Genomic DNA, 56,525 nt, shown 5'->3' with positions numbered 1-56,525 from the left:
CACCAGCTCGCCGAACACCGCGCGCTGGCCATGGTCAACCGCGACGTCGAAGGGGTTCCCAGCCTGGTCGTGGACACGGCCGGCGGGATGCGCAAAGCCGTGCGCCACCTCGCGGCCCTCGGGCACGGCCGCATCGCCTACCTGTCCGGACCGCGCAACTCCTGGATCAACAGCGTGCGCTGGCAAGCCGTGCGCGAGGAGTCCGCCGCCCTCGGCGTCGGGGCGGAGCTGCTCGGTCCGCACACACCGACCCGCCAAGGCGGCCAGGAAGCCGCGGATGCCCTGATCCTGCAGCGCTGCACGGCGGCGATCGCCTACAACGACCTCATCGCGATCGGCGCGCTGCGGTGCCTGCAGACGGCCGGAGTCACCGTGCCCGCCGACTTCAGCCTCATCGGGTGCGACGACATCTTCGGCGCTGATCTGACCGCGCCGGCGCTGAGCACGATCGCCGGACCCACCGAACGCGTGGGCAAGAGCGCCGTGGACACCCTGCACGCGCAGCTCGGCCAGCACGCCCCACCGCCCCCGTCGGCGCTGTTCGACGCGCACCTCGTCACACGCGCCTCCACGGCCCCTCCGCGGGCATGACAACTCATGGCAACTGATTGCACCCGCCGGTCCGCGGCCGCGATCCTGCCGCGTATGGACCACGGCACGGCAACCACTCCTGCGGCGCGCTCGAACGGCGGGCGCAAGCACCACAGCTCCCACGCCACGCATCTGCCGCGCTCCGGCCGCACTTCCCTCGCACCGCACCCCGACCGCCTCCTGCCGGCCGAGCCGACGCAGCGGGGCATCGCGCGCCGCCTCTACGACGACGTCCACGCCCTGCCCCTGGTCAGCCCGCACGGGCACGTCGATCCAGGCCTGCTGGCCGCGGACGAACCGTTCTCCGACCCGGCTTCACTGCTGGTCACCCCGGATCACTACGTGACGCGCCTGCTGCACGCGCACGGCGTGACGCTGCCCGAACTGGGGCTGCGCGACGAGGACGGCGCCGAGCCGGCCCCACCCCGCGAGGTGTGGCGGACCTTCTGCGCTCACTGGCACCTTTTCCTGGGCACGGCCTCGCGGCAGTGGCTGGAGTCGGAGTTGCACAACGTGCTGGGAGTCGCGGTCCAACCCTCGGCGGAGACGGCCGACGAGCTCTTCGACGAGCTCGCGACCCGGCTGCAGCAGCCCGAGTTCCGGCCGCGCGCGCTGTACGAGTCCTTCAACATCGCGGTGCTGGCGACCACCGACGATCCGGCCGACGACCTGCGGCACCACCGCGCCCTGGCCGCGGACCCGACGTGGTCCGGTCGCGTCGTTCCGACGTTCCGCCCCGACGCCTACCTCGACGCCACGCGACCCGGCTGGCCGGAGGCCCTGGACCGGCTCGCCGCAGCCAGCGGCATCGAAACCGGCGACTACGCCGGCCTCATCCGGGCGCTGGAAGCGCGCCGGGAGTTCTTCCGGGAAAACGGTGCCACGGCCACCGATCACAGCGCTCCGGACGCACGCATGGCGTTCCTGGGAACGGCCGAAGCCGAGCGCCTGTTCCGGCGAGTGCGCGCGGCCGAAGCCGATGCGGACGAGGCGCGGTTGCTCTCCCAGCAGCTCCTGGGTGAAATGGCGCGCATGTCCAGCGAGGACGGGATGGTGATGGCCCTGCACCCGGGAAGCAGGCGCAACCACCACCCGGAGACGCTGCGCCGCTTCGGTCCGGACACGGGTCACGACATCCCGCTGCAGGCCGAGTTCACGCAGGCCCTGCAACCGATGTTGGAGCGCTTCGGCACTCACCCGCGCTTCCAGACCGTCGTGTGCACGCTCGACGAAACCGTGTTCTCCCGCGAGCTGGCCCCCCTGGCGGGGTTCTACCCGTCGGTCTACCTCGGCGCCCCGTGGTGGTTCCTCGACGCCCCGCGGGCCATGCACCGGTTCCGCGACGCCGTCACCGAAACCACCGGCTTCTACCGCAACGCGGGATTCATCGACGACACCCGCGGGTTCTGCTCGATCCCCGCCCGGCACGACACCGCCCGCCGCGTCGACGCCGCGCACCTGGCCGGGCTCGTGGCCGAGCACGTGCTCAGCGAAGAGGACGCCGCCCAGGTGATCCGCGATCTCAACGACCGCCAGCCCCGCCTCGCCTTCGGATTGTGATGACACGTCTCAACCGCACCTCGGCCAACATCCGTCCACCCGCACCGGTACGGGCCGTGCACCTCGGCCTGGGGGCCTTCCACCGGGCGCACCAGGCCGTGTACACCGCGGCCGATCCCGACTGGGGCATCGCCGCCTACACCTTCCGCAGCACCGAACTGCCGCACCTGCTCACCGAGCAGGAAGGCGTGTACTCGTTGCAGATCCGCGGCGGGAGCGAGGACCGGGGCGAGATCGTCGATTCCATCTCCCGCGCCCATCCGGGCTGTGACACCGAGCAGTGGCTCGCCGATCTCGCCTCCCCGGAAGTAGCACTGCTGACCCTGACGATCACCGAAGCCGCCTACTACGTGCGCAGTGGGGCCGAAGACACCGCCCTCGGGCGGATCCTCGCCGGCCTGCAACGGCGCTACCATGCCGGCGGCGCACCTCTCGCGATCGTGCCCTGCGACAACGTAGCAGGCAACGGAGCCGTGCTCCGCTCCTCGCTGCAGACCGCCGCGGCGGGTTGCGCAGCGGATTTCCGCGCGTGGTTGAGCGCGGAGGTGTCCTTCGTGGACACCGTCGTCGACAGGATCACTCCAGCCATCACCGACCGGGACCTCACCGCGGCCGCGGAGCTGACCGGATTGGACGATCGGGCTCCCGTCGTCACCGAGTCGTTCAGCGAATGGCTGCTGGCCGGCGAGTTCCCGCTCGGCCGGCCGGAGTGGGAGAAGGCCGGCGCACGGTTCGTCGACGACCTCGCCGCCTACCAGCAGCGCAAGCTCTGGTTCCTCAACGGTGCGCACACGTTGTTGTCCTACACGGGTCCGGCGGTCGGATGCGCGACCATCGACCAGGCCGTGCGGCACCCGATGCTGGCGGAGCTGATGGAATCCTGGTGGGACACCGCCTCCCGGCACGCATCTCTGCCCACCGAGGACCTGCTCGAGTACCGGCAGCGCCTGCGCCAGCGCTTCGCCGCGCGCGGCATCCAGCACGACCTGCGGCAGATCGCCGCCGACGGCTCGCAGAAGATCCCCGCGCGCATCCTGCCGGTGCTGCGTTCCGAACGTCGCCACGGCCGGCTCGCGGACAGCGCGGTAGCGGCGCTGGCGGGCTGGCTGCTGCACCTGCGCAGCTCGGACGTGCGGGATCCGCGCGCCACCGAACTGGGCGGGTTCGCGGGTTCACCCGACAGCGCACGGCGAACCCTCGCCGCGCTGGATCCCGAACTGGCCGAGGACCACGAGCTGGTCCTCGCGGTCGAGGACCGCGTCGCACGGCTGGAGTCCGCCGGCTGACCAGCTCCTCGTGACACGTGACCGCCCGGCCGGCACGAGCGGGTGCGGGCCGAGCGTGCCGGCCGGGTTGCGGAGCATCGCCGGCATCGAGGACGGTCCGGACATCGCCAGGCCCGTGTTCAGCACGTGGCAACGCCGTCGCGAGCGGCCGCCGCGGAGGTGCGAACACGGCCGTCCACGACCTCGACGAGCGCGTCGGTGCCCTTCAGGTGGGTCCTGTCGTGCGTGACCAGCACCGTGGCTGCGGCCGTGCGATGGGTCAGGGCGACCAGCAGGTCGATGACGGCCGCGCCGCGCTCGTGGTCGAGTGCGCTGGTGGGTTCGTCGACCAGCAGCACGGCCGGATCGTTGACCAGGGCACGCGCGATGTTCACGCGTTGGCGTTGCCCACCGGAGAGCTGGTGCGGGCGCCGGTGCGCGTGGTCGGCCAATCCCACCTCGTCGAGCACCGCGCGACAGCGTTGCCGCGCGGTGCGCGGGTTGCTGCCGGCCAGGTGCGCCATGACCTGGAGCTGTTCGAGGGCGGTCAGCGAGTCCAGCAGGTTGGGCTGCTGGAACACCACGCCGATCCGCGTGCGACGCAGGGTCGCGCGGTCGGCCTGGCTCAAACCGCTGGCGGTGGTGCCGTCGATGACCACTTCCCCGCTGTCCGGGGTGATCAGCGTGGCGGCGACGGCCAGCAGGCTGGACTTGCCGGACCCCGAGGGGCCGAGCACACCGGTGACGCTGCCGGCCGGGGCGTCGAGACCGACCTCCTCGAGCGCGGTGATCCGACCGTCACCGTCGGGGTAGGTCAGCGTGATGTCGGAAAGTTGCAGGCTCATGGTCACGATCTCCTTGCGGGCGTGGTGGGTCTCGGAGGGCGAGGGCTCAGCGGGAGGCGCCGAGCGCGGCGAGCGGGTCGACGGCGGTGATGCGGCGGATGGACAACGCCGCGCCGAGGACGCCGAGGACGATCATCACTCCTGCGGGCACGAGCAGGGTGCTCGCGTCGAGCACGAACGGCACGGTGCCGGTGGCCAGCGCGCCGATCCCGGCGGCGAGCGCGGTGCCCAGCGCGGTACCACCCACGAGCAGCACGAGGGCCTGCCCCAGCGCGTCCCGCAGGAGGTAGCCGGTCGTCGCACCGAGCGCCTTGAGCACGGCGACGTCACGGCTGCGCTGGATCGTCCACACGGTGAAGAACGCCCCCACCACCAGGGCTGCGATGGCGAACAGGAACCCGCGCATCATCTGCAGCGAGGAGTTCTCCGAGCTGTAGGACTCGATCGCCGACAGGGCGTCCGACTGCGACTGCGTCCGGGTGCCCAGCCGCGCGTCCGCATCGTTGAACGGCACGTCACCGCTGGTGGTCAGCGCGACCACGGAGGCGTGCTCGCCGGCTTCTCCGGGGGCCAGTTGCCGCCAGTCGTCGAGACCGGTCCAGATCACCGGCGAGTGGCTGTAGGAGTCGTCCCCGGCGATGGCGGCCACCCGCAGCTCCTGCCCGTTGAGCGTGACGGTCTCCCCCGTGCGCGCGTCGAGGTCTTCCGCCGCACCGGTGGACAGCACTGCCGACCCCGGGGCGATCTGGTTCGCCTGCGGTGCCAGCGACGCGTCCGGGGCGGTCCCGAACGCCGAGACCCCGGCGGTGCGCTCGCCGACCGTGGCCTTCCCCCTGGTGATGCCCAGCGGGTCGGCGTGCTCGACTCCGGGCACGTCCGCCCACTCCCGCCACACCGGTTCCTCGACGCTCGATTCGGTGAACGACGGCGTCTGGCCCGCCGCTGGCTCGGCGAAAGCGAGGTGATCGGCCGGCAGGCCGGTGATGGCCGAGGTGCTGTCGCGTCCCAGGCCGGCGGTCAACCCCGAGAGCAACCCGACCAGCAGCGTCATCAGCACCACGACGGTGCCCATGAGGGCGAACCGCCCTTTGGCGAAACGCAGATCTCTCCATGCCACGAACACTGTTTTTCTACCTCCTGCGCGGTGGTGTCGACGAGGACCACCTTCGCAGCGCGGAGGGGCTGCGCCATCGCACTCGGGATGCGTTCGCGCACGTCACGAGATGCCCGCAGAACTCAACCTTTCGGTTGATGCGACCGGCCGCTGCCGCGGTACGGTAGGGGTGTTGTGCACCCGGAAACGTTGACGCGGCCGCTGCGGATCGTGCGCGCGTGCCTGCACCTGCTCATGGCGGCGCTGCTCGCGCTCGTCGCACTGCGCAGCGTGCTCAGCGGCGCAGCGCACACCTCGGCCGTCATCTCCGCGGCGGTCGGCACGGGGGTGCTCTACGCGGCCGGACCGGCGCTGCCGCGCATCAGCCGATCACGCCGGGCCGCCGCGGTCTGGCTGGCCGTGCTGGGTGCAGCGTGGGTCGTGCTGCTGGTGCTCACCCCGGACGGCGTGTGGATCGCGTTCCCCCTGTTCTTCCTGCAACTGCACCTGCTGCCGCTGGGTGCCGGTGTGGCCGCCGTCGCCGCGAGCACCCTCGCGGCGATCGCCGGATTCACCTGGCACGCCGAGGGTTTCACTCCTGCTGCGGCGATCGGGCCGATCATCGGCGCTGCCGTGGCCGTGGCCACGGTGCTCGCCTACCAGGCGTTGTACCGCGAGAGCGAACACCGGCGGCGGCTGCTCGACGAGCTGGACACCGCCCGCAGCGATCTCGCCGAAGCCGAACGCACCGCGGGGGTTCTCGCCGAACGCGAACGGCTCGCACGGGAAATCCACGACACCCTCGCCCAGGGGCTGTCCAGCATCCAACTGCTGCTGCGCGCTGCTGAACGCGCCCTGCCCGACGAGGCCGGCACCGCTACCGGCCACGTGCAGCGGGCCCGGCAGACCGCGCAGGAAAACCTCGCCGAAGCCCGGCAGTTCGTCCGCGACCTGTCCCCGCCGGACCTCGACAACGGCTCGCTGCCGGCAGCGTTGCGCCGCCTGTGCACCACGACCGGCGAACGATCCGGACTGGCCGTGCACTTCCACCTCAGCGGCGCTGCCGCGGCGGTGGCCCGCCCCGTCGAGGTGGCGCTGCTGCGGATCGCGCAGTCCGCCCTGGCCAACACCGTCGCGCATGCGCGGGCCAGCCGCGCCGAGGTCACTCTGACCTACATGGACGACAGCATCACGCTCGACGTCCTCGACGACGGAACCGGTTTCGACCCCGGGCCGGCAGGAGCGGACGGCGGCGACGAGGCCGGTTTCGGACTCGCCGCCATGCGGGCCCGTGCCGCCTCGCTCGGCGGCGCGCTCACCGTCGAATCCGAACCGGGAGGTGGAACCGTCCTCGCCGCGACCTTCCCCCTCCAGCAGCGAACCGCGGAGCCCTCGTCATGAACACCCCGATCCGGCTGCTGCTCGCGGACGACCACCCCGTCGTTCGGGCCGGGCTGCGCGCCGTGCTGGAAGCCGAATCGGACTTCCGCATCACCGCCGAGGCCGACACGGCCGAACGCGCGGTGGAACTCGCCGGCCAGGGCGTCGCCGACGTCGTGCTCATGGACCTGCAGTTCGGCTCCGGGATGCACGGCGGGGACGCCACCGCGGCGATCGTCGCCCGGTCCGAATCGCCCCAGGTGCTCGTGCTCACCACCTACGACACCGACGCGGACATCCTCGCCGCGATCGAGGCGGGCGCCACCGGCTACCTGCTCAAGGACGCGCCGCCCGACGAGCTCGCCGCGGCCGTGCGCGCAGCCGCTTCGGGTCGCTCGGCGCTCGCGCCCACCGTCGCCGACCGCCTCGTGCACCGCATGCGCCAACCGGACACCGCCCTGTCCCGCCGGGAGCTCGACGTGCTCAACCTCCTCGCGCAGGGACTGTCCAACGCCGACATCAGCCGCCGCCTGTACGTCAGCCAGGCGACGGTGAAAACCCACCTCGTGCACATCTATGACAAGCTCGGCGTCGAGTCCCGCACCGCCGCGCTCGCCACCGCCCGCACGCGCGGCCTCATCCGCGACTGATGCGCCGAGTCGTTCCTCGTCGCACCCTTTCCCGGCGCAAAGACCGCCTCAGCCGAACTCGGAACCCCCGGCGGCGTACGGCACAGCGCGCACGAGGGTTGCGCGCACCGTTGCGCCGCTGGGCACGCCGTAGCTGCGCACGTCGCCCTGCCGAGCGCCGATCAGAGCCGCCCCGAGCGGCGAGTCGGGCGAGTACACCTCGATGTCGTCGTCGACTTCGCCCGCGCGCGTACCGAGCAGGAACGTCTCGGTGTCGTCCTCGTCGTCGAACCGCACGGTGAGGACCATGCCGGGTTCGGCGACTCCGTCGTCCGGTGGGCTCTCGCCGACCACTGCGCGGTTGAGCATGTCCAGGATCTGCTGGATCCGGGTGTGCCGACGGTTCGCGTCGGTGATGTATTCAGGAGTCGGCCCGGTCTCCCCGCTCGCCTCCGAGTCGGGAATGGTGCTGTGCTCGCCGCGGAGCGTCGCCAGCTCGAGGCGAAGCCGCTCGTAGGCGGGGCGCGTGAGCCATACCTGTTGATCGCGTGAAGTGTCCATGGTTGCGTCCTCGTGGTTGCCGCCGCGTGCCGCGGCAGTGCCGATGTCGTTGGCTGCGCCGATGTCGTTGGCTACGCTGGTGTCGTCGGCTGCGCCGCGGAGAAAACCTGCGTCCTGGGCGAATTCGGTGGCGATGCGCAGCAGCGCATCCCGTTCGGTGCGCAGGAGCGTGTTCTCGGTCCGCAGCCAGTCCAGTTCTGCGCGCTCGTCCGCAGCGAGTGCAGCGCGCCGTTCGGAGCGGTCTGCTCCGCACATGGCAGATTCCCTTCCGGCGAGCCGAGTTTCAGCGCACAGGGGTGAACGCGCGAAGCGCCTCGCTGCGCTTGCCCGTGGTGATGGCTTCGGCGAGCGCGCGTCCCGTGATCGGCCCGTGGGTGAGCCCCCACATGCCGTGCCCACCGGCGACGTAGATGTCCGAGTCGGAGCTGAGCGAACCGATCAGCGGGTAGCCGTCCGGGGTGACCGGGCGGGGCCCCACCCATTCATCGGTGCGGCGTTCCCAGTCGACGCCGGTGAGGTACGGGCGTGCGGAAGCGATGATCGCCTCGATCCGAGCGGGGTCGAGCGCGTCGTCGGCATCGCGGAACTCCATCGTGCCCGCGACCCGGAGCCCGCCGCGGTAGGGAGTGCAGGCCACCCGGACCCCCGGCAAGTACATCGGTCCGGGCACGGGTTCTTCGGTCGGGACCGTGAACGAGTAGCCGCGCCCGGCCCGGACCGGCGCGCGCAGCTGTCGGGTGGGCACGAGCTGGCCCAGCCACGAGCCGGTGGCCAGCACGGCCACGTCCGCGGCGAGGCTCTCCCCCGCGCGGGATGTGGCGGTCACGCCGCGGTCGCGGCGGTGCACGTCGGTCACGTCGAACTCCGCGCGGATCGTGCCGCCCCGCGCGCGCACCGATTCCGCCAGCGAGGCGACGAACGCACCGGGATCGACGAAACGCTGCCCGTCCAGCCGGATTCCGGCGCCGATGCGCTCGGACACCTGCGGCAGCCGCTCGCGCACTTCCTCCCCGGTCAGCGCAGTGTGCTCGACCTCCTGGCCGGCCTGCGACATGCGTCGGAACTCGCGCAGCAGCCCGGTGGCCTGCCGGCGCGTCTCGAACACGGCGGTGATCGGCGCTGCGACCGTCGGGGCCTGCACCCCGTTGGTCGTGAGCACGTCGAAGGCTTCCAGGCATTCGGTGTTCAACGGCAGGTTGGCTCGCATCGCGCGGTTCCAACCACCCCAGGTGCAGCGGGCCGCGAACTGCAGCAGGAACCGCCACAACCCGGGGTTCCACCTGAACGGGACGTGCAGCGGGGCACCCGGGTCCAGCAGCGAGCGCAGTCCGTACCGCAGGACGGCGGGCTCGTTCAGCGGCACCGCCAACCCGGGGGAGAGCAGTCCCGCGTTTCCCCAGGAAGCCCCGGCGGCGACACCGCTGCGGTCGAGAACGGTCACCTCGACACCGCGTTCCTGGAGGAACCACGCCGTCGACAGTCCGACAACACCGGCACCGACCACCACGGCGCTCCGCGGATCCCCGCTCGTGCGCGCACCATCCCGGCTCATGCACATCCTCCACGCTCTGGCACGGCTGCGTCTCCGCCGAGGATGACCGACCCGTGGTCGGCACGGGTTGTCCCGGGGGAACAATTGCTCCCGGCGAGCTTGTTCGTTTCCGCCAAACGGCGGTGATCGGCGCTGCGCGTACGTACAGTCCCCGGCAGCGGATGCCGGTGCTGCCGGGTGCCGCGCAGCGTGCGGGAGGCGTGTTACACGTGGTCAAACTGGATCGGCTGCTCACCGTCCTCGGCGGTTACGGCGTCCGCCTGGTCGGCCCCGGCGGGGCGCGCGATGCCGAGCTGCGCAGCATCGCCATGCACGACCCGACCGACGCCTCGCCTGCGGCCGGGGACGTCTTCCTGGCCGTCGGCGTGGAGTCACCGCGCCGCGCTGTGGAGCTCGCCGCTGCGGCGCACGCGGTCGTGGTGTTGCTGCGCGGCGGCTCCGACGCGGTCGACGAGATCCACCGGCTCGACGGCGAACACGGGGTCACCACCCTGGTCGTTGACCCCGCGGTGTCGTGGAACCAGCTCGCCGAGGTCGTCTACGGCTTGGTGTTCGAAGGCCGGGAGACGGAAGCCGGACGTGGTCCGAGCGACCTGTTCGCCCTCGCGGACACCGTCGCCGCCGCGGTCGACGGCTCGGTCACGATCGAAGACCGGCTCTCGCGGGTGCTGGCCTACTCCAGCCTGCAGCAGGGGGTGGACACCGCGCGCCACGAGACGATCCTCGGACGAGGGGTGCCGGAAACCATCCGCCGGTTGTTCACCGAGCGGGGCGTGTTCGCCCACCTGTCCGAATCGGACGAGCCGCTGTTCGTGCCGGCCTCGCCGCAGCACGGGCTGGGTGGGCGCACTGTCATCGCCGTGCGGGCGGGACGTGAACTGCTGGGCTCGCTCTGGGTCACCTGCGAGGCGCCGCTGTCCGAGCGGCGCGCCCGGATCCTGCGCGACAGCGCCCGCACCGTCGGCCTGCACCTGCTGCGCTCGCGCGTCAGCGCCGACCTGGAGCGGCAGGTGGAATCCGAGCTCGTCATCCAGCTGTTGGAGAGCAATCCGGACACGACTACCACGCTCGGAAGGCTCGGCTTGGGCCCCGGCCCGTTCCGGGTCATCGCCCTGCAGGCGCACGCCCACGACGAGCGGCACGCGGCCGTGCTGCTCGCCTTCGAACGCGCGACCACCGGCTTCGGCTGGTCGCGCCCGGGTCGCAGCGCGCTGTTCGGCAACACCGTCTACACGGTGCTGCCCTGCGGTGACGACCCCGCGGCGGCGCGCGACTGGTTGCGCACCATCATCACGAGCCTGCCCGAGCACGTCACGATCGCCGCGGGGGTCGGTGCGCCTGCCACCCCCAGTCAGCTGCCGACCAGCAGGAACGAGGCGGAGGAGAGCCTGGCGCTGCACGCGGCGCGGGCGGATGCGGCCCCGGTCAGCTACGACGAGTCGTGGGACCAGATCCTGCTCCAGCGGTTGCGCACCGCGGCCACGTCCGGACGTGTCCCCGAGCGCGGTCCCATCGCCGACCTCACTCGGCACGACGCCGCGCACGGCACGAACTACCTGCCCACGTTGCGCGTGTGGCTGCAGGCGCAGGCCGACCTCGCCGTCGCCGCCAGGCGGCTCGACGTGCACCCCAACACCGTGCGGTACCGCATCCGCAAGATGCACGAGATCACCAACCTCCACCTCGACGACCCGGACGAGCGGTTGGCGATGCTGATCGCCCTGGCCGTCGATGCCGGAGGTTCTTGAGCTGCCCGGGGCGGAACCGCTCAAACACCGGTGATCAGAACAACGCCGCACCCCACCGAGGCGACCAGCGCGGTGGTGCGGACGTCGCCGTTCATCCGCGCTGAAGCGACCTGATCGTCGGCAGGACTGACGATCGCTCGCAGCCGTTACGCAGCGCCGGTCTCCCGCGCGATCTCGTCGGCCGCCGCGCGCAGCAGGTTCCCGAGCTCCGCGAAGCGGCTTTGCCGCACGCGGTCCTTCGGTCCCCAGATCCCGATCACGGCGAACGGCCGCCCACCGCTGTCGAAGGCCGGTGCGGACACGCCGTACAGTCCCGCTTCCAGCTCGCCGAGGCTGACGGCGTAGCCGTCGCGGCGGATCGCCGCGAACTCCTCCTCCAGCAGAGCGCGGTCGGTGATCGTGGTGGCGGTGTGCGCGGTGAGCGGATCCGCCACCATCGGTTCCACTTCCTGCTCGGACTGCCACGCCAGCAGCGCCTTGCCGGCCGAGGTGGCGTGCGGTGGTGCCTCGCGACCGAGCCAGCGGGCGCTGAGCACCACCGGCGGGATCACTTCGTCCACATAGGTCAGGCTGAGGTTGCGCACCACCGCGAGGTTCGCGGTCTCACCGGTCTGCTCGGACAGGCGGCGCACGACGTGGTGCGTGCGGCGAACCAGTCCGTCCACCCCTGCCCGCGCCGCCATCCGGGAGACCGCGAATCCGATCGCGTAGTCGCCGGTCCGCGGATCGCGGTCCACCAATCCGTGGTGCTCGAGCGTGGACAGCAGGCGCCAGGCCGTGGCGCGGTTGAGGCCGCGCTCGGCGGCCAGGTTGGCCACCGAGTCGCCCTCGGGCGAGGCGGCTGCCACGGCGTTGAGCAACCCGATCGCACGTTCGAGCGCCTGCACGCGCCCGGTCGGCGCCTTGTCGCCGTTTCCGCCGGCCTCCACGTGCTCGCTGTCCATGCACTGCCTTCCCCGCCGCGGTGACCGCCCACTGTGGCCGGTGCGCACCGACCTTGACCCGCTCGGAACACCATTCTAGTATTTCACAATACGAGCAGCCAAAGCACGATGTGAACAACCGCTGCCGGGGAAAGGGCCATGGGCAACACCGAGGAACACGACCGCATCGTCACGCCGTACGAGGGCACCGGGCACCGCTGCTGGTCCCGGGAGGGGGAAGTGCCTGCGCCGCTGCACCTGCACGAGACCCCCGTCAGCCCGCGCTGGGTCGACTACAACGGCCACATGAGCGAGTCCTGCTTTCTGCTGGTCTTCGGCGACAACGCCGACGCCTTCTTCCGCTACGTCGGCATCGGCGAGCAGTACCGGCACGACGGCGGATCGCTGTACACGGTGCAGACGCACCTGCACAACCTGCGCGAGGCGGCAGAAGGGCAACCGCTGGCGCTGAGCTTGCAGGTGCTCGACTGCGACGCCAAGCGCCTGCACGTCTTCCACGAGATGCGCGACGGCACCACCGGTGCGTTGTTGGCCACCGCGGAACAACTCCTGCTGCACGTGGACACGAGCACCGGTCGAACGACTCCGATGCCCGCGGACCTGCGAGAGCGGGTGGAAACGGTCCGCGCAGCGCACGCCGGGCTCGCCGTGCCCGAACAGGTGGGCCGCCCGCTGGGCATCCGCCACGGCTGATCCGTCCACGACCGACCCGGGAGGAGTGTGCGATGCACTTCGGACTGTCCGAGGAACAGCAGTTGATGGTGAGCACGGTCCGCAATTTCGTGGAAACCGAGCTCTACCCGCACGAGGACGAAGTGGAACAGCAGGACGCCGTATCACCGGACGTCGCCGAACGGATCCGCGCGAAGGCCCTCAACGACGGCCTGTACGCCGCCAACATGCCGGCCGAACTCGGTGGTGGTGGCCTCGACGGTGTCGGCATGACGCTGGTGGAACGCGAGCTCGGCCGCGCCTCCTACGCGTTGCAGATGCTCGTCGCCCGCCCCAGCAACATCCTCGAGGCGTGCGAAGGCGAGCAACGCGCGACCTACCTGCTGCCCGCGGTGCGCGGTGAACGGCACGACTGCCTGGCCATGACCGAACCCGGGGCGGGCTCCGACGTGCGCTCCATGCGCACCCGAGCCGTGCGCGAGGGCGGCGACTACGTCATCAACGGCGACAAGCACTTCATCAGCCACGCCGACGCCGCCGACTTCGTCATCCTGTTCGCCGCCACCGGAACCGAGCAGGGCCCGAAAGGCCCGCGCAACTCGATCAGCGCGTTCCTCGTCGACCTCGACGCTCCCGGACTGCAAGTGCGCCGCGGTTCGCAGTGCGTCTCGCACCGCGGCTACCACCAGTGCGAGCTCACCTTCGCGGACTGCCGAGTGCCCGCCGAGAACCGTCTCGGCGAGGAGGGCCGCGGATTCGAGCTCATGAACGAATGGCTCGGCGCCAGCCGTCTCAGCGTCGCCGCGACCAGCGTCGGCCGTGCCCGGCGCGTGCTGGAGATGAGCACCGAATGGGCCGCCGAACGCAGCCAATTCGGCCGGAGCATCGGGCAGTTCCAGGGCGTCGGCTTCCCGCTGGCCGACATGGCCACCGAACTGGAAGCCGCCGAGCTGCTCACCCTGCGCGCGGCCAGCAAGCACGACGCCGGTTCGATGACCGACCAGGACGCCGCCATGGCCAAGCTCTACGCCACCGAGGCCCTCGCCCGCATCACCGACCAAGCCGTGCAGATCTTCGGCGGCATGGGACTGATGTCCGAACTGCCCGTCGAACGATTCTGGCGCGACGCACGCGTGGAGCGGATCTGGGACGGAACGAGCGAGATCCAGCGGCACATCATCTCGCGGTCGATGCTGCGCCCGCTCGGCGCCTGAGGGAGGTGCGCACCATGAGGACCTCCACAACAGCACCGGGCGCAGAGGGCGACGGCATGCACCGGTTGCTGGCTCCCCGCAACATCGCGGTGTTCGGCGGGGGCACCGCCCTGCGGGCGCTGCAGCAGTGCCGCGAAATCGGCTTCACCGGGCAGATCTGGCCGGTCAACCCGCGGCGGGACAGCCTCGGCGGGATCCCGTGCTACCCGGACGTCGCATCGCTGCCGCAGGCACCCGATGCGAGCTTCCTCGCGATCCCCGCCCGGGCGACCGTCGACGCGGTCGGTGCGCTCGCACAGCGGGGAGCCGGTGGTGCCGTGTGCCACGCTTCCGGCTTCGCCGAGAGCGGCGGAACCGGCGCCGCACTGCAACGAGAGCTCGTCGCGGCCGCCGACGGCATGCCGGTGGTCGGTCCGAACTGCTACGGACTGCTCAACTACCTCGACGGTGCGGCGCTGTGGCCCGACCAGCACGGCGGGCGGTCGGTGGACCGCGGCGTCGCCATCGTCACGCAGAGCGGCAACATCGGCCAGAACCTCACCATGCACCGCGGAGCGCTGCCCCTGGCCCACCTCGCCTCGCTCGGCAACGCCGCCGTCACCGGAGCCGCGGAACTCGTCGAGTCCTTGCTGGACGATCCGCGCATCACCGCGATCGGCCTGCACCTGGAAGGCGTCGACGACGTCGTCGGGCTCTCGCGGGCAGCAGCAGCGGCGGCGCACCGCGGCGTGCCGATCGTCGTGCTCAAATCCGGACGTTCCGAACTCGGCGCGCAAGCCGCTCTGAGCCACACCAGTTCGTTGGCCAGCCCCGACGTGCTGTGCGACGCGCTGTTCCGGCGGCTGGGTCTGGCACGGGTGCACGACCTGTCCACGTTCCTGCAGACGCTGACGTTGCTGCACGTCCACGGCCCGCTCGCCGGCAGGCGCATCGCCTCGGCGAGCTGCTCCGGCGGCGAAGCCGCGCTCGTCGCCGACCTCGCCGCCGAACGCGGGCTCGACATGCCGGAACTGCCCGATCAGGTGCGCGCCGGGCTGCGCGAAGAGCTCGGTGAGCGGGCCACCATCACCAACCCCCTCGACTACGACATCGACATCTGGGGTGACAGCCGTGCGCTGACCCGCTGCTTCACCCACTACTTGGGCTGCGCCGCCGACGTCCACCTGCTCGTGCTCGACCTTCCGCGCGACGACCGCTGCCGCGGCGACGACTGGCGCACCGCGCTGGAAGCGTTCGTCGCCGCACATCGCGGCAGCGACGCCACCGCGTGCGTGGTCAGCTCGCTGCCCGACGGTTTGCCCGAAGACGTCGCGGAGCGGCTGCGCGACGAGGGAATCGCCCCGATGCGCGGGCTGGTGGAGTGCCTGGAGGCGGTGCGCGCCGCGACGGGCCTGGACACCGCGGACGGCACGGTGCGGGCACCGCTGGCACCGCAGTCCACGGCCCGCCCCGCTGACCCCGCGGCGTCGAACGCCGGCACCGCGCGGGACACGGCCGCCGCGCACCCGAGCGCGGAGCCGGACCTCGCGGTGCACCAGCTCGACGAGTGCGCGAGCAAGCGCGCGCTGGCCCGTTTCGGCGTGCCCGTCCCCGACGGGGCTCTCGTCGCGCCGGGCGAGGCGGTCGCAGCGGCGGCGGAACTCGGCTACCCGGTGGCGCTCAAAGCCGTGTCCGCGTCCGTGGCGCACAAAACGGAGATCGGCGGTGTGCGCCTCGGCCTGACCAACGCGGACGAGGTGGCCGAAGCCGCCGGCGCGCTGGCGGGACTCGCCGACCGGGTGCTCGTCGAAACCATGGCCACCGGAGCGGTCGCCGAACTCCTCGTCGGCGTGCACCACGACCCGGTGTTCGGCCCGGCGCTGAGCATCGGCAGCGGCGGTGTGCTCGTCGAGCTCGTGGGCGACGCGACCACCGTGCTGCTACCGGCAGGAACCGACGAGATCCAGCGGGCGCTGGAGTCGCTGCGCGCGTGGCCGCTGCTGCGCGGATTCCGCTCCCGACCCGCCGGGGACGTAGCCGCGGTGGTGGACGCGGTCGCCGCGGTCGCCGCCTGCGCCGAACACCTCGGAAGCGATCTGCGGGAACTCGACGTCAACCCGCTGCTGGTGCTGCCCGAAGGCAGTGGCGCGCTCGCGGTGGACGCGCTGATCCGCACCGCCGACCCGACCGACGCCGCCGAACTCGACACCACCGACGCAGGAGGAACACTGTGACCGAACCTGTGCGCACCGAAACCGCCGACGGCATCCTGACCATCACGCTGGACCGGCCGAAGGCCAACGCGATCGACGTGGCGACCAGCCGAGCCCTGCACGCCGCGTTCGAGCGGCTGCACCACGACGACGAACTGCGCGTCGCCGTGCTCACCGCAGCGGGAGGGCGCTTCTTCTCAGCCGGGTGGGACCTCAAAGCCGCCAGCAACGGCGAGGCCATCGACGCGGACCACGGCCCCGGTGGATTCGCGGGCCTCACCGAATACTTCTCCCTGGACAAGCCGGTCATCGCCGCCGTCAACGGGCTGGCCTTCGGCGGCGGCTTCGAACTCGCCCTCGCCGCGGACCTCGTCGTGGCCGCGTCCTCGGCCGAGTTCTCCCTCCCCGAAGTGACGATCGGCATGGTCGCCGACTCGGGCGGGGTGCTTCGGCTGCCGCGCCGGCTGCCGCGCGCCGTCGCCGACGAGTTGCTCCTCACCGGCCGGCGCATGCCGGCGGCGGAAGCGGCCGGCTGGGGGTTGGTCAACCGCGTCGTGCCCGACGAGGAACTCCTGGACTCGGCGATGGAGCTCGCCCGCGAGGTCCGCGCCGGCGCCCCGCTCGCCCTCGCCGCCGTGAAGGAGATCCACCGCACCACCGAGGCGCAGGACGTCGCAAGCGCCTACGAAACCCTGCGTTCCGGCCGCCTGCCCCGCTACCAGGCCATGCTGACCTCCGAGGACGCCGCGGAGGGCCCCCGCGCGTTCGCGGAGAAGCGCGCACCCCGCTGGAGCGGCCGCTGACGACTCCGCCGGAGCTGGTGGCCCGCGTGCGGTCCGGAACGGCACTGGGCGGGGAAATCTCGGCCTGGCGTGCGGGGTCGGAGTTGACCGAGGTTCACGGCTTGTTCCAAACCCCTGGGCACGTTCCGAGTGGAACCCCTACTAACCTCGGAACGAACAGTGCTGGGGCAGCAGTGCTGGAGCAGCGACGCGAGAAGGACATCCGGCTGAATGCGCAACCGGTACGAGCCGAGCGAAACCGACGAGTTCGAAGCGGCGAAGGAGCTGCTGGTACGCCGGTGTCTCGCGTGGGCGGACGAGCAGCAGCTGACCGCCGATCCGTTCCTGCTGCACGCCGCACTGGATTTCCGACACACCAGCACCGACGGCCGCCTGATGCTCTGGACCGCCGAACTCGCCGAGAAGTTCCTGCTGACCTGGATGCCGCGCAAGGTCTCGGCCTCCGCCGAAGAGGTATCCCAGGCACCTGACTCGCTGCGCACGCTGGTGCGCTACCTGCAGCACACCGAGCTGGCCGAAGCAACGGGCGATCGTCCGGCCGACATCGAAGCTGCGATCAGCGCCGCTGCCGCCGAGTTCCCACGGGCCATGTCGGATCCCAGGAACTTCGGCATCGCCAAGTTCTGGACGATGACGGCGATCGACGCGGGCGTCGACCCGCACGACGAGAGCGCGATGAGCAACTTCATCGCGCAGGTCCACGAGGGCACCGTCTCCTACGACGCGGCCGCCCTCGAACACATCATGAACCGGCACTTCACCGGCGATGACGCAGCGCCTGGGCCGGCTCCCGCCATGCCACCCGTGTCACTGCCCTCCGCGGAGGAACTCGCCGAAGCTGCGGAGAACAGCACAACCGTCCAGCAACTGCGCACGCTCGTCTCCTGGCTGGGCCACGAGGGCCGTTCACTGACCGGAACCGGCCAGCTCAAGCTCGCCGACGCGCGGCAACTGGTCGAACAGCTCGGCACCGGCGACACGGTCGACCCCGTCCTCGGCGGTCGGACGTACCGCACCAAGAGCAGCGCCGAACTGGCCGGGCTCGCGTTGCTCGTCGCCTGGGCGAAGAAAACCCGGGTGGCACGAGTGGTCAAGAACCGTCTGGTGCCGATCGCGAAGGCCAAGCCCGTGCTGCGGGACGCGACGGCTCTGTGGAACAGGGCATTCGACGCGATCACTGAACTGGACGAGGCGGTCCTCGGATCTTCCCCGTACGGCCGAGGGCTGCCCCGCCTGTTCTACCGCGAGGTCGTCCCGGATGTTCTGCGGACGCTGTACGGCATGCCGGTGGCATTCCCCGTCGTCTGCCTGCAGGAAAGCGCATGGCTGACATATCACTTGGGCTTCGGCATCGAGGAGGCCGAAGGGATACCCGGCCTGATGCGCCAGCGGAGCGACAACGACGTGTGGCGGATCCTGCGGGTACTGGCCGATCTCGGCGCCGTCGAGCTCACCACCGGAACCGCGGACCCGAGCATCCTCGCTGGTCTCGACGTGGATGCGACCGTTGACGACGGAGGTGGGGGGCTACCGCCGGAGTCGCGGGAGAACCTCCGAGCCGCCCTGGATCCCGAGGCCGGTCCGATCGATCTCGTCCGGCTCACACCACTGGCGACCGCACGCGTGCACACCTGGTTGGTCGACGAAGGCCGGTACGCACCCCTGCTCGGCGAACTGTCCGAGGTCACCCCGGCACAACTGCTCACAACGATCGCCGAGCAGCATCCGCCCCCGGCGGCCCGAGCTGAAATCGACCACTGGTTGTCGACCCACGACAGCCGCGAACCGGAGCAGCTGGTCGACGCGGTCCGGCAGTGCCCGTTCCGCAGCAGGGCCGCAGCCATGCTCGGTGTGCTGTCGACGGCCCGGGACGACGGGACCGTCCTGCTGAGACGGCTGCGTTCCGACGACGTCCTCGGACCGCTCGCGCTGCACTCCTTGCTCGCCAGCGAGTTGCTCGATCAGGACGATCTGATCGAATCCGAGCAACGACAGCTCCTCGCCGAACAGCTGATCCAGGCTCTCGAGACGGCCGGGCCGGAAACGGTCCAAGCCATGCTCGCGGAGTCCGCTCCGGATGATCCGCTCAACATACTCGCGAACGCTCTGCACTCCGGACACCCGGACGTTACCGGCCTGAACGAGCTGCGCACGCTCGTCGCGGAGCCGCTGCAGCAGCAGACTTCCGGCTGATCCCAGGCATCCGCTCGCCGGGATCTCGCGTGGGAACGCTCGCCCGCCCGGCGGGCGAGCACCCGTCCCACAGAGCACCCGGACAATTCAGCGCAACAGGCCGTTGACGTACTCCTCGCCGAGACCGACCGCGGCGTAGTGGTTGCGGCACATCTCGATGTAGTCGTGCACGTCGAAGACGAAGACCTCGTGCGGGTGGTAGTGGCGGTTGACCAGGCCGGCGCTCTTCGCCCGCAGGATGTCCGCCCACGAGTTGTCCTTGACGTTGATCCACAGCGGTCGTGATCCGACCGTTTCGGTGAACGGCGCGTAGTAGCGGTCGTCGTCGGTGGCCACCTGCGACAGGTACACCTCGGGCAACGCGTCCGCCTTGAACGAGTTCGAGATCGGGGTGATGTTCCGCCAGAACTCCTGGCCCTGCTGCTCGGTCATGTCCGCCTCCTCCCTTCCGCGCACGATGCGGGATCTCCAGTACACCGCATCAGCGGGGCGATGTCATGCCACGTCGGCACGCCGCTTCGCCGTGGAACGGCACGGTGATCGCGCTGTTCCAGCCGGCCGAGGAAGTCGCCGACGGCGCCCGAGGCATGGTCGACGATGGGCTGGACGCGCTCATCCCGCGGCCTGACGTCGCACTCGGTCAGCACGTCCGGGCAGCGCGCTCAATCCGATTCCGAAGGGGCGCGTCCGGCGGACGTGGTGCCACCTCGCCGCCGAGTGCGCAGCGTGTCGGCGATGCCGATGACGCCGGTCGTTGCCGCGGTGAGCACGATGGCCAGGAGCACGCTGGCCCAGGTGGAACCGGGCAGGACGGTCCGTCCGAGCGAGGCCAGCCCGAGTCCGTAGGCCGTCCACAGCACGGCACCGACTGCGGCAGCGGTCAGAAAGCGCGGGAGCGGGTAGGCCACGATGCCGGCGGAGAGCCCGACCGCGGTGGTTCCGCCGGGGATGAACCGACCGGCGATGACCAGCCCCTGCCCCCAGGTGGTCTGGTGCTCGTCGAGCCACTGCAGGGCTCGCCGGCCACGAGTCGAGCGGGACGCGTTGTGGCGTGTTCGCCGGCTGAGGCAGCGTCCGAGCGCGTAGACGGTCAGATCGGCCAGCAGTGCGCCGAGCGTGGTCGCCAGCAGCACGGCCGCGATGTTCAGCTCGCCCGCCAGGGCCAGGGTGGTGGCGGTGACGAGCAGGGTTTCGCTCGGCAGCGGCGGGAACACGGCGGACCCGGTGATCACCAGTGCGATGCCGAGCGGTGCCCACCACGCTCCGAGGATCAGCTCCAAGGGCACCATGCCGACTCCTCACTCGACGACCAACCTCCGGGAACCTGCGGCTGCTCCGGCAATGGGGCCCCGCTTCCGGGTGGTGCACGATCCCCCGGTCCGTCAGGCCCGACCAGCGCCGTGGTCCAGGCGGTTCTTGATGTCGGTGAAGTGTTCCAGCATGACGGTGCGCAGCAGCCGGGGGTCTTCCGAGCGCAGCGCGGCGACGATGGCGCGGTGCTGGGCGGCGGTGTGGGTGTTGTCGGCGACCGCCGGGCGGGTGAGGGCCGCTTGCGCCGCGTGGTAGGAGTCCCAGAACACGTCGACCAGCTGCTCGACCAGGGGGTTGTCGAGGGCGGCGTGCAGCGTTCGGTGGAACTCGCGGTCGACGTCGGGGTCGAGGTTCGTGCGCTCCATCTCGTCGCACAGGGCGTCCAGGCGGTCGAGGGTCTCCCCGGGCAGCGCGCCGACGAGCCGGTCGACCACGCCGACCTCGACCAGTTCGCGGAGGTCCACGAGATCGCGAAGGCCGCGCAGGTCTTCGGCGGACCTGTCGGCGAGGGCCCGGAAGGTCAGTGCGGGCGAGAGCGCGCGCAGCGGGGCGTTGCCGACGAACGTGCCGTGCCCGTGGCGGATGTCGACGATCCCGAGGGCCCGCAGTGCCCGGACGGCTTCGCGAACGCTGTTGCGGGAGGCGGACAGTTCGTCGATGAGTTCCAGTTCGGTGGGCATGGAGTCGCCGACGCGCAGTCCGCGTTGGTGGATCAGCGCGAGGATCTGTTCGGCGAGCGGGTCCAGGGCTGCCCGACGGGTGTGCTCGTCGACCACGTCCGTCATTCTCGGATGCTCCGTCCTCGGTCTTCGCTGATGGCTCTTTACAGCTCGCTGACTGCGTTCTAGCGTACCGCACAACATAGGACGTCCCACGTCCAACGTCCTACGTCTTGGGCAGCGCAGCCGAGGACGCGAGGAGGAAGCAGTGCGCCACGAATCGACCGCCTCCGCACGCTGGTACCGCCAGATCACCGGTTCGCAGTGGAAGTCCTTCCTCGCCGCGTGGCTCGGCTACCTGCTCGACGGCTTCGACTTCGTCCTGATCACGCTCGTGCTGACCGAGATCAGCGACACCTTCGGGCTGACGACGGTGCAGGCGGCCAGCCTGATCTCCGCGGCGTTCATCTCCCGGTGGGCGGGCGGCATGGCGATCGGCGCGCTCGGGGACCGCTACGGCCGACGGATGGCGATGATCCTCAGCATCGCCCTGTTCTCGGTGGGCACCTTCCTCTGCGGACTCGCTCCCACCTACGGGGTGCTGTTCTTGGCGCGCCTGATGATCGGTCTGGGCATGGCCGGCGAGTACGGGTCCAGCTCAACCTACGTCATCGAGTCCTGGCCCAAGCACATGCGCAACAAGGCCAGCGGTTTCCTGATATCCGGCTACTCGTTCGGCACCGTCGTCGCCGCGGGCGCTTACCAGCTCGTGGTCCCGGCTTTGGGGTGGCGCGCGCTGTTCTACATCGGACTGGCGCCGATCGCCATCGCGATCTGGTTGCGGCGCAGCCTGCCGGAGTCGCACGACTGGGAGCAGACCTCGGCGCAGCCCAAGCAGCCGACGATGCTGGATGTGCTGTTCCGCGGACGTCGCGCGTTCGCCAATCTCCTGCTGGCGGTCGTGGCCTTCACGACGTTGACCCTGATCTTCACCAGCGCGGTCACCGGTCCGGTACCCGTCGGTGTGCTCGGCGTGGTGTCCGCCGCGGTGTTCGTGGCCTACATGGTGCAGTTCAGCGGATCCCGGTGGCCGGTGGGCCTGATGGTGATGGTCATCGTGTTCGCGGCGTTCCTGTACTCCTGGCCGATCCAGGCGCTGCTGCCGACCTACCTGAAAAGCGATCTCGGCTACGGTGCGGCGGAAGCCAGTGCGGTGCTGTCCTTCTCCGGGCTCGGTGCGGCCGTGGGCTGCTGGGTCGCGGGATTCACCGGTGACCGGTTCGGCACGGCGCGGGCCTACTGGGGCAGTCTGCTGATCTCGCAGGTCCTGATCTTCCCGGTGTTCCTCATCGGTGGCAGCAGCCTGCTCGCGCTCGGCGCGTTGTTATTCGCGCAGCAGATTTTCGGGCAGGGCATCGCCGGCCTGCTCCCGAAGTGGATCGGTGGCTACTTCGACGTGCGGTCCCGGGCGGCCGGACTCGGGTTCACCTACAACGTCAGTGCTCTGGGCGGGGCCGTGGCACCGGTTCTCGGGGCGAGCCTGGCCTCGACGATGAGCCTGGGCACCGCGTTGATGGTGATCTCGTTCGCCCTCACCTTCGTGGTGGTGGTCCTCATCGGGATCGACGCCCCGACCAGGCTGCAGAAACTGCTGCGACCGGACGCCGTGCGCAGCGGTGACGCGATCGACGGCGGCGAACGGGCCGCAACCGGCACAACGGTCGGCGCACGCGACTGAACCGCACGAGACGACGAGAAGAACGAGGCATTCCACAGTGGCCAACGAATCCCTGCACGGTGTCGTCCCGCCGATGTGCACACCGGTGACCCGCGAGTGGGAGGTAGACGTGCTGTCACTGCAGCGGCTCGTGGACTTCCTGATCGACGGGGGCGTCAACGGGCTGTTCGCGCTCGGTTCGACCAGCGAGGTGGCGTTCCTGCCCGACCGGCACCGCCAGCGGGTCCTCGAGACCGCGGTGGAACGGACCGCGGGCCGGGTTCCGGTACTGGCCGGGGCCATCGACATGACCTCCCTGCGCGTGCTCGAGCACGCGCGGGTCGCGGAGAAGGCCGGTTGCGACGGGTTGGTCGTCACCGCGCCGTTCTACACCCGCACCCATCCCGCCGAGATCGAGCGGCACTTCCGCGTGGTCGCCGACGGCACCGATCTGCCGGTCTACGCCTACGACGTGCCCGTGTCGGTGCACAGCAAGCTCGACGTCGACACGCTGATGCACCTGGCGGCCGACGGCGTGCTGGCCGGAGTGAAGGACTCCAGCGGAGACGACGCCGGCCTCAGGCGCCTGATCCTCGCTGCGCGCCAGGACGCTCCGGCCTCCTTCAGCGTGCTCACCGGGTCCGAGCTGACCGTCGACACGTCGCTGCGCATGGGCGCGCACGGTGTCGTGCCCGGCCTGGGCAACGTGGATCCGCACGGCTACGTGCGGTTGTACCGGCACTGCACGGGCAGCGAGTGGGAGGCCGCTGCCGCCGAGCAGGAACGGTTGATCGCGCTCTTCGGCCTCGTCGACGCCGGCGAGGAAAGCCGGATGGGGCGCGGGTCCTCGGCGCTCGGTGCGTTCAAGACCGCTCTGCGACAGCGCGGGATCATCGACAACGGGCTCACGGCACCTCCGCAGATTCCGCTCAACGACGCGGAGGCTCAGCACGTGGCGTCCCACCTGGAAGCCGCGGGGCTGCTGTGACCGACACGGACCGCGTCCCGACGATCGGCGTCGACATCGGCGGCACCAAGATCGCGGCAGGGATCGTGGAACAACGTGGCGCCGTGACGCGGGTGGTGCGCGCCGCGACGCCGACCGAGGGCGGGCAGGCGGTGCTCGACACCGCCGCCGACCTGGTGCGCGAACTGACCGCTGACGATGAGGTCGGCGGGATCGGCGTCGGTGCGCCAGGCGTCATCGATCCGATCGAGGGCCTGGTGCGCTCGGCGACCGACATCGTCCCCGGTTGGGCAGGTGTGGCGGTGCGTGCCGGACTGCAGCGGCGCACCGGACTTCCGGTCGCCGTGGACAACGACGTGCGCGCCATGGCGCTCGGAGAATCCGCAACCGGAGCCGGCAGGGACCGCCCCGAGGTCCTGCACGTCTCGGTCGGAACCGGTATCGGCGGGGCGCTGGTCCACAACGGTCGGCTGGTGCGCGGCGGCCACGGCAGCGCAGGTGAAATCGCACATCTGCTGGTCCCCGTCACGGGACGGGTTCCGTGCGGCTGTGGGCGCCACGACCACCTCGAAGCGGTGGCGGCTGGGCCGGCCGTCGCCGCCGACTACGCGGCCCGTAGCGGAACTGCCGATGTGCTCGACCTGGCGACAGTGGCGAGCGGGATGCGCGCTGGTGACGAACACGCGCGGCTGGCCATCACCGGTGCGGCCACCGTGCTCGGGCGGTGTCTGGCCGGTGTGGTGACCGCGTTCGACGTCGATGCCGTGATCATCGGCGGCGGTGCCGCGCAGATCGGCGGGGACTTCCTGCGCCCCTTGGCGAACGCGTTGCGAGCAGAGGTCCGCCCGCCCGGCCGTGCGGTACCGGTGCTACCCGCGGCGCTCGGCACGCACGCACCGATCATCGGCGCTGGGCTGCTGGCAGACGAAGCGACCACGGAGAGGAGCTGATGGGATTGTCCACACCAGCCCACGCGATGACGCTGCAACAGCTCATGGAGCACATCAACCGGCGGTTGATCGTGTCCTGCCAAGCCGGCGACGGGCACGCGCTGCGCGACACGAGCACCATCGTCCGCATGGCGCGCGCCGCGGTGGACGGCGGCGCGGCCGCGATCCGCTGCGGCGGAGTCGGCGGAACCCGTGACGTCGCCGCGGTCGTGTCGGACGTGTCCGTGCCGGTGATCGGGCTGACCAAGGACGGCACCGACGGCGTCTACATCACCCCCACCGTGGGCGCAGCGTTGTCCGTCGTCGAGAGCGGAGCCGATGTGGTCGCCGCCGACGCCACCGATCGGCCCCGTCCCGACGGTGCGGGCTTCGCGGACACCGTTCGGGCCGTGCACGGTGCCGGAAGACTGGTAATGGCCGACATCTCGACGCTCGACGAAGGGATCGCGGCCGTCGAGCTCGGCGCGGACATCGTCGCCACCACCCTGGCCGGAAACATCGCGCCCCGTCCGCAGCCGGATGCGCCCGACCTCGACCTGGTCGCGCAGTTGCGAAAGGCCCTGCCCGATACCCCTGTCATCGCCGAGGGCCGCTACCACCACCCGCGCGAGGTGAGAGCAGCCGTGTCGGCTGGAGCGAACGCCGTCGTCGTCGGCACCGCCATCACCGATCCCACCTGGATCACGAAGCAGTTCGCGCAGGGGTAGAACCCGGCTCTGGATCCGCGCAGAATCCGGCCCGAACCCGCCGCGGGAGCGCCGCGGCGGGTGATCGCCGGCCAACCCCCGAAGAGCAGGCCGAGAGGCCGCTCAGTTCGGGCGAACTCGGGGACGATCAGGCGCCGAGGTGCTCCAGGACGGCCTCGGTGAACGCCTCGGTTCCGGCGGAACCACCGAGATCGGGCGTGCGCACCGAAGTCCGGGCCAGCACTGCGGCCATCGCCCGCTCGACCTCCGCGGCGGCCTCCGGGTGTTCGAGGTGGTCGAGCATCATCGCCGCTGTCCAGATGGCACCGAGCGGGTTTGCCACGCCCTTCCCGGCGATGTCCGGTGCGGAACCGTGCACGGGTTCGAACAGCGACGGGAACTCGCGTTCCGGGTTGATGTTGGCCGACGGGGCGATGCCGATGCTGCCGGCGACCGCGGCGCCCAGATCGCTGAGGATGTCGCCGAACAGGTTCGAACCGACGATCACGTCGAACCGGGCCGGATCGAGCACGACCTTGGCGCACAGCGCGTCGATGTGCTGGGAATCGAACGTGATGTCCGAATAGGACTGCGCCACCTCGGCGACCACTTCGTCCCAGAACGGCATCGTGTGCACGATTCCGTTCGACTTCGTCGCCGAGGTCACCCTGCCGCGGCGGGAACCGGCCAGGGAGAACGCGTAATCGGCCACGCGGGTCACGCCGGCGCGGGTGAACACCGCTTCCTGCACCGCGGTCTCCTCGGGGAAACCACGTCCCAGACGCCCGCCGATCTCGCTGTACTCGCCTTCGACGTTCTCCCGCACGACGACGAGGTCGACATCGTCGGCTGCGGCGTGCCGCAGCGGACTGTCCACACCGTCGAACACCTTCACCGGGCGCAGGTTGATGTACTGGCGGAAGTTGCGCCGGATCGGGATGAGCAGGCCCCACAGCGAGATGTGGTCGGGCACGGAGGGGTCGCCGACGGCTCCGAGGAAAACCGCGTCGTGCTGCCGAATCCGCGCCAGGCCGTCGTCGGGCATCATCGCGCCGAGCTCGCGGTAGCGCTCGTGGGACCAGTCGAACTCGTCGTAGCCGAACGACAGGCCGTGGCGCGCGCCGACCGCGTCGAGCACCGCGCAGGCGGCGGGTGTGACTTCCCGGCCGATGCCGTCGCCGGGGATGAGAGCGATCCGGTGGTTGAGCATGCTCCACATCCCACCAGGAGGACCCGTCGACGTCCACAGCCTCCCCGCGCAAGGCATCCCTGCGGCGTTCGCCGAACACCGCCCCCGCAACGACTCCGCAACCGTTTGTGGCGATGCTCTGGTCCGCGGCGGCCATCGTCTGTACGGTGTCCGATTGTCAACAAAACAACAGAAAACTACGGGCTAAGAAACGGATCGGCTGGCGAGTCTCCTCGCTGATCGACTCACGTAGGAGGAGTGATCATGGCCTCCGACCAACCAACCAGCGCTGACACAGCGAGCACGGACGAGCCGCCGAAGGGGGTGCTGCGCCGCGCGGTCAGCGCGTCCGCTCTGGGCAACGCCACGGAGTGGTACGACTACGGGATCTACGCCGTCCTCACGCTCTACATCGAGTCCGCGCTTTTTCCCCAGGGCGAGAACACCATCGGGTGGGTGCTGGCGGCATTCGCCGTCTCATTCGTCGCCCGCCCGTTCGGGGGCCTGGTCTGGGGCCCGCTCGGGGACCGCATCGGCCGCCGCGCGGTGCTGTCGCTGACCATCATCCTGATGTCGGTCTCCACGTTCTGCATCGGGCTGATCCCCTCGTTCGAGAGCATCGGGATCACCGCCCCCGTCCTCCTCTTCGGGATGCGGCTGCTGCAGGGCTTTTCCTCCGGCGGCGAGTACGGCGGCGCGGCGACGTTCATCGCGGAGTACTCCCCCGACCGCAAACGCGGCTTCTACGGCAGCTTCCTCGAGTTCGGCACGCTCAGCGGATACGCGCTCGGGTCCCTCATCGGCCTCGGGCTGCTCGTGGGGTTCGGCGAGGAAACCATGCACGAGTGGGGCTGGCGGCTGCCGTTCTTCCTCGCGGGTCCGATGGGCCTCATCGGCTTCTACCTGCGCCTGAAGCTCGAAGACACCCCGGTTTTCCGCGAGGCAACGGCGGAAGGCCTCGCGAAGGAGCAGGTCTCCACCCCGTTCAAGGACCTGCTCAGCCGCTACTGGCCGCAGATGGCGCAGCTCTTCGGTCTGGTCATCGCGCTGAACGTCACCAACTACACCCTGATCGCCTACATGCCGACATACGTGCAGGAGGAGATCGGCATGGGCACCGCCGAGGCCCTCGTCCTCGTCTCGGTCGGTCAGCTGGTGATGACGGCGTTCATCCCGTTCTACGGCTCGCTTTCCGACCGGGTCGGGCGAAAGCCGTTGTGGTACGCGTCGCTGATCGGCATGATCGTGCTCGCGGTCCCCATGTACGCCCTCATGGCGCAGGGTTACGCCTGGGCGATCGTGGCGTTCGCCGTGCTAGGGCTGGTCTACGCCCTGCAGCTGAGCACCATCTCGTCGATGTTCCCCGCGTTGTTCCCGACAACGGTGCGCTTCGCCGGCTTCGCCATCACGTACAACGTGTCGACATCGCTCTTCGGCGGCACGGCACCGAACGTGAGCAACTACTTCATCGGCGTGACGGGGAGCAACGTCTTCCCCGCCTACTACATGATCGGCGCGTGCCTCATCGGGCTGGTGGCGATCTACTTCGTCACGGAGACGGCCGGCAAGTCGATCCGCGGCAGCTACTGCCCCGGAACGCCGGAGTCCGAGGCAGAGCTGGCCGCCGAGTCCGCCGAGAAGTGACCCACGTGTCAGCTCGTGACGGCGGCGACGGAATCCGCCCAGATGCTGGCGGCCTCGTCGACGTGCTCCGGCTGGACGACGAGGGCGGGGATGAAACGGACCACCTCTCCCCGCGGAGCGCAGGTGAGCAGCAGGAGACCGCGCCGGGCGGCCTCCTGCTGCACCGCCGCAGCAGTGGCCCCGTCCGGATTGCCGTCGGCGTCGCGGAACTCGTTGCCGACCATGAGGCCCGGTCCGCGCACATCGGTGATCCGCTCATGACGTGCGGCCACTTCGGACAACGCGCGGGTCAGCTGGTCGCCGCGCTGCGCGGCGTTGTCCACCAGCTTTTCGTCCTCGATGACCTCCAACGTCGCGAGCGCGGCAGCACAGGCGACGGCGTTGGCGCCGTAGGTGCCGCCCTGCGAGCCCGGCCAGGCCTTGGCCATGAGGTCTGCCGACGCCGCGATGCCCGACAGCGGGAAACCGGACGCCAACCCCTTGGCGGTGATCACCACATCGGGGCGGATGCCGAAGTGCTCACCGCCCCAGAACTTCCCGGTCCGGCCCCACCCGGTCTGGATCTCGTCGACCACGAGCTGGATGCCGTACCGGTCCGCGCGCTCCCGCAACCCCTCGAAGAACCGGGTGTTGCCGGGCACGTATCCGCCTTCACCGAGCACCGGTTCCACCACGAACGCGGCGGTTTCCTCCGGCGCGCTGACCGTCTGCAGCACGTGGTCGAGCTGGCGCAGCGCGAAGTCGGTCGAGTCCTCCACCGACCACCCGAAGAGCGCGGGGTTCGGGAACGGTGCCACGTGCACACCGGGCATCAGGGGACTGAAGCCGGAGCGGACCTTCGTGCCCGACGTCGTCATGGACGCGGTGGCCACGGTGCGGCCGTGGAAACCGCCGTGGAACACGACGACGTTCGAGCGCCCGGTCGCCTGGCGGGTCAGCCGCAACGCGGACTCGACCGCCTCCGACCCCGAGTTCGCGAAGAACATCCGGTCCAGCCCGCTGGGCAGCACGCCCTCCAGCCGCTCGACCAGGTCCAGCAGCGGCCGGTGCATGACCGTCGTGTACTGGGCGTGGATGAGCGTGCCCACTTGGCGCTGCGCCGCCTCGACCACCCGCGGGTGGCAGTGCCCCGTGCTCGTCACTCCGATCCCGGCGGTGAAGTCGAGGTACCTGCGGTCCTGCTCGTCGAAGAGGTGGACGCCCTCGCCGCGGGCGGCCACGACGCCGGTTGCCTGCTTGAGCACCTGTGAGAGCTCGGCCATCTGCAACTCCTTTGGTAGGATTGTCGACAATCAAAGTACATGGAGCGCGTGGCGAAGTCCAAAGCGGTTCGCCGGAACGTCGAAGGGAATCCCAATGACCACCTCTGAGACCGCCGAGCGCGACGCGCGGTCCGCGGAGCACGCGATCGTCGACCACGCCCCCAAGCAGCTCGCCATCGGCGGCAACTGGATCGACGCCGGCGACGGGCGGAGTTTCGACGTCGTCGACCCGTCGACCGGCAGGCGGCTGTGCTCGGTGGCCGACGCCTCCCCGACCGACGGCCGAGCCGCGCTCGACGCCGCCGTCGCCGCTCAACCGTCGTTCGCCGCCACGAGCCCCCGCGAGCGCTCGGACGTGCTCACGCGCGCCTTCGAGCTGCTGCACGAGCGGATCGACGACCTGGCGCTGCTGATGACCCTGGAAATGGGCAAGCCGCTGGCCGAATCCCGCGGCGAGATCAACTACGCCGCCGAGTTCCTGCGCCACTTCGCCGGAGAGGCCGTGCGCGTCGACGGCGGCTACCAGCAAGCACCGTCCGGAAGCGGGCGCTTCCTCATCACCAAGCAGCCCGTCGGTCCGTGCCTTTTGATCACACCGTGGAACTTCCCGATGGCGATGGCCACCCGCAAGATCGCTCCGGCCATCGCCGCCGGCTGCACCAGCGTGGTCAAGCCCGCCGCCCAAACACCACTGTCGACACTGGCGTTCGTCGACGTCCTCGCGGAAGCGGGACTTCCCCCCGGAGCCGTCAACGTCGTCACCACCACCGACGCCAACGGCGTCGTGGAACCGCTGATCCGCTCCGGACTCGCCCGCAAGCTCTCGTTCACCGGATCCACCGGTGCGGGCAAGGTCCTGCTGGCGCAGTGCGCCGAGAAGGTGCTGCGCACCTCGATGGAACTGGGCGGAAACGCCCCGTTCGTCGTCTTCGACGACGCCGACGTCGACGAGGCGGTGGACGGGGCCATCGCCGCGAAAATGCGCAACATGGGCGAGGCGTGCACCGCGGCCAACCGGATCTACGTGCAGTCCGGCGTCATCGGCGAGTTCAGCGCACGCCTCGCCGAGAAGATGGCGTCGATGACCGTCGGCCGCGGCGTGGACGACGGCGTGCAGGTGGGCCCGCTCATCGACGAGACCGCTCAGCGCAAGGTCGGTGAGCTGGTCGACGACGCGGTGCGGCAGGGCGCCCGCGTGCTCACCGGTGGCCAGACGCCCTCCGGGCAGGGCTACTTCTACCCGCCGACCGTCCTGACCGATGTGGCCCGGACAGCCCGGATGGCCGACGAGGAGATCTTCGGCCCCGTGGCACCGCTGACTCCGTTCGACGACGAGTCCGAGGTGATCGACGCGGCCAACGACACCGAGTACGGGCTGGTCTCGTTCGTCTACACCAACGACCTGCGGCGGGCGCTGCGCGTCTGCGAGGCGCTCGAGACCGGCATGGTGGGACTCAACCAGGGCGTGGTGTCCAACGCGGCCGCCCCGTTCGGCGGGATCAAGCAGTCCGGCCTGGGACGTGAGGGCGGCACGACGGGAATCGAGGAGTTCCTCGAGACGAAGTACATCGGTCTCGCGCTGCCCTGAACTCCCGCTCTCCCGATGGCGGCCCTCACGCGGGCGGCGCGGACGCCGAGGTACCGGTGAGCCGTTCGACCGCGTCCTCCATGTGCGCGACGAGCCGAGCATCGCACAACGTCGGGTTCGCGTCCCGGAACGCCTCGGCGATCCCGCGGTGCTCGGCCACCCGCTCGCGGGAGTGGCTGTAGGTCTCCTTGAGTGCGTGGATGCACATCTGCGTCTCGGTCAGCAGCGTCGTGTGGATCCGCTCCAACCGGGGGCTCCGCGCCAGGTCGACGAGCCGCTGGTGGAACTCGATGTCGGCTTCGCTGACGCCGCCGTCGTCCTCGTCCTCAGCCGCCAGCGCCATCTGCTCGGTGATCTCGAGCAGCTGGTCACCGGCATCCCGCGGATCGTGACGGAAGATCTGCTCGGCAGCCGCGCGTTCGACCGCCGCCCGCGCGACGTACATATCGTGGACGTTCTCCGGGGTCATGTCGACCACGAACAGGCCCCGGTTGCGGATGGAGACGAGCAGGCCCTCCTGGGTGAGGCGCTGCATGCCCTCGCGCAACGACCCCCGACTGACGCCGAGCTGACGCGCGAGCTGCGCTTCCCCGAGCTGCTCACCAGCGGAGAAGTCACCACGGCCGATCGCGGCGCGCAGCTTGTCCGCGATGATGCTCGGTGTCGACTCCCGCTCCAGCGGCTCGATGGTGCGACGCGACTGGTTCATTCTGCACCGTCCCGGAACAGCGATCCCGTAGCGGACAACTTCGGTACGGGCCCGAGCAGGCGCAACCCCTCCCAGATGGTGACCTGGTTGGCCGTGAGCACCGGTTTGCCGGCCGCTGCTTCGAGCTCGTCCAGCCATGCCAACGAGTGCATGGCCGTGTCCGGCACCAGCACCGCCTCGGCCTCGTCGTCGGAAACGGCGGCGACCAGCTCCAGGACCGCCTCCTTGCCGAGGGTGCCGACCTCCGCGGCGGTGACGATGTCATTGCTGACCACAGTGGTCACGTCGATTCCGCCGTGGCCGAGGAAATCGCGGAACCGGGCCGCGACGTCCTCGGGGTACGACGCCGCCACCGCGACCGAGCGCAACTGCAGGGCGCGTGCGGCGTTGACGAAGGCGATGGAGGTGGAGGAGGCCGGAAGCCCGGCGGCCGCGGCGAGCTCCCGCACCTGGTCGTGCGCGCCGTCCCAGCCGAACACGAAGCTGCCCGAAGTGCAGGCCCACATGATCGAGTCGGGGCGCTCGGAGCCCAGCACCCGGGCGCCGTCGTGCAACCGCACGTCACTTCCCAGATCGAGCAGGGCGTCGACGCGGTGCGCGTCCTCGCCCACCGAGGTGTGCACCAGCGGTAGCCGCACCGCACCCCCGAGTCGCGCCTCGAGAGCGGGAAAGTCGTCCTCGGCGCCGTAGCCGGGGTAGAGAAGTCCCACGCTCGGCGACGACGTCGCTGCGGGCTCTCGCGATTCTGCCATCACTCCTCCGGGCAGACGTGGCATTGCCTGATTGTCGCCAATCATACTCGTCTCACCTGCTGAGCAGTCGCATCGCCGCGAGCGCGTACGCCCGAGCGGCGAGGTGCAGCTCATCGACACCGACCGACTCGTCCGCGGTGTGGGCCTGCTCGGCGACCGACCCCGGACCGAGGACGACCACGGGAACGCCGGTCCCGCGTTGGACGAATCCGCCGTCGCACGCGGCGGTCCAGCCGCCCAGCGGAAGATCGGGACCACCGGCCGCCCGAACCGCGCCGTCGGTCACGCGCACGAACCCGTCCTCGCTCGAGGTCGCGAAACCCGGCATCTCCGTCGTCATGCGCGCCTGCACGGCCAGACCGCGCTCGGTGAGACCGAGCGCGTCCAGCCGCGCGGTCAGCGCCGCGAGCACGTCGTCGCCCGTCTCCTCCGGAAGCAGGCGACGGTCGGCCTGGACGACGCATTCGGCCGGCACGATCGCCGTGCCCGTGCCGCCGTGCACCTGGCCCACGCTCCAGCTCGCGGGTCCGAGCAGCGGATGAGCCGCCCGGCTGAGCTCCTCGTGGCAGGTTTCGAGCTCGGCGATGACGGCGGCCGCGCCGTAGATCGCGTTCACGCCGTCGCCGGGGCGGCCCGCGTGCGCGGCCCGCCCGCGCACCGTCACCTCGGCGTAGGCGTCTCCGCGCGCCGCGATGATCGTCCGCAGGTCCGTGGGCTCGGCGACGATGCAGCCGGCGAACCCGCTGCGGTCACCGGAGGCCAGGTAGTGCTGGACGCCGAGGCTGTTCTCCTCCTCGTCGACGACGGCGGCGAGCTCGACCGGGCCGGACAGCGGAAAACCGGCCTCGTGCAGCGCGGACATCGCGATGACGCACGCGGCCAACCCGCCCTTCATGTCGGTGGCCCCCCGCCCGTGCAGCCGCCCGTCGCGAACCGAACCGGCCAGCGGGTCGACGGTCCACCCGTCGCCGATCGGGACGACGTCGGTGTGCCCGAGCAGCAGCAGTCCCGGTGCGAGTTGTCCGTCGACGCCGTCGAGCCGAGCGGACACGTTCGGCCGGTCCGGCGCGACCTCGGTGAGCTCGCAGGGCAGGTCGCGGCTGCGGCACGCTTCGGCCAGCGCGGCGGCGGTGGCCGACTCGCCGCCCGGCGGGTTCTCACCGCCGGCGGCGACCAGTGATCGCGTCAGCTCGGTGATCTCCGCGGCGGTGATCAGGTCGAGCACCGCCTGCTCCTGCGCTGTTACCGGCCCTTCGGCCGACGTCTCACGCATGGCGCCCTCCGCCTGCGGTCAGGGAGTCGATGGCTCGGCGCAACCGCAGGACACCTTCCGCGCTGCGGTCCGGACTGGTCGAGGCGAAGCACAGCCGCAGCGCGTTGTCGAAGTGCCCGGCCGGGGACAACGCGGGCCCCGGGATGAACGCGACTCCTTCGGCCAGGGCGGTCTCGAACAACTTCTGCGCGTGGAGCCCGCCGGTCGCCTCGGAGTCCAGCGTGACCCAGAGGAAGAACCCGCCTTCGGGGTCGGTCCAACGGGCGATGTCGCCGAGGTGCTCGTCGAGCGCCCGCTGCATGGCGACCTTGCGGCGGCGGTATTCCTCGCGCTGGGTCCGCAGGTGCGGCTGCAGGTGGCCCTGCGCGAGGAAGCCGGCGACGAGGCGCTGGGCCGGCATGTTCGCGCAGGTGTCCATCGTCTGCTTGGCGTGGATCAGCGACTGCTGCAGCTCCGGTGCCGCGTCCACCCAACCCACGCGCAGCCCGGGGGCGATGATCTTCGAGAACGTGCGCACGGAGAAGACGAGCGGGTCGCCACCGCCGAGTTCGCGCAGGGTGGGCACGTTCTGGCCCTCGAACCGCAACAGCCCGTACGGGTCGTCGTCGATCAGGACCGCCCCCCAGCGGCGGGCGAGCTCGAGCAGCTCGTGGCGCCGGGACAGCGACATCGTTGCGCCCGAGGGATTTTGGAAGGTGGGGATCGTGTAGATCACCTTGGGCGTGCGCCCGGCTCGTTCCACCAGATCGGGCAGCTGCTCGACGACCATCCCGTCCTCGTCGACCGGCACCTCGAGCAGCTTCGCGCCGTAGGCCATGGCGGTGGCGCTGCCGTTGGTGTAGGTCGGCGATTCCACGACGACGAGGTCGCCCGGATCGACGAACAGCTTGAAGGCCAGGTCGAGGCCCTGCATGCCACCGGAGGTGACCGTCAGCCGGTCGGCGGTCGTCTCGTCGCTGGTTCCCGCCAAGGCCTCCAGCAGGGCCTCGCGCAGCGGTGGGTCGCCTTCGGTGGCGCTGTAGCCGAAGGCCGCGGCCGCATCGGCACCCGGCGTCGTCGCCTGGATGTCGGCGAGGACGTCCGTGGGGACGCTTTCGGGCGCCGGGCTGCCCATCGCGAAGCTCACGATGTCGTGCGACTGCTCGTTCAGCAGCGAGGTGCTCGAGTCGATGATCGAGCCGACCAGGTCTTTGGCGCGCGCGGCCATCGGTAGGCCGGCTGGGGACTGCACCACGGAGCTCACCTCTTGACGGTCAGGTTCTGGGGAAGATCGGTCAGTCGCTCGGCGCCGGCGCCGGTGACGACGACGGGTTCGGAGAGCTCGTAGCCCCAGCCGTCCATCCACATCCCGATGATGACGTGGAAGGCCATGCCCGGGGCCAGCACCGTCTTTTCGTCCGATCGGAGGCTGACGGTGCGTTCGCCCCAGTCCGGCGGGTAGCCGATGCCGACGGAGTAACCGATTCGCGAGTCCTTGTGCAGGCCGTGCCGACCGATCACCGCGTTGAACGCCTCGTGCACCTGCACCCCGGTCGTGCCCGGCGCCAGGGCCGCCAGGCTCGCGTGCATGCTCTCGCGAACCGCCGCTGCGGTGGCGGCCAACCGCTGCGGCGGTTCGCCGAGCATCACGGTCCGCGCCACCGGCGCGTGGTAGCGCCGGAACACGCCCGCGAGCTCGATCGTCGTCGCCTCACCCTCGGCGAAAGTCCGATCGGACCAGGCCAAATGCGGAGTCCCCGCGCCTTCGCCCGTCGGGAACAGCGGAACGATCGCCGGGTAGTCACCGCCGTGCTCCGCCGTGCCCGATGCTTGGGCGGCCAGGACCTCCGCGGCGACGTCGCACTGCCGGCGCCCGACGGCGACGCCCTCGAGCGCGACCTGCATCGCCCGTTCGGCGATCGTGCCGGCGACGCGCAGCTGGGCGATTTCGTGGTCGGACTTCACCAGGCGGACCCAGTTGACCAACTCGCGGCTGTCGGTGAACCGGCAGCGGGGCAACGCGTCCCGCAGGGCGAAGTAGGCACGTGCGGACAGGCACGGGGAGTCGCCCTCGACGGCGACCACCGACTCGGCGCTGTCGACGAGTGCCCCGGCCTCCAGCGCGCGGGCGGTGACCCAGTCGAACGGGTGCGCGTCGTCGCGGTGCACGAGGTCCTCGGGATAACCGTGGATCTGCTCCTCGGCGAGGTTCGAGATCGCGCTCGCCCCACCGGCGTCCATGGCGCGCGTGAAGAACTGCAGCGCCCCCTCGGCGGGCACGAGCAAGCACTGCGGTGTGTAGAACGACCACGCGTCGTAGCCGGTGAGGTAGTACAAGTTCGCCGGTTCGGTCACCACCAGCGCGGACAGCGAGCGTTCGGCCATCGCTCGTTGCACCGCCCGCAACCTGGCTTCATACTCGCCGGCGTCGGGGCCGGACCGGAGCTCTCCATCGGATGTCTGGGTCACGAGAGGACACCTGCCTGTTCGATCTGCAGATTGTCAACAATCGAGCTTAGCGGGGCGTCGTGCGGCATGACAAGGCTGCTGGCTCATCCGGTGGCGGGGTCGGCGAGAAGTTCCTGCCCCGGCCCCACGGCCGGGCACCCGAGGGTTCGCAGGCTGGCCCACATCGTGGCCTGGTTCGCGGTGACCACGGGCTTGGCCAGCTCCTCCTCGAGCGCAGCGATGATGTCGTAGGTCGGAAGATTGGTGCAGGAGACGAAGATTCCGTCGGCATCGGGGCGGTCGGCACGTCGCACGAGATCCGCGGTCGTCTCGTACGGAACGCGCCAGATTTGGCCCCGCAGACCGAGGTTCGTGCGCCCCACCAGCTCGAGGTCACTGTCCACGAGGTACGAGCCGAGCAACTCGGTGAGTTCGTCGTCGTACGGGGTGGCGGCGGCGACGCGCGTGACGCCGAGGTGCTTCAGCGCCGAGACCACAGCTCCGCTGGCGGTCACCGCGGCCGGTGCTCCGGCGGCGACCATGGCGTCGGTGAGCGCGCGCTCGCCGGACGTCCCGCGGACGAAGCTGCCGGAGGTGCAAGCGTAGGCGTGCACTCGGGCCTCGGTGGTGGTCAGGTCCCGGACGGCTCGGGCGACCGTCTCGCGGTCGCTGATCGCCGTGATCATCTCGGCACCGACGTCGGACTCGTGGCGGGGCGTGCGGGTGAGGTGCAGCGTGACGTCATCGGGAACCCACCGCCACAGCTCGCGATCGAGCGCCATGTCGTGCGGAACCACTACCCCGATGCCGAGCTGGTCAACGAAGCGCATGGCGCAACGCTAAACGCGCGCTCCGCGCGAAACCAAGAATTGTTGACAATCCAACTGATCGTTTCTAGGGTAACTGCAATGACCCGGTCGCACGCCAGACCAGTGATCACGGTGCTGTGCGCACGCGCGGACGAACGGCCACCCGGACTGCGAGCAGTCGAAGAACGCGCCGAAGTCCGCTACACCGACGCCGCAGGGCTCGCCACGGCGATCGAAGGCGCCGAAGCACTGTTCCTCTGGGACTTCTTCTCAACAGCCGTCGAGGACGTGTGGCAGCACGCGGACCGGCTGCGGTGGATCCACGTCGCCGCCGCAGGAGTGGACACCCTCCTGTTCGACGAGCTGGTGCAGTCCGAAACGATCGTCACCAACGCGCACGGCGTGTTCGACCGGCCGATCGCCGAGTACGTCCTCGCCGCGATCCTGGCACGCGCCAAGCGGATGCACGAGAACTACGACCTGCAGCGGTCCCGGACCTGGCAGCACCGCGAGACCGAGACGATCCGCGAAGCGACCGCGCTCGTCGTCGGAACCGGCGGAATCGGACGCGAGATCGCACGCCTGCTCTCCGCGGTGGGGATGCGCGTACGCGGCGCCGGACGCACGGCGCGCTCCCACGACCCCGACTTCGGCGAGGTCGTGGCCAGCGACCACCTGGCGGCACACGTCGAATGGGCCGACCACCTGGTGCTGGCCGTCCCGCTGACCGACCAGACGCGCGGACTGGTCGACGAGGCCGTGCTGGCCGCGATGCGCCCGTCGGCGCACCTGGTCAACATCGCCCGCGGTCCGGTCGTCGACGAGCCGGCACTGATCCGGGCCGCGACCGAGGGCTCACTGGCCGCAGCGACCCTCGACGTGTTCACCACCGAGCCACTGCCCGAGGACAGCCCGCTCTGGTCCGCCCCCGGGGTCGTCGTCACTCCGCACATGTCCGGTGATGTCACCGGCTGGACCGACACCCTGGCGCGCCAGTTCGCCGACAACGCGCTGCGTTGGCTGGACGGTGCGGAACTGGTGAACGTCGTCGACCTCGAACGCGGGTACGTGCCGTCCTCATCGGCGCGCGGTGCGGATTCCGGGAGGATTCGGTCATGAGCAACGAGCTGGCCACGACGGGTGCCACGGAACTGGTGGAGGGGTACCGAAAGGGCGAACTCTCACCGGTCGAGGCCACCCGCGCGGCGCTGGAGGCGGTCGCGACCCACGACCCGCTGGTGAACGCGTTCGCGCGGATCGACGAGGACGGCGCGATGCAGGCGGCGCGCGCCTCGGAACAGCGCTGGCGGGCCGGTGAGCCGCTGGGACCGGCGGACGGGGTGCCCACGTCGATCAAGGACATGCTGCCGCTGCGGGGAACGCCCACGCTGCGCGGAAGCCACCTCATCAGCGCGGCCGGCCCGTGGCGCGACGACGCGCCCGCAGTGGCCCGCCTGCGGGAGTCCGGTGCGGTGTTCCTCGGCAAGACGACGACGCCGGAGTTCGCCTGGAAGGGAGTCACCGACTCGCCGCGGTTCGGCGCGACCGGAAACCCGTGGGGCACCGGCCTGACCGCCGGCGGATCCAGCGGCGGTTCGGCTGCCGCCGTCGGTCTCGGCATGGGAGCGTGGTCGGTGGGCACCGACGGCGGCGGATCGGTGCGGATCCCGGCGTCGTTCACCGGGACCGTGGCGTTGAAACCGACGTACGGACGCGTTCCGCTGTGGCCGGCCAGCCCCTTCGGGACGCTGTCGCACGTCGGACCGATGACCCGGTCGGTGCGCGATGCGGCAGCGCTGCTGGACGTGCTTTCGGCGTTCGATTCGCGGGACTGGTCGGCACTTCCGGCACCGGGTTCGTCCTTCCTGGACGGTCTGGGCGCGCACGATCCGCAGGGCCTGCGGATCGCGTTCTCACCGACGCTCGGGTTCGGCACCAACGATCCGGACGTCGAGGAAGCGGTCCGGGCCGCGGTGGCGGAGCTCGCTGCTGCGGGTGCGCAGGTCGAGGAGGTCGACCCGGGATTCGGCGATCCGGTGGAAGCGTTCCACGTGCTGTGGTTCTCCGGTGCCGCCAAGGTGCTGGAGCAGCACGTCAACGAAGGTGGCTCGCAGGTGCTCGACCAGGTGGACCCGGCCCTGCGCGAGCAGGCCGAGGCCGCTGCCGGTTACAGCGCCTCGGACTACCTGGACGCGACAGCCGTGCGAATGGAGCTCGGGCGGCTGATGGGCGCCTTCCACGAGGAGTACGACCTGCTGGTGACGCCCACCATGCCGGTGGCCGCCTTCCCCGCGAACCAGCCCGCCCCGGACGGGTGGTCCTCGGCGCTGTGGACGAGCTGGACGCCGTACACCTACCCGTTCAACATGACCCAACAGCCTGCCCTGAGCGTGCCGTGCGGTTTCACGAGCGCAGCTCTGCCGGTGGGCCTGCAGATCGTGGGACCGCGCCACGCCGATGGTCTCGTGTTGCGCACCGGGCGGGCCTACGAACAGCGCACGCACCGCGACGCGGCAGCGCCACGGCTGCTGCACGAGCGGGCGGACTAGCCCGGCGGTCTCGAGACGACACTCCGGAAACAGTTCATCGGGAGGCACAGCATGGCTCGCTACATCAGCGTGACACTCGAGAAGCGCGGGGTGGGATGCCTCGCCCGGCTGCACGACGACCTCGCCCCGCGGACGGCCGACGCCGTGTGGAACGCGCTGCCGCTGTCCAGCCAGGTCTTCCACGGCAAGTACGCGCGCAACGAGATATACCACCTGGTTCCGGCCTTCGCCGAAGCGGCCGTCGGCAAGGAGAACACCACCGTCACACCGATTCCCGGCGACCTGTGCTACTTCGCCTTCGACGCCGACGACCTGGGCAATCCCGCCTACGGTTACGAGTCGTCGACGGGACCGGCCGACTCGCAGATCGTCGACCTCGCGCTGTTCTACGGCCGCAACAACCTGCTCATCAACGGCGACCAGGGCTGGGTGCCGGGAAACGTGTTCGGCACGGTGGTGCAGGGGCTGGCGGAGATGGCCGAGGCCTGCCAGGACGTCTGGATGGGCGGGGCCAGGGGCGAAACGCTGGCGTTCGCCCGCGCCGAATCCCCCTCGTCCGAGTAGCGGCGCGGAAACCCGCCCGGCACCACTATCCTGCTGAGCAACAGTCACGCCTCCGAGGCAACTGCGTTCACCAGCAGCGATTTTCCTCGACCGGCCGATCGTTGTCGGCGAACATGGCGCCGTGGACCGCATGCCGCGGATCGCGAGGAGGAACTGCTGGTGAGAGCTGCGGACGAGGACCGCCCACATCATGGCGGGACGGCGAACGGAGCCGTCCCGGAAACGCGACGAGCGATCGAGCCGAACGATCTGTTCCGATTCCGGTTCGTCACGGCGGCTGACCTCTCCCCCGCCGGCGACTCCGTCGCGTTCGCCCTGACCCGCACCGACGTCGAGGCGAACACCGAGCACACCGACCTGGTGCTCGTCGACGTCGAGACGGGCCAGCAGCGGCAGCTCACCCACGTCGACGCGGGCAACACGCAGCCGATGTTCTCCCCGGACGGTCGCGAGATCGCCTTCCTGTCCACCCGCAGCGGCCTCCCGCAGATCTTCGCGCTGCCCGTCGACGGCGGGGAGGCGCGCCAGGTCACCACGATGCCGCACGGGGTCGGTGACGGCCCGGTGTGGTCACCGGACGGGTCACGCATCGCCTTCACCGCCGTGCCGCCGGAACAGCAACGCGACCCCTCGCAGCCCTACCGCGTGGACCGCGCGGTCTGGCGCGCGGATCAGCTCGGCCTCGTCGAGGACGCGCTGCAAGACGTCTACTCGATCGACGCCCGTGGCGGCGAGCCCGCGCGGCTGACCCGGGACGGCTCGCTCAACGCGGCGCCGCGGTGGCTACCGGACGGCACCGGACTCGTCTGCACCGCCAGCTTCGCCCCGGACTCGGTGGGGATGCAGAACCGCCTGCGGCGCGTGGAGCTGGACGGGACCGTCGCCGAACTGGCCAGTGGTGGAGTCGTCGCCGGCCACACCGTCTGCCCGGATGGGCGCGTGGTGTACGTGCTGACCAACGAGGACGGTCAACCTTCGGGCACCAAAGCCGACCTGTGGGTCCACGACCCCGCAACCGGCACGCATCAGCGACGCACGAGCGGACTGGCCGGAGATCCGGGAGGACGCCTCGTACCGGACATGTCCGCGTTCCTGTTCACCTTCGGCACGGTACTGGCCTCGCCGGATTCGCGGTACGCCTACGTTCCCGCGCAACACGGCGGGGAAGTCCACGTGCTCCGCATCGGACTGTCCGGTCCTGAGTCGCACGACCTGGTGGCCGGCGGGCAACGGGCGTGCGCCCCGGTGCAGCTGCGCGGCACCCGGCTGCTCTTCGCCGACTTCGGCGTCCGCAACCCCGGACAGCTGCACCTGCACGACACCACCACCGCGACGGAACACCAGATCACCCAGCTGAACACGGACCTGCTGACCGAACTCGCCTGGCCCGCACTCCATCGGCTGGAGTTCACCAGCAGCGACGGCACCACCGTGGAGGGCTGGTACCTCGCCCCCGCCGGTGGACAGCCGCCGCACCCGACCGTGTTGGGCATCCACGGCGGACCGCACGCGGGCTGGGGCCACACCTTCGTCTTCGACTTCCTGATGCTGGCCGGGGCCGGCTACGGCGTGCTCTACCTCAACCACCGCGGCTCCACCGGCTACGGCAACGCCTTCGCCACCGCGATCAACTCCGACTGGGGCCACCTCGACTACGCCGACCTCATGGCCGGCGTCGACCACGTCGTCGAGGCCGGTCTGGCCGATCCCGACCGGCTGGGCGTGTTCGGCGCTTCCGGAGGTGGCACGCTCACCGGCTGGATCATCGGGCACACCGATCGGTTCAAAGCCGCCTGCCCCGAGGACCCGCTGTTCAACTTCTCCAGCATCTACGGCACCAGCGACATCGGCATCTGGGCCGGTCACACCTTCATGGGCGGTGCTCCCCACGAGCGGGCCGAGGTCTACCGGCGCTGCTCCCCGGTCACCTACGCGCACCGGTGCACCACCCCGACGCTGTTCCTGCAGCACGAGAACGACCACCGCAGTCCGCCCGAGCAGTCCGAGCAGTTCTACGCGATCCTCAAAGCCCGGGGCGTCACCGCCGAGATGCTGCGCTTCCCGGGAACCTCCCACGCCGGCTCGGTCCTCGGGCCCGTCACCCATCGACGGGCCCAGAACGAGGCGCTCCTCGACTGGATGAACCGCCACGTCCGGTAGAACTCGACCCACCCCGTCGAAGAGCGAACCACGACCGGCTGTCGCGGCTTCGCACGTCCGCAACCGCGCGGCGAGCACGTTTCCCACCACATGATCGTCGCCAACACCCGAGCCTTCGAACTCGGCGCTGTTTCGGCGCTACCACTTGTGCATTACGAGCCGTGCGGATTTGATGCAACCGTCAGTCGTGGTTCGGGTGGTTCTACATCCTGCTCACCACGAGCATTCTGGTTTTCGTGGTCTTCCTCGGGATGTCCCGGCACGGCAGGACGAGATTGGGGCCGGAAGATTCGCGCCCGGAGTTCAGCACGTTCGCCTGGGCGGCGATGCTGTTCGCGGCCGGGATCGGTACCGACATGATGTTCTTCGCGGTCTACGAGCCGGTCACGCAGTACCTCGCACCGCCCCGCGGGCCGGGCGGAACGGTGGAGGCCGCGCGGGAAGCCACCGTCTGGACGCTGTTCCACTACGGCATCAGCGGTTGGGGGATGTACGCCCTGATGGGCGTAGCGCTGGGGTTCTTCGCCTATCGGCGCGGACTGCCGCTGGCGATCCGCTCTACGCTGCACCCCATCTTCGGCAAGCGGATCCACGGAGGGCTCGGCCACGGAGTGGACCTGGCGGCCGTGCTCGGCACGATCTTCGGCCTCGCCGCGTCGCTCGGGATCGGTGTCGTGCTGCTCAGCTACGGCTTGAACTTCCTCTTCGGCCTTGCCCAGGGCACGGCTTCGCAACTCGGCTTGGTGGCGCTCGCGGTGCTCATCGCGACGGTCTCCGCATGTGGGTCTCGATCTTCGGCAACGCCGCCTTGGACATCGTGCGCGCCGGCGGAGACGACTTCGGGCGGGTCGCGATGAACCAACCCGAGCAGGGCTTCTACGGGCTGCTCGCGGAGTACCCGGCAACCGCGGCGATCGCCGGGATCGCCACCTTCGTCGGGTTGCTGTTCTACGTCACCTCGGCCGACTCGGGCGCACTGGTGATGGCCAACCTCACGTCGCGACTGAAGTCGCCGGAGGACGACGCCTCCAGCGGGGTGCGCATCTTCTGGGCGATCACGACCGGGCTGCTCACGATGGCGATGCTGCTCGTCGGCGGTATCGACGCGCTGCAGAACGCCACGATCATCATGGCGCTGCCGTTCGCGTTCGTGCTGATCCTGATGGTGATCGGACTGCACCGAGCCCTCCAAGTGGAAGGCGCCCGCGCCGACGCCCAACGCCACAGGCTCAGCCTGCCCGCGGTGCTGGACGGGCGCAGCGCGCCGGGAGCGGACGGGAGCACCAAGCGGTCCTGGCGCCACCGCCTGCTCCGCGCACTGTCCTTCCCGGACAGATCCGCTGCGACCAGCTTTCTCACCGAGACCGCCCAGCCCGCGCTCGACAACGTGGCCGAAGAGATGCGCCACCGGGGGGTGCGCGCCGAATCGAGGCGGGAGAACGACGATGCGGGCAACTCCTGCGCCGAGCTGGTCGCCGACTCCGGCGAGCAACACCCGTTCCGCTACCAGCTGCGACCGCACCGCGTGCCGATGCCGGTCTACGGCAGGCGCGCGCCCCACGCGAGCGACGTCTACTACCGCCTCGAAGTGCACCTGGCCGACGGTGGCCAGGGTTACGACGTCATGGATTACACCCAGGACCAGCTCATCGACGACGTGCTCGACCAGTACGAAGCCCACCTCGAGTTCCTCCGCACCGCGGAAGTCCCCGCGGAATGAGGTGGGCTCGCGACCGCAGGCCTTCGACGAGCACGCCGAACACCACCCGGTGGTCGCACGACAGTTTTCGCACCACCGCGCGTAGCGGGCCGTGCCCGTGCCCCGCACCGGCCGACGACTCCGCTACCGCGGCAACATCGCAGGAGACGGCATCGCCGGCCGGTGCCCGAGCGGTACTGCGCCAGCGGAGGCGGACGGGAATCGAACCCGCCTGACCGAGCTTCTCGGCCACGTCGGTTTTGAAGACCGCGGGGCCCACCAGGACCCGGACGCCTCCACGGGGCAGAGTAGTAGAGATCCGCGCGGCAGCAACGCGCACACGCGCAGCTGAGCCGCAGACGGGCCGCGCGGCTCAGCGCAACGTCGCCTCCAGCACCGAGTACGTGCCGGCGCTGCGCGCCGGCGCGATGCGGTCGAAGCGGAAACCGGCGCTGTTGAACAGCGCTTCGAACTCGGAGCGGGTGCGCTCGCGTCCGGTGATCATGGCCAGCATCGTGAGGTCGGAGTAGTTGCTGTAGTGCTGCTCGTCGCCGTCGGGCATGACGGTTTCGACGACGACCAGGCGGGCACCGGCTTCGGCGGATTCGGCGATGCGGCGCAGGAGCGCGGTGGCTGCTTCGTCGTCCCAGTCGTGCAGGACCGTCGACAGCAGGTACACCGCACCGGCCGGCACGGAGGTGAAGAAGTCCCCGCTGACGACGCGCACGCGCCGCTGCAGATCCGAACCACCGAAGCGCTGCTCCGCTGCCTGCACCACGCCGGGCATGTCGAACACGACGCCGGAACGGCCGGGGTGGTCCTGCAGGAGGCGTGCGAGCACGGAACCGTCGGCCCCGCCGACATCGACCACCGGGTCGCCGGGCGGCAGCGGATAGCCGTCGAGCGTGGCTTCCTTGAGCACAGCGGTCAGGTCGGCCATCGCCGCGCTGAACACGTCGGCACGCTCGGGCACTTCGGCGAGCCAGTCCATGAACGGCTGACCGTAGTGCACCGTGGCCGCCGGCGTCCCGGTGCGGATGGTTTCCTCCAGGTGGGCGAACGCCGGGTAGTGCGTTTCCACCAGCATCAGCGTCATGTTCCGGATCGACTGCGGCTCGTCCGCGGCCAAGCACCGCCCCAGTTCGGTGATGGCGAACGTGCCCGGGTTCGGCTGGTGGAACACTCCGAACCCGGTGAGCGTGCGCAGCAGCCGGAACACCGCGTCCGGGTGAGTTCCGGTCCGTTGCGCGAGATCCTCCACCGTGCGCGGGCCGGCCACGAGTTCCGTGGCCAGGTCGAGTTTCGCCACCGCGTACAGCGCTTGGGACAGCTCGAAGCCCTGCACCATGCGCAGCATGCGCAGTGGCGCCGTGCTCTCGGCGGAAGCGCTCTCTTGAGCGGGATCCGGATCCGAAGCCATGCTGCCTCCTCCGTGCGGTGGTGGCCGACCGTACCGCCGTACCGCGCAAATGGGAGGAACCTCCGCTGCGAATTCCACCGCAGGGACCAACGGGGCACCGCCCCAGAGGATTCTGCGCTGCGCGGTCACTTCGCACGGTCACAGCACCCACCTCCGTGCAGGAACCACGTACTGTGCTTTGCGGGGTCCACTCCGGCCCACCGCAGCGCGGCCACCTCGAGCGGGTCCAGCGCGTTCGCGTCCCCTCCGCCGCGCAGGAGTTCCTTCATCGCGCGCAGTGCCAGGTCGACCGCGATCAACTCGTCGTCCGGGTTGCGGAAACGCTTGGCACCGCGCAGCAGTCGCTGCTCGACCTGTTCAGCGCGTTCCAGCGAACGTTGCTGTTCTTCGCGCTCGCGGCGCTCACGTCGCGCCTGCCGCGCAACCGCGCTTGCGTTCGCTTCGCGGTCCAACGGCATGACCCGAGCATGCCCGATGTCGAACTGGCTTTCGACCGCGCTCGGCGAGATCCACACGACCGTGCCATGCCCGATGCCCGCCAGGAGCAGACGCCACCGACGCGGCGAGGCGTGTCGGCCTCCCGCAGCGCCCACCCGTCCGACCTATAGTGCTGGGCATGGCGGACGAACGCCGACGGATCCCCGGAACGGGCTGGCTGCTGCACTCCCCGGAATTGGCCGCGCCGATCGCCCGGCTGGGCCAGCCACTGGTCAAGAGCGTGGTGCAGCGCGTGCAGCAACGCGCCCGCGACGGCGAGATCGGTCCCGACGAAGTGCTCGACGCGGTGCACGCCGCCCTGCCGCGCACGGCCACGCAGCTGCGCCACGTCGTCAACGCCACCGGCGTCGTGCTGCACACCAACCTCGGCCGCGCCCCGCTGTCGGAGGCGGCGGTGCAGGCGATGGGCGAAGCCGCCGCGACCTGCGATGTCGAACTCGACGTGCACACGGGCCAGCGCGGTGGCCGCGCCGCCACCGTGCGCGCGGCGCTGCGCGAAGCGGTCCCGGAGGCCGAGGACGCGCACGTGGTCAACAACGGCGCGGCAGCGCTCGCGCTGGCCGCGACCGCACTGGCCGGATCCGGCGAGATCGTGTTGGCACGCGGTGAAATGGTCGAGATCGGCGATGGTTTTCGCATCCCCGAACTGCTCGAGTCGACCGGCGCCCGGTTGCGCGAGGTCGGCACGACCAACCGGGTGCACCTCGCGGACTACCGGGCCGCGGTGGGCCCGCGGACGGGATTCGTGCTCAAGGTGCACCCGTCGAATTTCGTCCTGCACGGGTTCACGTCCGCGGTCTCGCCGGACGCGCTGCGCGGGATCGGCGCACCGGTGGTCGCCGACATCGGTTCGGGCCTGCTGCGTCCGGATCCGGTGCTCGGCGACGAGCCTGATGCGCGCAGCGTGCTGCGTCAGGGCGCTGACCTCGTCCTCGCCAGCGGTGACAAGCTCCTCGGCGGCCCGCAGGCGGGTCTGCTGCTCGGTGACGCCGAGCTGATCCGCCGCTTGCGCGCGCACCCGCTGGCGCGGGCGCTGCGCGTGGACAAGACGACGCTGGCCGCGTTGGAAGCCACGATCACCGGCCCGGAAACCCCGGTCACCGGGATGCTGCACCAGGACCAGCAGCGGCTGCACCGCCGTGCGCACCGGTTGGCCGAGGCGCTGTCGGCCGCCGGCGTGCCCGCCGCCGCGGAGTCCTCCGAGGCCACCGTCGGCGGTGGCGGGGCGCCCGGCGTGGCGTTGCCGAGCGCGTCGGTGACGCTGCCGGAGCGCTACGGCAAGGCGCTGCGCGGAGCGGATCCGCCGGTGCTGGGGCACGTGGAGCGAGGCCGTTGCGTGCTGGATCTGTTCGCGGTACCCGAGAACGAGGACGAGCTGCTGTGCCGGGCCGTGCTCGCGTACGAATAGGGGGAGGGCATGCACGTGGTGGCCACCGCCGGACACGTGGACCACGGCAAGTCCACGCTGGTGCGCCGGTTGACCGGGACCGACCCGGACCGCTGGGCCGAGGAGCACCGTCGGGGCCTCACGCTCGACCTGGGGTTCGCCTGGAGGCGCTTCGACGACGGCTGCACGGTCGCGTTCGTCGACGTTCCCGGGCACGAGCGGTTCGTCGGCAACATGCTCGCGGGCGTGGGACCGGTGACGGCGGTGCTGTTCGTGCTCGCCGCCGACCAGGGGTGGCAAGCGCAGTCCAGCGAGCACCGGGACGCGCTGCACGCGCTGGGCGTGCAGCACGGGATCGTGGCGATCACCCGCTGCGACCTGGCCGATGCTGCGCCGGTGGCCCGGCGCGCACGTGAGCAACTCGCCGGAACCGGAATGGCCGACCTGCCGGTGTGCGCGGTCAGCGGCGCCACCGGAGAAGGTTTCGCCGAACTGCGCGCGGAGCTGGACGCGCTGGCACACCGGCTGCCCCGCCCGGAACCGGAGGCGGCCACGCGGATCTGGGTGGACCGCTCGTTCACCGTGCGCGGCGCGGGCACCGTGGTGACCGGCACTCTGCCGACGGGGAGCGTGCGGCAGGGCGACCGCCTGCTGTTGCACCCGGTGCAGCGCGCGGTCACCGTCCGCGGGTTGCAGGCGCTCGGCGAGGACCGCGTGCAGGTGGCTGCGGCGGCGCGCGTGGCGGTGAACCTGCGCGGCGCCGAACACCACGAGGTCCGCCGCGGGCACGCGCTGGTCGCATCCGGCCGGTGGTGGTCCACCGACACCGTCGACGTGCGCATCGCGGGCACGCCGGCCGCGGAATTGCCGCGGGAACTGGTGGCGCACGCGGGCGCGGCCGCACTGTCGGCTCGGGTGCGGCCGCTGGGGGCGGACACGGCGCGGTTGCAGCTGCGCGAACCGTTGCCGCTGGTGATCGGCGACCGCGTTGTGCTGCGCGATCCGGGCCGGCACCGGATCGCGGGCAGCGCGTGCGTGTTGGACGTGTCCCCGCCGGCGCTGCGACGGCGAGGTGCCGCGCGGCAGCGGGCGCGCACCTTGGAAGCCGCGGACGGCACTCCCGATGCGTGGGCGGAGCTGCGCCGCCGCCGGGTCGTGCGCACGGCCGACCTGCGCGCCATGGGTGTAGCGTTGCCGCCCGAGCTGCGCGAGGAAACCGCCGGTCCGTGGCTGGTGGATCCGCAGCACCGCGCGAAGGCGGTCGAGCGCCTGGCCGAGCACGTGGCCGAGCACGAACGGCGCCATCCGTTCAGCGGTGGGCTCGCACCGGAGGCGGTGCGCCAGGCACTGGACCTGCCCGACCGGGATCTGGTCGTCGAACTGGCCCGCGAAGCGGGTGTCGTGTTCGCCCGCGGGCGGCTGCGCACGCGCGACGAGGTGCCGCAGGCGGCGCGCGAGGTGGCCGAGCGGGTGTGCGAGCTGCTGGCCGAGCGGCCGTTCCGCTCCCCCACCAGCGGTGAGCTCGTCGAGCTCGGTGCCGGCGAGGCCGAACTGGCCGCGGCCGCGCGGGAAGGACTGCTGGTGCGGCTCGCACCGGGCGTGGTGCTGGGGCCGCGGGCCGCGGAGCACGCCACTGCCCTGCTGACCGATCTGGAGCAGCCGTTCACCCCGAGCCAGGCGCGGCAGGCGCTGGACACCTCGCGGCGGGTGGTGGTGCCGCTGTTGGAGCACCTGAGTCGCCGGGGGTGGACGCGGGCGCTGCCGAACGGCACCCATCTGGTCCGCTCCGCGTAATCGGCCATGTCCCCTTTCGGGTACTGCGATCTCGCCGGTGCTGCGCGCATTGTGGAGGTGAGAACTGGTCGCGGCGAGGGGAGGGAGCCATGCCGCCGCGCAAGGTCTGGACTGGTTCGATCAACTTCGGGTTGGTCACCATCCCGGTCGACTTGTACAGCGCGACCGAGGACCGCAGCAATCAGTTTCACCAGTACGTGCGCGGCACCACCGACCGCGTGCGGTTCAAACGCGTGAACGAACGCACCGGCGAGGAAGTGGACTACGGCGACGTCGTGCGGGGGCGCGAGGTCGGCGGTGTGGTGGTGACCGTCGAACAGTCCGAGTTGGACGAGATCGCACCCGGGCAGTCCCGCACGATCGACATCGAGCGTTTCGTGTCGACGTCGGAGATCGACCCGGTCTACTTCCAGAAGACCTACTGGTTGGCACCGCACGGCGACGAGTACTCGCGACCGTACGTGCTGCTGCGGCGTGCGCTGCGGGAGGCGGACCAGGCCGGCATCGCCACGGTGGTGCTGCGCGGCAGGGAGTACCTGACCGCGTTGCGCGCGGACGATTCGGTGCTGGCACTGGACACGTTGCACTTCGCCGCGGAGGTGCGTGACCCGAGCGGTCTCATCGGGGATGCGGAGGAGGCGGCTCCCAGCCGCAGCGAGATGCGCATGGCCGGGGAGATCATCGACTCGATGCAGGGTGCGTGGGAACCGGAGCGCTACACCGACACCTACACCGAACGTGTCGAGCAGCTGCTGGCGGAGAAGGCCCGGGGCGCCACGCCGGCGCCGGCCGCGAGCCCACCGGAGCCCACGGAGGTCGCCGACCTGACGGAAGTGCTGCGGCGCAGTGTCGACGAGACGCAGCAGCACAACGTCGAGTCCCGCGGCGGTTCGCGGTCGGTTCCGGGCCCGCGGAACGGTCCGCGCAGCCGGTCGAAGTCCCATTCCTCGGGCGGGGGTCCTTCCCGCGGTTCGACCGGTGGGGCGCACCGCCCCGACCTGTCGAGCATGCGCAAGTCCGACCTCGCCGAACGTGCCCGGCAACTGGACATCCGGGGGCGCTCGAAGATGAGCCGCTACGACCTGGAGCAGGCCGTTGCCGCCGCGGACGCGGGGCGCCGGGGAGGCCGGGCGCGGCGGGTGTCGTGACCGCGGCGGGTGTCGTGACCGTGGCGGGCACCGAGGTTTCCCACCACGTCGCGGTCGACGTCGACGGCGTGCGCCTGAACCCGCGGATGTGTAGTGGCGGCTGAGCGGGGTATACGCCGAGATGGCAGGAGTTGTGCGACGAGCGACGCGTGGGGAATCCGACGATGACGGGAAGCACTTCGGACTGGCACGAACTGCACGCCCACGCGGATGCGCTCGCGCAGGCGAACAACCGCTTGGAAAGCCGCGGCGCCGGGGAGCTCTCGGCTGCGGAGCTGGAGCAGGCGCGCGAGGCGCTGCACAGCATCATCGGCACCGGGCGGAGTCTGTCGCGGCAGCTCGACCGGCTTTCGCAGCGGTGCCGCCCGGTCGGCCGCACCGAGCCTTCGGACAGCCAGGTGGCCCTGGACCAGGCTGCTGCCGCCGCCGAGGACCTCGGCACGTGCGCTGGGGCCGCCGCGCAGGCGCTGGCGGACGAGCGGGAGGCCTCGCACACCGGTGACCTGCCCGAGGCGGACGAGGTCCCGCGGCAGGGCGATACGCCACGACCTTGACCTGTGGTAGGAGCTCGACGCTCCGGCGGTGTGCACAGCGGGCGGTGTGCACAGCCGGCGGGCCGCCTTCGGACACGCCCGCCCGGCGCGGATGACAACGCGGTGCAACACTTCGCACACTGGGGGCCGCTGCCCGCAGCCGGAAGCACCTGAGGGCGACCGCCGTGCCGGTCCACCGCGCGAGACGTGAGGGAGTGAGCGTGTCCTCTTCCGCACCGCCCACCGTCCTGCTGACCGGTACGACCCGCGGCCTGGGCCGCGCGCTGGCCGAAGACCTCGCCCGCAGCGGTGCCCGGCTGGTGCTGCACGGCCGGGATCACGAGCGGGCGGATGCGGTGCGCGCCGAGCTCGCGCGAACGACGGGCAACGACGCCGTGGACGCGGTGGGGGCCGATCTGGCGCGGCTGCACGCGGTGGAGCTGCTCGCCGAATCCGTCCGGGAGAAGTGCTCGCGGCTGGACGTGCTCATCCACAACGCCGGGGTCGGCCCCTCCGGTGAGGGGCGGGTCGAGAGCGCCGACGGGATCGAACTGCGGTTCGCCGTCAACCACCTCGCCGGATACCACCTCACGCAGCTGCTGCGGCCGTTGCTCGCCTCCTCCGCACCGGCGCGGATCATCAACGTGGCCTCGGCTGGTCAGAGCCCGATCGACTTCGACGATCCGCTGCTGACGTCCGGTTACACGGGGTCGCGCGCCTACGCCCAGAGCAAACTGGCCCAGATCATGAGCACCTTCGACCTGGCCGAGCAGTTGCGACCGGACGGGGTGCTGGTCAACGCGGTGCACCCGGCCACCTACATGAACACGCCCATGGTGCGCGCGGCCGAGATCAGCCCGGTCAGCGACGTGTCCGAAGGGGTGCGGGCGGTGCGGCGCCTGGCCTGCGATCCGGAGCTGGCCGACACCACGGGGGCGTACTTCCACGGTGAGCGGCGGGCCCGCGCGCTCGACCAGGCCTACGACGCGGGGGCCCGTGCGCAGCTGCGGGAGTTGTCCGATGCACTCATCCGGCGGGCGCGGCAGGCGAACACCGCCGCACGAGGAACGCGGAGCGAGGAGGCTTGATGGCAGCTGCTGGCGGTCCGGGCACGATCGTGGTCGGGGTGGACGGTTCGCCCTCGGCGAAGGCGGCCCTGCAGTGGGCGGTGCAGCAGGGCGAGTGGACGGGGGCGCGTCTGCGCGCCGTGGCGGCGTGGGAGTTCCCCGCCTTCTACAGCTGGGAAGGCGGTCCGATGCCGCCGGACGATTTCGAGGAGGCGGCGCGCACGAGCATGAACGAATCCGTCGACGAGATCGAGCACGAGGGCACGCGTGTGGCGATCGACCGGGAAGTCCACCACGGCCACGCGGCGCAGGTGCTGCTGGACGCCTCGCAGGCGGCCGACGTGGAGCTGCTCGTCGTCGGCAGCCGGGGGCACGGCAGTTTTTACGGCGCGCTGCTGGGGTCGGTCAGCCAGCGCTGCGCGCAGCACGCGAAGGTTCCGGTGGTCATCGTGCGCGGGCACGGCAAGCCCGAGAACGCGGATCAACCTGCTCGGTAGCCGAGCTGTTCGGACAGTCCGGTCGCCCCGCTGCGGGCGAGTTCGACGAAGGTGGCCGCGGTGTCGTCGTTCCACCGCAGGATCGGCGCTGAAATGCTCAGCGCCGCGACGACGGTGCCCTGGTGGTCGCGGACCGGGGCGGCCACGCAGGCGACGGCGTCGTTGGATTCGCAGTACTCGCGGGCCACGCCTTCCTCGGCGACGGCGGTGAGTTCCCGGTGCAGGGAGTCGTGGTCGGCGATGCTGCGGGCGGTCATGGTGGTCAGCGGCTCGTCGCCGTAGAGCGCGTCGACGTCCGCGGCGGGCAGCGCGGCGAGGAGGGTCTTGCCGAGGGCGGTGCAGTGCGCAGGCAGCCGCCGACCGACTGCGGAAACCATGCGGACGGGGTGGCTGCTGTCGACCTTGGCGATGTAGAGCACCTCGGCGCCGTCGCGCACGCCGACGTGCACGGTTTCGTGGCACCGGGCCGCGGTCTCCTCGGCGGCGCGTTGGCCGACGCGGGCCAGGTCGAGCCGTTCGAGGTAGGACGAGCCGAGTTGGAAGCCGCGCACGCCGAGGCCGAACCGGTTGCTGTCCCGGGTGGTGGGGGCGAGGTAGCCGCGGGCGGTGAGCGTGCCGACGAGCTCGTGCACCGTGGTGCGGGGCAGTCCGAGGCGTTGGGTGATCTCGGGTGCGCTGAGTTCGGCCTCGTCGAGGAAGAGTTCGAGCACGTCGAATGCGCGCTCCACGGCGGGCACGGACCGGGCCACGGCGTTCCCACTCCCCTCACGGCGTCCGGTATCTCGAACAGTGTAGTGGATATGCCGGAGCGTGCCACGGCCACCCGGGCGAGGAGGTGCCGGTAGGGGTCAGTCGGCGCGTTCGGAGCGCGCCGGCGGCGCTCCACGGGCCTGCCGCAGGCGCAGCAGCCACAGTTCGAGTTCGGAGAGCTGACCGTCGAGGCTTTCGCTGCCGTACATGTCGGGGCTTCCGCGCAGGGTGGCGAGCTCCCGCCAGCGTCGCTCCATCTCCTCGAGCAGGTCGGCGACCGTGGGGGGCGAGGGGGCGCGGTCAGCTCCCCCGCGCGGTCGCGGTGCGGCGGAGTTCCGGAACTGCACGATCGATCACCTTCCGTCGTGGCGCGACTGCATCCGGTGGCGACAATAGGCCGGGCGGCTGGTGGCGCACACGGAAAAAAGTCCCGGTCGTGCCGTGCTCCGCACCACCGTCCGGGCGAGAGCGGCAGCCACTTCGAGTGATGTCCGCCCCCGGTGGTCCGCGGCTGTGGTGGGATCGGACCAGGGAGCCGACCTTGAGGGTGCGATGAGACGCGGACGCCGAGGGCATCCGTGCGAGGTGGACACCTCGCACATGGGGCTGTGGCGCTGTCCCGAGTGCGGGCAGCAGTGGGAAGTGCACGGTGTGGCCGACCGGCCGCGGGTGCGCAGGGTCAGCCGCATCGGGTGGTTCCTGGCGCGGATGTTGAGCTGATCAGCCGCTGCCGGACCCCGACTTCCAGTCGGCTTCACGCCTTCAACATAAAGGTCCTTATGTCAGGACCAAATATTGACATGCACCTCATGCCCCGGAAACACTGGCCGCGCCCGGGCGATCGGAGGCACGCCCGGGGCCGTCCCAGGGAGGTAGGCATGAGCAAGCACGACGTGCGCATCGGACTCATCGGAGCCGGCCGGATGGGTGCCGACCACGCACGGCGCATCCACGAACGCATCAGCGGTGCCCGACTCGCCGTGGTCGGCGATCCCGATGCCGACCGGGCCCGCGCGGCCGCCGCCGACACCGGCGCGCGTGTCAGCACCGACCCCGGAGAAGTGATCGCCTCCTCCGAGGTCGACGCCGTGGTCATCGCCTCGCCCGGGCACACGCACGAACCCCTGCTGCTCGCCGCGCTCGAGCACCGCACCCCCGTGCTCTGCGAAAAGCCTCTCGCTCCGGACGCGGAGTCAGCCCGGCGAATCGTTGCCGCCGAAACCGACACCGGCCGGCAGCTGATCCAACTCGGCTTCATGCGCCGGTTCGACACCGAGTACGCCCACCTCAAACGGGTGCTCCGCGAGGAGGAGCTCGGCGCGGCCCTGCTGCTGCACTGCACTCACCGCAACCAGGCCGCACCGCCCGAATTCACCGACGAGATGATGATCCACGACTCGGTGGTGCACGAAGTCGACACCGTCCGCTGGCTGCTCGACTCCGAGATCAACGCGGTCTCCGTCCGCGCCCCCGGCCGCAGCACCCGCGCCGCGCGCGGCCTGACCGATCCGCAACTGGTCACCTTCGAAACCAGCGACGGTGCGCTGGCCACCGTCGAGATCTTCGTCAACTGCGGTTTCGGCTACCAGGTCCGCTGCGAAGCCGTCTGCGAGGACGGCACCGCACGCATCGGCGCGGAATCCGGCCTCGTCCGGCACAGCAGCCACGGCTGGGGCGGCGCGGTGCCGGCAGGTTTCCCCGAACGGTTCGGACCGGCCTTCGACCTGGAGGTCCAGCGCTGGGTCGAAGCCGCGCGCGACGACGAGGTCGTGGAGGACGCCGCCAACACCTGGGACGGCTACGCCGCCGCGTCCGCCTGCGCCGCCGGAGTCCGCGCGCAGACCACCGGCGAACGCGTACCCGTGTCCCTCGGCGAAAAGCCCAAGCTCTACGCGGCGTGACCGCACCACCCCACCCCTGCACCGGGCGGGCGCCACATCCCGCCCCCACCCCGGCACCATCGATGCGAGGCCCACCGTGAAGATCGCCCTCGACCCGCACATGTTCCGCTTCACCCCGCTGCTCGAACTGCCGCGGCTCGCAGCCGAACTCGGCTACGAGTGGATCGAGCTGTCGCCGCGCGACGACGTCCTGCCGTTCTTCGAGCACGCGCGCATCGACGACGCCACGCTGCGCGCCTTCCGCCGCGAGCTCGACGCGGCCGGCGTCGGTATCAGCTCCGTGCTGCCGCTGTACCGGTGGTCCGGGCCGGACGAGGACTCCCGCGAAGCCGCGGTGCGCTACTGGAAACGCGCCATCGACATCACCAGCCAGCTCGGCGTCGACGTGATGGTCTCCGAGCTGAACGGGCGCCCCGACGAGCCGGCTCGCAGCGAGGCCTGCTTCTGGCGGTCCGTGGAAGAACTCCTGCCCCGGTTCGAACACGAGGGCATCACGCTGCGCCTCGAACCGCACCCGGACGACTTCATCGAGGACGGCCGCGCCGCGGTCGACCTCATCCGCGGAATCAACTCGCCCAATGTGGAATTCCTGTACTGCACGCCGCACACGTTCCACATGGGCAACGACGCTCCGGGCATCATCGAGCACGCGGGGCCGCTGCTGACGCACGCGCACATCGCGGACACGTTCGACCACACCGCCTCCTCCGGCAAGCGCTACATCGTCAACCCGCCGTGGTCGACCGCCCGCATCCACCAGCACCTGGACATCGGCCAAGGCGAAGTGGACTGGGACGAGTTCTTCGGTTCGCTGTCCCGCACCGGCTTCGACGGGACGCTGGTGGCATGCGTGTTCGCCTGGGAGGAGCGCGCCCGCGAGTCCTCGGTGTACATGCGCGAGACGATCAACGATTACGTGGCGAAGCACTTCTCCTGAACAACGGCCGCGGTGCACTGTCCGCAGCGGACAGTGCACCGGCAGGCCCTGTGACCCAGCAGACACCGACCGGACGGTACGGTGCGTGGTGACAGATGACGACATCGGTGACCGGCTGGTGGTGCAGTTGAAGACACGTTGGCTTACGGAACCCGTCCGCGACGACGTGCGCGACCTCTGGCGGTTGCACGAGGTGCTCTACGAGGGATCCACCCCCTACCAGCAGGTGCTCATCGCCCGAACTCTGCTGGGCGTCACCCTCTTCTGCGACGACAATCCGCAAAGCGCCGAGATCGGCCAACTCGCCTTCCACGAGGCCGAGCTCGTGCCGGCGATGCTGCTGGCCGAGCGCCTCGACCGGGTGCTGGTGATCGGCTGCAGCGAGGGCACCGTCCCGCAGATCGCCGCCGAAGCCGGTGCGCAGGTCGACCACGTC

The 56,525-nt window shown here is 70.6% G+C and carries 51 protein-coding genes, 1 tRNA gene and 2 pseudogenes (2 of these 54 cut by a window edge); 33 read left to right on the top strand and 21 right to left on the bottom strand.

The window, feature by feature from the left end; translation table 11 throughout:
- The 3 genes in view from ACVGV2_RS08780 to ACVGV2_RS08770 are tightly spaced (at most 54 nt apart) and all read left to right on the top strand, a layout consistent with a single transcriptional unit that may run on beyond the window.
- Positions 1-591: the 3' portion of a LacI family DNA-binding transcriptional regulator gene (locus ACVGV2_RS08780; RefSeq protein WP_459165551.1), read on the top strand. It extends 402 nt beyond the left edge of the window; only the last 591 of its 993 coding nucleotides appear in the window; its start codon lies beyond the left edge, outside the window; it ends in the stop codon at positions 589-591.
- Between the two features lie 54 nt (positions 592-645).
- Complete coding sequence (gene uxaC / locus ACVGV2_RS08775) at positions 646-2,151, top strand: glucuronate isomerase (protein WP_459165550.1); 1,506 nt, start codon at positions 646-648, stop codon at positions 2,149-2,151.
- Positions 2,151-3,437 carry a mannitol dehydrogenase family protein gene (locus ACVGV2_RS08770; RefSeq protein ID WP_459165549.1) on the top strand — a complete coding sequence of 429 codons (1,287 nt, stop codon included), beginning with the start codon at positions 2,151-2,153 and terminating at the stop codon, positions 3,435-3,437. The genes uxaC and ACVGV2_RS08770 overlap by 1 nt, the downstream gene beginning before the upstream one ends.
- 119 nt (positions 3,438-3,556) lie before the next feature.
- Here ACVGV2_RS08770 and ACVGV2_RS08765 read toward each other — a convergent pair whose 3' ends face one another.
- Together ACVGV2_RS08765 and ACVGV2_RS08760 are read right to left on the bottom strand one after the other, a co-directional pair.
- On the bottom strand, positions 3,557-4,261 hold the full coding sequence (locus tag ACVGV2_RS08765) for an ABC transporter ATP-binding protein (protein ID WP_459165548.1): 705 nt from the start codon (positions 4,259-4,261) through the stop codon (positions 3,557-3,559).
- 46 nt (positions 4,262-4,307) lie between these two features.
- Positions 4,308-5,384 carry an ABC transporter permease gene (locus ACVGV2_RS08760; protein ID WP_459165547.1) on the bottom strand — a complete coding sequence of 359 codons (1,077 nt, stop codon included), beginning with the start codon at positions 5,382-5,384 and terminating at the stop codon, positions 4,308-4,310.
- 225 nt (positions 5,385-5,609) lie between these two features.
- On the opposite strand from ACVGV2_RS08760, the gene ACVGV2_RS08755 reads away from it, so the two are divergent.
- Both ACVGV2_RS08755 and ACVGV2_RS08750 read left to right on the top strand, forming a co-directional pair.
- The gene (locus ACVGV2_RS08755) at positions 5,610-6,755 is read left to right on the top strand and encodes a sensor histidine kinase (protein WP_459165930.1); all 1,146 of its coding nucleotides are present in this window, start codon (positions 5,610-5,612) and stop codon (positions 6,753-6,755) included.
- Positions 6,752-7,384 (top strand): response regulator, encoded by a 633-nt coding sequence (locus ACVGV2_RS08750; protein WP_459165546.1) that lies wholly within the window; start codon positions 6,752-6,754, stop codon positions 7,382-7,384. Before ACVGV2_RS08755 ends, ACVGV2_RS08750 begins: the two co-directional genes overlap by 4 nt.
- Before the next feature lie 48 nt (positions 7,385-7,432).
- Here the strand turns inward: ACVGV2_RS08750 and ACVGV2_RS08745 are convergent, their stop codons facing one another.
- Together ACVGV2_RS08745 and ACVGV2_RS08740 are read right to left on the bottom strand one after the other, a co-directional pair.
- Positions 7,433-8,179: a GreA/GreB family elongation factor gene (locus tag ACVGV2_RS08745; RefSeq protein ID WP_459165545.1), complete on the bottom strand. Its 747-nt coding sequence runs from the start codon at positions 8,177-8,179 to the stop codon at positions 7,433-7,435.
- Positions 8,180-8,207: 28 nt separating this feature from the next.
- A complete protein-coding gene (locus ACVGV2_RS08740; RefSeq protein WP_459165544.1) occupies positions 8,208-9,476 on the bottom strand; it encodes an NAD(P)/FAD-dependent oxidoreductase in 1,269 nt (422 codons plus the stop codon).
- Between the two features lie 209 nt (positions 9,477-9,685).
- Here ACVGV2_RS08740 and ACVGV2_RS08735 point away from each other — a divergent pair, with 209 nt between their 5' ends.
- Positions 9,686-11,224: a PucR family transcriptional regulator gene (locus ACVGV2_RS08735; protein WP_459165543.1), complete on the top strand. Its 1,539-nt coding sequence runs from the start codon at positions 9,686-9,688 to the stop codon at positions 11,222-11,224.
- Positions 11,225-11,370: 146 nt separating this feature from the next.
- On the opposite strand, the gene ACVGV2_RS08730 is transcribed toward ACVGV2_RS08735, so the two are convergent.
- Positions 11,371-12,168: an IclR family transcriptional regulator gene (locus ACVGV2_RS08730; protein WP_459165542.1), complete on the bottom strand. Its 798-nt coding sequence runs from the start codon at positions 12,166-12,168 to the stop codon at positions 11,371-11,373.
- A 138-nt stretch (positions 12,169-12,306) separates the two neighbouring features.
- On the opposite strand from ACVGV2_RS08730, the gene ACVGV2_RS08725 reads away from it, so the two are divergent.
- The 5 genes from ACVGV2_RS08725 (at position 12,307) to ACVGV2_RS08705 (ending at position 19,242) form a co-directional block, all read left to right on the top strand.
- Positions 12,307-12,861: a thioesterase family protein gene (locus tag ACVGV2_RS08725; RefSeq protein WP_459165541.1), complete on the top strand. Its 555-nt coding sequence runs from the start codon at positions 12,307-12,309 to the stop codon at positions 12,859-12,861.
- A gap of 32 nt (positions 12,862-12,893) precedes the next feature.
- Positions 12,894-14,054, top strand: coding sequence for an acyl-CoA dehydrogenase family protein (locus ACVGV2_RS08720; protein WP_459165540.1), 1,161 nt, complete (start codon positions 12,894-12,896; stop codon positions 14,052-14,054).
- Positions 14,055-14,068: 14 nt separating this feature from the next.
- Entirely contained in the window at positions 14,069-16,267 is a 2,199-nt protein-coding gene (locus tag ACVGV2_RS08715) for an acetate--CoA ligase family protein (RefSeq protein WP_459165539.1), read from the top strand.
- On the top strand, positions 16,264-17,049 hold the full coding sequence (locus ACVGV2_RS08710) for an enoyl-CoA hydratase-related protein (protein WP_459165538.1): 786 nt from the start codon (positions 16,264-16,266) through the stop codon (positions 17,047-17,049). The genes ACVGV2_RS08715 and ACVGV2_RS08710 overlap by 4 nt, the downstream gene beginning before the upstream one ends.
- A gap of 210 nt (positions 17,050-17,259) precedes the next feature.
- Positions 17,260-19,242, top strand: a complete 1,983-nt coding sequence (locus ACVGV2_RS08705) for a hypothetical protein (RefSeq protein WP_459165537.1) — start codon at positions 17,260-17,262, stop codon at positions 19,240-19,242.
- Positions 19,243-19,329: 87 nt separating this feature from the next.
- Here the strand turns inward: ACVGV2_RS08705 and ACVGV2_RS08700 are convergent, their stop codons facing one another.
- Complete coding sequence (locus ACVGV2_RS08700; protein ID WP_459165536.1) at positions 19,330-19,674, bottom strand: cupin domain-containing protein; 345 nt, start codon at positions 19,672-19,674, stop codon at positions 19,330-19,332.
- Positions 19,675-19,766: 92 nt separating this feature from the next.
- Between ACVGV2_RS08700 and ACVGV2_RS08695 the strand changes: the two are divergent.
- A pseudogene (locus ACVGV2_RS08695) lies at positions 19,767-19,896 on the top strand (M20/M25/M40 family metallo-hydrolase); the annotation flags it as partial.
- Positions 19,897-19,904: 8 nt separating this feature from the next.
- Here the strand turns inward: ACVGV2_RS08695 and ACVGV2_RS08690 are convergent.
- On the bottom strand, positions 19,905-20,531 hold the full coding sequence (locus ACVGV2_RS08690; protein ID WP_459165535.1) for a DedA family protein: 627 nt from the start codon (positions 20,529-20,531) through the stop codon (positions 19,905-19,907).
- A 93-nt stretch (positions 20,532-20,624) separates the two neighbouring features.
- A complete protein-coding gene (locus ACVGV2_RS08685; protein WP_459165534.1) occupies positions 20,625-21,338 on the bottom strand; it encodes a FadR/GntR family transcriptional regulator in 714 nt (237 codons plus the stop codon).
- Between the two features lie 142 nt (positions 21,339-21,480).
- Here ACVGV2_RS08685 and ACVGV2_RS08680 point away from each other — a divergent pair, with 142 nt between their 5' ends.
- The 4 genes from ACVGV2_RS08680 to ACVGV2_RS08665 are packed head-to-tail and all read left to right on the top strand — an operon-like array spanning position 21,481 to position 25,553.
- The gene (locus ACVGV2_RS08680) at positions 21,481-22,950 is read left to right on the top strand and encodes a sialate:H+ symport family MFS transporter (protein WP_459165533.1); all 1,470 of its coding nucleotides are present in this window, start codon (positions 21,481-21,483) and stop codon (positions 22,948-22,950) included.
- A 37-nt stretch (positions 22,951-22,987) separates the two neighbouring features.
- Complete coding sequence (locus tag ACVGV2_RS08675; protein ID WP_459165532.1) at positions 22,988-23,917, top strand: dihydrodipicolinate synthase family protein; 930 nt, start codon at positions 22,988-22,990, stop codon at positions 23,915-23,917.
- A complete protein-coding gene (locus ACVGV2_RS08670; protein ID WP_459165531.1) occupies positions 23,914-24,846 on the top strand; it encodes an ROK family protein in 933 nt (310 codons plus the stop codon). The genes ACVGV2_RS08675 and ACVGV2_RS08670 overlap by 4 nt, the downstream gene beginning before the upstream one ends.
- Positions 24,847-24,872: 26 nt before the next feature.
- Positions 24,873-25,553, top strand: a complete 681-nt coding sequence (locus ACVGV2_RS08665; RefSeq protein ID WP_459165929.1) for an N-acetylmannosamine-6-phosphate 2-epimerase — start codon at positions 24,873-24,875, stop codon at positions 25,551-25,553.
- A gap of 127 nt (positions 25,554-25,680) precedes the next feature.
- Here the strand turns inward: ACVGV2_RS08665 and ACVGV2_RS08660 are convergent, their stop codons facing one another.
- Positions 25,681-26,742, bottom strand: a complete 1,062-nt coding sequence (locus ACVGV2_RS08660; RefSeq protein WP_459165530.1) for a tartrate dehydrogenase — start codon at positions 26,740-26,742, stop codon at positions 25,681-25,683.
- Between the two features lie 243 nt (positions 26,743-26,985).
- Between ACVGV2_RS08660 and ACVGV2_RS08655 the strand changes: the two genes are divergently transcribed.
- Positions 26,986-28,365: an MFS transporter gene (locus tag ACVGV2_RS08655; RefSeq protein WP_459165529.1), complete on the top strand. Its 1,380-nt coding sequence runs from the start codon at positions 26,986-26,988 to the stop codon at positions 28,363-28,365.
- Positions 28,366-28,373: 8 nt separating this feature from the next.
- Here the strand turns inward: ACVGV2_RS08655 and ACVGV2_RS08650 are convergent, their stop codons facing one another.
- Positions 28,374-29,627, bottom strand: a complete 1,254-nt coding sequence (locus ACVGV2_RS08650; protein ID WP_459165528.1) for an aspartate aminotransferase family protein — start codon at positions 29,625-29,627, stop codon at positions 28,374-28,376.
- 94 nt (positions 29,628-29,721) lie between these two features.
- Between ACVGV2_RS08650 and ACVGV2_RS08645 the strand changes: the two genes are divergently transcribed.
- Positions 29,722-31,215 (top strand): NAD-dependent succinate-semialdehyde dehydrogenase, encoded by a 1,494-nt coding sequence (locus ACVGV2_RS08645; protein ID WP_459165527.1) that lies wholly within the window; start codon positions 29,722-29,724, stop codon positions 31,213-31,215.
- 25 nt (positions 31,216-31,240) lie between these two features.
- Here ACVGV2_RS08645 and ACVGV2_RS08640 read toward each other — a convergent pair whose 3' ends face one another.
- From ACVGV2_RS08640 to ACVGV2_RS08615, 6 genes are all read right to left on the bottom strand, one after another.
- Positions 31,241-31,924 carry a GntR family transcriptional regulator gene (locus ACVGV2_RS08640; protein ID WP_459165526.1) on the bottom strand — a complete coding sequence of 228 codons (684 nt, stop codon included), beginning with the start codon at positions 31,922-31,924 and terminating at the stop codon, positions 31,241-31,243.
- Positions 31,921-32,676: a maleate cis-trans isomerase family protein gene (locus ACVGV2_RS08635; RefSeq protein ID WP_459165525.1), complete on the bottom strand. Its 756-nt coding sequence runs from the start codon at positions 32,674-32,676 to the stop codon at positions 31,921-31,923. The genes ACVGV2_RS08640 and ACVGV2_RS08635 overlap by 4 nt, the downstream gene beginning before the upstream one ends.
- 52 nt (positions 32,677-32,728) lie before the next feature.
- Positions 32,729-33,949 carry a M20 family metallopeptidase gene (locus tag ACVGV2_RS08630; protein ID WP_459165524.1) on the bottom strand — a complete coding sequence of 407 codons (1,221 nt, stop codon included), beginning with the start codon at positions 33,947-33,949 and terminating at the stop codon, positions 32,729-32,731.
- Entirely contained in the window at positions 33,942-35,156 is a 1,215-nt protein-coding gene (locus ACVGV2_RS08625; protein WP_459165928.1) for an aminotransferase-like domain-containing protein, read from the bottom strand. Before ACVGV2_RS08625 ends, ACVGV2_RS08630 begins: the two co-directional genes overlap by 8 nt.
- A 32-nt stretch (positions 35,157-35,188) precedes the next feature.
- Positions 35,189-36,397: a M24 family metallopeptidase gene (locus ACVGV2_RS08620; protein ID WP_459165523.1), complete on the bottom strand. Its 1,209-nt coding sequence runs from the start codon at positions 36,395-36,397 to the stop codon at positions 35,189-35,191.
- Positions 36,398-36,480: 83 nt separating this feature from the next.
- Positions 36,481-37,206 carry a maleate cis-trans isomerase family protein gene (locus ACVGV2_RS08615; protein WP_459165522.1) on the bottom strand — a complete coding sequence of 242 codons (726 nt, stop codon included), beginning with the start codon at positions 37,204-37,206 and terminating at the stop codon, positions 36,481-36,483.
- Between the two features lie 78 nt (positions 37,207-37,284).
- Between ACVGV2_RS08615 and ACVGV2_RS08610 the strand changes: the two genes are divergently transcribed.
- The 5 genes and pseudogenes from ACVGV2_RS08610 to ACVGV2_RS08590 all read left to right on the top strand — a co-directional run.
- Entirely contained in the window at positions 37,285-38,304 is a 1,020-nt protein-coding gene (locus tag ACVGV2_RS08610) for a D-2-hydroxyacid dehydrogenase (protein ID WP_459165521.1), read from the top strand.
- A complete protein-coding gene (locus tag ACVGV2_RS08605; RefSeq protein WP_459165520.1) occupies positions 38,301-39,734 on the top strand; it encodes an amidase in 1,434 nt (477 codons plus the stop codon). Before ACVGV2_RS08610 ends, ACVGV2_RS08605 begins: the two co-directional genes overlap by 4 nt.
- A 51-nt stretch (positions 39,735-39,785) precedes the next feature.
- A complete protein-coding gene (locus tag ACVGV2_RS08600) occupies positions 39,786-40,298 on the top strand; it encodes a DUF3830 family protein (protein WP_459165519.1) in 513 nt (170 codons plus the stop codon).
- A 159-nt stretch (positions 40,299-40,457) separates the two neighbouring features.
- On the top strand, positions 40,458-42,458 hold the full coding sequence (locus tag ACVGV2_RS08595; protein WP_459165518.1) for a S9 family peptidase: 2,001 nt from the start codon (positions 40,458-40,460) through the stop codon (positions 42,456-42,458).
- Positions 42,459-42,649: 191 nt separating this feature from the next.
- Positions 42,650-44,178 (top strand): annotated as a pseudogene (locus ACVGV2_RS08590) (BCCT family transporter); the annotation flags it as partial.
- A gap of 184 nt (positions 44,179-44,362) precedes the next feature.
- On the opposite strand, the gene ACVGV2_RS08585 reads toward ACVGV2_RS08590, so the two are convergent.
- The 3 genes from ACVGV2_RS08585 to ACVGV2_RS08575 form a co-directional block, all read right to left on the bottom strand.
- A tRNA-Sec gene (locus tag ACVGV2_RS08585) sits at positions 44,363-44,455 on the bottom strand.
- Positions 44,456-44,530: 75 nt separating this feature from the next.
- A complete protein-coding gene (locus tag ACVGV2_RS08580; protein WP_459165517.1) occupies positions 44,531-45,577 on the bottom strand; it encodes a methyltransferase in 1,047 nt (348 codons plus the stop codon).
- A gap of 125 nt (positions 45,578-45,702) precedes the next feature.
- Complete coding sequence (locus ACVGV2_RS08575) at positions 45,703-46,035, bottom strand: hypothetical protein (protein WP_459165516.1); 333 nt, start codon at positions 46,033-46,035, stop codon at positions 45,703-45,705.
- A 158-nt stretch (positions 46,036-46,193) separates the two neighbouring features.
- On the opposite strand from ACVGV2_RS08575, the gene selA reads away from it, so the two are divergent.
- From selA to ACVGV2_RS08545, 6 genes are all read left to right on the top strand, one after another.
- Positions 46,194-47,483: an L-seryl-tRNA(Sec) selenium transferase gene (gene selA / locus ACVGV2_RS08570; RefSeq protein WP_459165515.1), complete on the top strand. Its 1,290-nt coding sequence runs from the start codon at positions 46,194-46,196 to the stop codon at positions 47,481-47,483.
- A 9-nt stretch (positions 47,484-47,492) separates the two neighbouring features.
- On the top strand, positions 47,493-49,256 hold the full coding sequence (gene selB / locus ACVGV2_RS08565) for a selenocysteine-specific translation elongation factor (RefSeq protein WP_459165514.1): 1,764 nt from the start codon (positions 47,493-47,495) through the stop codon (positions 49,254-49,256).
- An 89-nt stretch (positions 49,257-49,345) separates the two neighbouring features.
- The gene (ku, locus tag ACVGV2_RS08560) at positions 49,346-50,404 is read left to right on the top strand and encodes a non-homologous end joining protein Ku (protein WP_459165513.1); all 1,059 of its coding nucleotides are present in this window, start codon (positions 49,346-49,348) and stop codon (positions 50,402-50,404) included.
- A 164-nt stretch (positions 50,405-50,568) separates the two neighbouring features.
- On the top strand, positions 50,569-50,958 hold the full coding sequence (locus tag ACVGV2_RS08555) for a hypothetical protein (RefSeq protein ID WP_459165512.1): 390 nt from the start codon (positions 50,569-50,571) through the stop codon (positions 50,956-50,958).
- 200 nt (positions 50,959-51,158) lie between these two features.
- Positions 51,159-52,025 (top strand): SDR family NAD(P)-dependent oxidoreductase, encoded by an 867-nt coding sequence (locus tag ACVGV2_RS08550; protein WP_459165511.1) that lies wholly within the window; start codon positions 51,159-51,161, stop codon positions 52,023-52,025.
- A complete protein-coding gene (locus tag ACVGV2_RS08545) occupies positions 52,025-52,501 on the top strand; it encodes a universal stress protein (protein ID WP_459165510.1) in 477 nt (158 codons plus the stop codon). The genes ACVGV2_RS08550 and ACVGV2_RS08545 overlap by 1 nt, the downstream gene beginning before the upstream one ends.
- Here the strand turns inward: ACVGV2_RS08545 and ACVGV2_RS08540 are convergent.
- Together ACVGV2_RS08540 and ACVGV2_RS08535 are read right to left on the bottom strand one after the other, a co-directional pair.
- A complete protein-coding gene (locus ACVGV2_RS08540; RefSeq protein WP_459165509.1) occupies positions 52,486-53,250 on the bottom strand; it encodes an IclR family transcriptional regulator in 765 nt (254 codons plus the stop codon). The two genes, ACVGV2_RS08545 and ACVGV2_RS08540, sit on opposite strands and share 16 nt — an antisense overlap.
- Positions 53,251-53,349: 99 nt before the next feature.
- Entirely contained in the window at positions 53,350-53,598 is a 249-nt protein-coding gene (locus ACVGV2_RS08535; protein ID WP_459165508.1) for a hypothetical protein, read from the bottom strand.
- Positions 53,599-53,836: 238 nt separating this feature from the next.
- Between ACVGV2_RS08535 and ACVGV2_RS08530 the strand changes: the two genes are divergently transcribed.
- From ACVGV2_RS08530 to ACVGV2_RS08515, 4 genes are all read left to right on the top strand, one after another.
- Entirely contained in the window at positions 53,837-53,971 is a 135-nt protein-coding gene (locus ACVGV2_RS08530; RefSeq protein ID WP_459165507.1) for a hypothetical protein, read from the top strand.
- 158 nt (positions 53,972-54,129) lie between these two features.
- The gene (locus ACVGV2_RS08525) at positions 54,130-55,152 is read left to right on the top strand and encodes a Gfo/Idh/MocA family protein (RefSeq protein WP_459165506.1); all 1,023 of its coding nucleotides are present in this window, start codon (positions 54,130-54,132) and stop codon (positions 55,150-55,152) included.
- Between the two features lie 76 nt (positions 55,153-55,228).
- A complete protein-coding gene (locus tag ACVGV2_RS08520; protein ID WP_459165505.1) occupies positions 55,229-56,089 on the top strand; it encodes a sugar phosphate isomerase/epimerase family protein in 861 nt (286 codons plus the stop codon).
- A gap of 85 nt (positions 56,090-56,174) precedes the next feature.
- A protein-coding gene (locus ACVGV2_RS08515; RefSeq protein ID WP_459165504.1) for a spermidine synthase crosses the window boundary here: on the top strand, positions 56,175-56,525 show its 5' portion. Its footprint extends 561 nt past the window's final position; only the first 351 of its 912 coding nucleotides appear in the window; the start codon lies at positions 56,175-56,177; its stop codon lies off the right edge, out of view.

Source organism: Bounagaea algeriensis, assembly GCF_054491375.1.
This window is presented reverse-complemented; position numbering and strand designations above follow the sequence as displayed.

Coding starts and splice junctions, on each gene's coding strand:
- ACVGV2_RS08575 (WP_459165516.1), bottom strand. CDS start 46,035: ATGCCGTTGGACCGCGAAGCGAACGCAAGCGCGGTTGCGCGGCAGGCG.
- ACVGV2_RS08650 (WP_459165528.1), bottom strand. CDS start 29,627: ATGGCCGAGCTCTCACAGGTGCTCAAGCAGGCAACCGGCGTCGTGGCC.
- ACVGV2_RS08615 (WP_459165522.1), bottom strand. CDS start 37,206: ATGCGCTTCGTTGACCAGCTCGGCATCGGGGTAGTGGTTCCGCACGAC.
- ACVGV2_RS08715 (WP_459165539.1), top strand. CDS start 14,069: ATGAGGACCTCCACAACAGCACCGGGCGCAGAGGGCGACGGCATGCAC.
- ACVGV2_RS08525 (WP_459165506.1), top strand. CDS start 54,130: ATGAGCAAGCACGACGTGCGCATCGGACTCATCGGAGCCGGCCGGATG.
- ACVGV2_RS08625 (WP_459165928.1), bottom strand. CDS start 35,156: ATGGCCGCGCGCGCCAAAGACCTGGTCGGCTCGATCATCGACTCGAGC.
- ACVGV2_RS08580 (WP_459165517.1), bottom strand. CDS start 45,577: ATGGCTTCGGATCCGGATCCCGCTCAAGAGAGCGCTTCCGCCGAGAGC.
- uxaC (WP_459165550.1), top strand. CDS start 646: ATGGACCACGGCACGGCAACCACTCCTGCGGCGCGCTCGAACGGCGGG.
- ACVGV2_RS08645 (WP_459165527.1), top strand. CDS start 29,722: ATGACCACCTCTGAGACCGCCGAGCGCGACGCGCGGTCCGCGGAGCAC.
- ACVGV2_RS08770 (WP_459165549.1), top strand. CDS start 2,151: ATGACACGTCTCAACCGCACCTCGGCCAACATCCGTCCACCCGCACCG.
- ACVGV2_RS08745 (WP_459165545.1), bottom strand. CDS start 8,179: ATGTGCGGAGCAGACCGCTCCGAACGGCGCGCTGCACTCGCTGCGGAC.
- ACVGV2_RS08750 (WP_459165546.1), top strand. CDS start 6,752: ATGAACACCCCGATCCGGCTGCTGCTCGCGGACGACCACCCCGTCGTT.
- ACVGV2_RS08725 (WP_459165541.1), top strand. CDS start 12,307: ATGGGCAACACCGAGGAACACGACCGCATCGTCACGCCGTACGAGGGC.
- ACVGV2_RS08740 (WP_459165544.1), bottom strand. CDS start 9,476: ATGAGCCGGGATGGTGCGCGCACGAGCGGGGATCCGCGGAGCGCCGTG.
- selB (WP_459165514.1), top strand. CDS start 47,493: ATGCACGTGGTGGCCACCGCCGGACACGTGGACCACGGCAAGTCCACG.
- ACVGV2_RS08635 (WP_459165525.1), bottom strand. CDS start 32,676: ATGGCAGAATCGCGAGAGCCCGCAGCGACGTCGTCGCCGAGCGTGGGA.
- ACVGV2_RS08630 (WP_459165524.1), bottom strand. CDS start 33,949: ATGCGTGAGACGTCGGCCGAAGGGCCGGTAACAGCGCAGGAGCAGGCG.
- ACVGV2_RS08755 (WP_459165930.1), top strand. CDS start 5,610: ATGGCGGCGCTGCTCGCGCTCGTCGCACTGCGCAGCGTGCTCAGCGGC.
- ACVGV2_RS08545 (WP_459165510.1), top strand. CDS start 52,025: ATGGCAGCTGCTGGCGGTCCGGGCACGATCGTGGTCGGGGTGGACGGT.
- ACVGV2_RS08655 (WP_459165529.1), top strand. CDS start 26,986: ATGGCCTCCGACCAACCAACCAGCGCTGACACAGCGAGCACGGACGAG.
- ku (WP_459165513.1), top strand. CDS start 49,346: ATGCCGCCGCGCAAGGTCTGGACTGGTTCGATCAACTTCGGGTTGGTC.
- ACVGV2_RS08605 (WP_459165520.1), top strand. CDS start 38,301: ATGAGCAACGAGCTGGCCACGACGGGTGCCACGGAACTGGTGGAGGGG.
- ACVGV2_RS08705 (WP_459165537.1), top strand. CDS start 17,260: ATGCGCAACCGGTACGAGCCGAGCGAAACCGACGAGTTCGAAGCGGCG.
- selA (WP_459165515.1), top strand. CDS start 46,194: ATGGCGGACGAACGCCGACGGATCCCCGGAACGGGCTGGCTGCTGCAC.
- ACVGV2_RS08700 (WP_459165536.1), bottom strand. CDS start 19,674: ATGACCGAGCAGCAGGGCCAGGAGTTCTGGCGGAACATCACCCCGATC.
- ACVGV2_RS08600 (WP_459165519.1), top strand. CDS start 39,786: ATGGCTCGCTACATCAGCGTGACACTCGAGAAGCGCGGGGTGGGATGC.
- ACVGV2_RS08690 (WP_459165535.1), bottom strand. CDS start 20,531: ATGGTGCCCTTGGAGCTGATCCTCGGAGCGTGGTGGGCACCGCTCGGC.
- ACVGV2_RS08730 (WP_459165542.1), bottom strand. CDS start 12,168: ATGGACAGCGAGCACGTGGAGGCCGGCGGAAACGGCGACAAGGCGCCG.
- ACVGV2_RS08720 (WP_459165540.1), top strand. CDS start 12,894: ATGCACTTCGGACTGTCCGAGGAACAGCAGTTGATGGTGAGCACGGTC.
- ACVGV2_RS08555 (WP_459165512.1), top strand. CDS start 50,569: ATGACGGGAAGCACTTCGGACTGGCACGAACTGCACGCCCACGCGGAT.
- ACVGV2_RS08640 (WP_459165526.1), bottom strand. CDS start 31,924: ATGAACCAGTCGCGTCGCACCATCGAGCCGCTGGAGCGGGAGTCGACA.
- ACVGV2_RS08660 (WP_459165530.1), bottom strand. CDS start 26,742: ATGCTCAACCACCGGATCGCTCTCATCCCCGGCGACGGCATCGGCCGG.
- ACVGV2_RS08665 (WP_459165929.1), top strand. CDS start 24,873: ATGACGCTGCAACAGCTCATGGAGCACATCAACCGGCGGTTGATCGTG.
- ACVGV2_RS08610 (WP_459165521.1), top strand. CDS start 37,285: ATGACCCGGTCGCACGCCAGACCAGTGATCACGGTGCTGTGCGCACGC.
- ACVGV2_RS08765 (WP_459165548.1), bottom strand. CDS start 4,261: ATGAGCCTGCAACTTTCCGACATCACGCTGACCTACCCCGACGGTGAC.
- ACVGV2_RS08685 (WP_459165534.1), bottom strand. CDS start 21,338: ATGACGGACGTGGTCGACGAGCACACCCGTCGGGCAGCCCTGGACCCG.